Below are 57,671 nucleotides of genomic sequence, written 5' to 3' on the forward strand. Positions count from 1 at the left end.
GGTGTCGGCGATGGTCGCCACGACGACGGCGAGGAGCAGCGGCAGCAGCGCCGCGAACAGCCAGGGTGCGTCGCGCGAGTGCGCCAGCCCCGACGCCGGGGCCGCCAGCAGCGGCCAGCCGAACGCCATGACGCCCGCGACGGTCAGGAGCAGCAGGGCCACGGCGGAGCGGCGGCCGAGGCGGACGGCGCGGGCCTGAGCCGTCACGCGAGGCCGGGCTGGCGCGGTCACGAGGGCACCCCGGACGGGCCCGGTCCCGTGGGGCCGGGCCCTGACGGGTCCGGCGCGTCCGGTCCCTCGGGTCCCGGCCCTGACGGGCCCCTCCGTGACGCGTCCCGTTCCGTACGGTCGGCCGGTGACGGGTCCGTCCCCGACCGGGCCGTCCCCGACGCGCCCGCCTCTGCCCCTGCTCCCGCCCCCGTCGCTCCCGTCGCCCCCAGCGCGTCCCGCACCTGCGCGACGGTCAGCCACGGCAGGGGCGCCAGCACCTTCGCCACCTGCGGCGCGAAGGCCGGGGAGGCGACGACGACGTCGGCCGTCGGACCGTCGGCGACGATCTCGCCCTCCGCCAGGACGACGACGCGGTGGGCGAGCTCGGCGGCCAGTTCCACGTCGTGGGTGGCCAGGACGATCGCGTGGCCCTCGGCGGCCAGGCCGCGCAGGATCTCGACCAGGCGGGCCTTCGCCGCGTAGTCCAGGCCGCGCGTCGGCTCGTCGAGGAGCAGCAGCGGCGGCCGGGCGGCGAGGACGACGGCGAGGGCGAGGGCGAGCCGCTGGCCCTCGGAGAGGTCGCGCGGGTGGGCGTCGTCGGGGACGCCGGGGAGCAGGCCGGAGACGAGGTCGCGGCAGGTGCCGGGGGTGGCGGAGGCGTCGCGGTCGGCGGCGGCGCACTCGGCGCCGACCGTGTCGGCGCAGAGCAGGTCGCGGGGTTCCTGCGGGACGAGGCCGACGTGCCGCAGCAGTTCGCGCGGGCCGGTGCGGTGCGGCGTGGCGCCGCCGACGGCGACCGTGCCGCGGGCCGGCTCGTGCATGCCGACGAGGGTGCGCAGCAGCGTGGACTTGCCGGCGCCGTTGCGGCCCATGAGGGCGATCGTCTCGCCCGGCCGGACGGTGAGGTCCACCCCGCGCAGGGCGTCCACCCGGCCGTGCCGGACGGCCAGGCCGGTCACCTCGGCGGCCGGGGTGTCGGCGGGGGGCGCGGCCGGGACGGTGCGGCGGAAGCGGCGGAAGTAACGGGAGGGACCCCGGGGCGCGTCCGCCGCGGCCGGGGCCGGCGGGGCGGACGCGGCGGGCGGCGGGACGTCCGCGAGGCGCGCGCGGAGCGGCGCCGCCGCGCGCCGGGCGTCGCGCACGGTCAGCGGCGGCGGGGACCAGCCGGCGAGCCGGCCGAGGGCGACGACGGGCGGGTGCACGGGCGAGACGGCCATCACCTCGCCCGGCGCGCCGACGACGGGCGGCTCGCCCGGCCCGGGCAGCAGCACCACCCGGTCCGCGTACTGCACCACCCGCTCCAGCCGGTGCTCGGCCAGCAGCACGGTGGTGCCCAGGTCGTGGACGAGCCGTTGCAGCACCGCGAGGACCTCCTCGGCGGCGGCCGGGTCGAGCGCGGACGTCGGCTCGTCCAGCACCAGGACGCGCGGGTGCGTCGTGAGCACCGAACCGATGGCGACGCGCTGCTGCTGGCCGCCGGAGAGGGTCCGCAGGGCGCGGGCCCGGAGGTCGGCGAGGCCGAGCAGGTCGAGGGTCTCCTCGACGCGGCGGCGCATGGTGTCGGCGGGCAGTCCCAACGACTCCATGCCGTACGCCAGTTCCTCCTCGACGGTGTCGGTGACGAAGTGCGCGAGCGGGTCCTGCCCCACCGTGCCGACGGCGTCGGCGAGTTCACGCGGCCGGTGGGTCCGGGTATCGCGTCCGTCGACGGTGACCCGGCCGCGCAGCGTCCCGCCGGTGAAGTGCGGCACCAGCCCGCTCACGGCACCCAGCAGCGTCGACTTCCCGACCCCGGACGGCCCGACCAGCAGGCACAACTCCCCTTCGGGGACGGTCAGATCGAGATCCCGGAGGGTCGGCGCGGCGGCGTCGTGGTACGTCACCGTCACCTGCTCGAAGCGGATCACCGGGTGCGGCTCCTTCGGGGTGCTGCGGTGGGTGCGGCCGTGGGTGTGGCGGGGGCGGAGGCGGCGGCCGGGCGCACCCGGGACGGCTCCGCGCCGGCGGCCGGGCGGCCCGGGGCGGGGGGCGGATTCCCGTCGGTGCGGGGCCGGTCGCCGTACGCGTAAGGAACCTGGCGGTCTTCCCGGCGCGGGGACGCGCCGTCGTGCCCGGCGGGCGGCACGGCCGTGCCCCGGGCGGCGGGGTGGCGGGTGTCGTCCGGGCCCGGCGTGGGCCGGCCCGGGCCGGGCGCCGTGTGCCCCGGGGCGGGCGAGGGGCGGCCCCGGTCGTGGGGCGCGCGCTCCGGGCCCTTCCCGCCCCGCCGCCCGGGCAGGGGCAGGGCCGGCAGCAGGCCGACGAGGACCGAGAGCGCGGGCCACAGGGGCAGGGCCGGGGACGTCAGGGGGACGGCCGGGGGGTGGAGGGATTCCAGGGCGCGGGTGCCGGCCCACACCATCAGGGCCGTCACCGCCGCGCCCGAGCCCGCCACCAGCCACGCCGCCGCGTCCCAGCGGTCCGGGCGGTAGCGGGTGCGGACCGAGCGGCGGCCGCCCAGCCGCAGTCCGGCCAGGGCGGCGGCGACGCCGGCGAGCAGCAGGGGCGTCCCGTACCCGGCTCCTTCGTCGGCCAGCAGCCCGTACGTGCCGGCGCACACGCCCAGCAGGCCGCCCAGGGTGAGGACGGCCGTGGTGCGCCGGACGGAGGGCGGGACCTGCGCGGTGCGGCCGTAGCCCCGCGCGTCCATGGCCGCCGCCAGGGCCACCGAACGTTCCAGAGCGCCCTCCAGCACCGGCAGCCCCACCTGGAGCAGGCCGGCGATCCCCCGGTCCGGCCGGCCGCGCAACCGCCGCGCGGCGCGCACCCGTTGGACGTCCGCGACGAGGTTCGGCGCGAACGTCATGGCGACGACGACCGCGACCCCCGCCTCGTACAGCGCCCCCGGCAGGGACTTCAGCAGCCGCGCCGGGTTGGCGAGCGCGTTGGCGGCGCCCACGCAGACCAGCAGGGCGGCCAGCCGCAGCGCGTCGTACAGGGCGAAGAGCAGGCCCTCGGCCGTCACCCGGCCGCCGAGCCGCACGCCCCGCGCCCAGTCGGGGAGCGGGACTTCGGGGAGGACGACGACGGTGTGGGTGCCGGGGATCGGGGAGCCGAGGAAGAACGCGAACAGCAGCCGGACGCCGATCACCACCAGCCCGAGCTTGAGGAACGCCCCGTAACTCCGCGCCCAGGGCGCGTCCGTGCGCCGGACCGCCACCACGTACCCGGCGACGGCCACCAGCAGCGCCAGCAGCAGCGGGTTGGTCGTCCGGGACGCGGCGGCGGCCAGCCCCAGCGCCCAGATCCACCACGCGCCGGGGTGCAGCGCCGGCGTCACCGCGCGCGCCGGCGGCGCGCCTGCCACACGCCGGCGGCGCCGAGCGCGACGACGGCCGCGACGCCGCCGATCAGGCCGGCGGAGGGGCCGCCTCCGTCATCCGCCTTTTCGGCCCTCGGCTTCTCGGACTCCGGCCTTTCGGACTTCGGCGCGGTGGCGTCCGCCTTCTCGCCGCAGCCCGTCCGCGGGTAGCCCTCGATGCCGCACAGCAGGGCGGCCGAGTTGTAGCGCAGCGGCTTGGCGACGGCCGCGAGCGCGTCGGCGGCCGTGGCGTCGTCAGCGACCCGCGCGCAGGCGGTCCGGGCCGCGGGCGGGCGCTCGCCGCCGGGGGCGTCGGCGGGCGTGCCGAAGTCGAGGACGACGGCGATCCGCTTGCCGCCGTCCCGGGCGGGAGTCCGGTCGCAGACGGCGGCGAAGTCCGGTGCGATACGCGGCTTCGTCGCGTCGGAGGAGTCCGCGCTGACGGCGAAGCGGAAGCCGACGGTGTCGCCGTCGCCGGGCCGGGCCTGGGACGGTCCCTGGGTGGCGTACGTCCAGCTGTGGCTCCCGTCCTTGCCGTCGGCCTGCTTCTCTCCGTCGGCCTGCCAGAACGACCAGTAGCGGTACCCGGCCGCGTGCGCGGGCCCGGCGGCCGTCACCCCGGCGAGGACCGCCAGCAGGCCGGCGAGCAGCAGGGCCGCGGTCGTGCGGAGAGAGGGGGCAGCGGTCACCGTTGCTTCTTCCGGCGGTTGCTGAAGAGGAAGCCCACGCCGACGGCGGCGACGAAGGCGACGGCCACGAACCACCAGGTGCCGGACGACGAGTCCTTCTCGTCGTCCTTCTTCTCCTCGTCGGACGTGGAGACGGACTCCGGTGCCGGGCCGGTCGCGTTCAGCTTCTGTACGAGGTCGGTGCCGCCGAAGTCGCGCGGGTCGGCGCCCGCCGCGCGGGCCGCGAGCACCAGCTTGGCCAGCCGGCCGGGGTCGCCCTTGTGGTTGTCGCCCTCGGCCCACGCCAGGGTCTTGCTGTCGTCCGACTTCAGCCAGTCCAGCGCCTTGCCGGCCGCCTCGCGGTGGCCGCCCGCGGCGAGCGCGGTGACCGCGTCGGCGGTGGTGCCGTAGTCGGGGCCCTTGGGGGCGCCGGGCATGGACGCCTCCAGGTGGCCGCGGCCGGCGTCGAGCTTCTTCGCCAGGTACGCGGCGGAGGCCGCGGCGGCGGCGGGCGCGTCCTTGGGCTTGGCCTTCTCGTCGCCGGAGCAGGCGAGCGGCTGGACGGGCTTGTTCTCCTTGCCGTCCGTGCCGCCCGCCGGTTCGACGAGGTAGCCCTTGCCGAGGGCGGCCGTGGTGGCCGCGGCGGACGCGAAGTTGTCGGCGTTGAGCTTGCCCTTCTGCGGCGCCCACGCGAACGCGCCGCGCTCGCCCTCCGGCGCGTCGCAGCCGAGCTGGAAGGTGAGGAGCGCGTCGTAGGGGCTCTTGCCGTCCTTGGAACGGACCTTCGCCGGGTCCTGGCCGGCCGCGGCGAACGCGCCGACGGCGGCGGCCGTGGAGTTGGCGTTGCTCTCGGCGCCGGGGTTCATGCCCCAGCCGCCGTCCCCGTTCTGGTGGCCCTTGAGCCAGGCCAGACCCTTCTCGACCTGCTCGCCGCGCCCGCCGACCGCCGCGAGCGCCTGCACGGCGGCGGCGGTCTGGTCGGGGAACTCGTCCTTGGCCGCGTCGCACGGCTTCCCGGTGTCGGCCCGGAAGCCCGGGAACCCGCCGTCCGCGCACTGCTGCCCGGCGAGCCAGTCGATCGCCGGCTTGGCCGGGGTGACGCCCGCGGAGTGCTGGGCGAGGAACGCCAGCGACTGCCGGAAGACGCCGTCGAACTTCGGGTCGGCGCTGCCGTAGAGGCCGGGGGCGGTGCTTGAGGAGGAGGGGGCCGACGGGGACGCGTCGGCGAGGGCGGCCGGGATCGCGGCGGCGCTCAGGACGGCCGCACCGGCCAGGGCCACGGCCCCCCTGCGGGCCAGGGCGCCGCTACGGGCCAGGGCGCCCCTACCGGTCATGGCGCCCCTACGGGTACGGGTGGCCCTGCGGGTACGGGCGGCGGGGGAGGGAGCCATGGGGGTGGGGTGCCTCTCGGGGGTCGCGGCGGCGTGGGCGCTCTTGTCGATTTGTGCCCACTTTAACCGGGCGGGGGGAGGGGGCCGGGGCTGCGGGCCGATCGGGGGCGGGACCGGTGCGGGGCGGCCCAGGCGGGCGGCAGGGCGGCCGGCGTTCGGCTCGGCGTGCGCCGTACTTGGCGACCGCCTTGCGACCACCTTGCGGCCGGCGTCGCGCGGCGTCGTCCGCCGACACTGCCCGGCGTCGTCGATCAGCACTGCGCGGCGCCGTCGACCGGCGACGCGAGCCCTGCGGCACCGTCCGTCGACATCGCTTGGCGCCGCCGCGCGGTCCGGCCACAAGGCGCCCTCCGGCGCCGCTCAGCGCCGTCCGATCAAGCCGCACACCGTCTCGATGTCGATCTTCACCTGGGCGATGGACGCCCGCCCCGACAGCCAGGTGATCAGCGCCGAGTGCCAGGTGTGCTCGATCACCCGGACCACCGACAGCTGTTCCGGGCCGGGCGGCACCGGCAGGCCCATCGCGTCCACGATGATCGCCGTGGTCAGCCGGGAGACCGCGTCCACCTCGGCGCTGACCGAGCGGTCGGCGAAGGTCAGGGCGCGGACCATGGCGTCGGCGAGGTGTGGTTCGCGCTGCATGGCGCGGAAGGCGCGCATCAGGGTGCCGGCGACGCGGGCGGCCGGGTCGGTCTCGGTGAACGGACGTTTGCGCAGCGTCTCGTGGAGCTGCTCCAACTGGTCCTGCATGGTGGCGACCAGCAGATGGATCTTGGAGGGGAAGTAGCGGTAGAGCGTGCCCAGGGCGACGTTCGACGACTCGGCCACCTCGCGCATCTGCACCGCGTCGAAGCCGCCGCGGCTCGCCAGCCGGGTGGTGGCGGCGAGGATGCTGCGCCGCCGCGCCTCCTGACGCTGGGTCAGCGGGGCGGCCGGGGCGGCGGCGGCTCTCGGGTCTGCGGTCTTCTGTCCCACGTCGGTGCGTTCCTCTGCAGGGGGTGGTCGCCAGCATGATGGCAGGGCGCGGTTCAGTGACGCGAATCACTGGAACGTGTTCCACATTAGCGGCCCGGACGGCCCGCGCCCCAGGTCCGCGGCCGGACGGGGTGCGGCGTGGTGGGAGCGGGCCCGGCCCTGCCGGGGCGCGCGAGAGTGCGTCGGGGGCGCGCTGTGGCCCGGGTGGGAGCGGTCCGCATCGCCGCCCGCCGGTGGCTCGGGTACGTTCTGGACTTGTCGGGCTTTCCGCTGGTTTCCCAGCCGGTTGGCATAGTGAAACTTGTTCTAGAGAATCGGGAGCGGTTACGCTCCCGCTGAACCGCAGGAAGAATGGGGGCCGCGAGTGACCGCTGAGACCGCCCAGGCAGTCGGGTCACGTCCGCTCCCCGCGGTGTCCCCGGCCGGGGAGGACGCGCCGCTGCGCATCGCGCTGCTGTCGTACAAGGGCAACCCGTTCTGCGGCGGCCAGGGCGTCTACGTCCGCCACCTCTCCCGCGAACTGGCCCGGCTCGGCCACTCCGTCGAGGTGATCGGCGCCCAGCCGTACCCCGTCCTGGACGAGGGCGTCACCCTCACCGAGCTCCCCAGCCTGGACCTCTACCGGCAGCCCGACCCCTTCCGCACCCCGAAGCGCGCCGAGTACCGCGACTGGGTCGACGCGCTGGAGGTCGGCACCATGTGGACCGGCGGCTTCCCCGAGCCGCTCACCTTCTCGCTGCGCGCCCGGCGCCATCTGGCCGCCCGCCGCGGCGACTTCGACGTCGTCCACGACAACCAGACGCTCGGCTACGGCCTCCTCGCCGACCTCGGCGCCCCGCTGGTCACCACCGTCCACCACCCGGTCACCGTCGACCGGCGGCTGGAGCTGGACGCCGCGGGGGAGGATTGGAAGCGCCGGCTCTCCGTCCGCCGCTGGTACGGCTTCACCCGCATGCAGGAGCGGGTGGCCCGCTGCCTGCCGTCGATCGTCACCGTCTCCGGCTCGTCCCGGCAGGAGATCGTCGACCACCTCGGGGTGCGCCCGGAGCGCGTCCACGTGGTGCCGATAGGCGCCGACACCGACCTCTTCTCGCCCGACCCGTCGGTCCCCGTGGTCCCGGGCCGGATCGTCACCACCTCCAGCGCCGACGTCCCGCTCAAGGGCCTGGTGTACCTGGTCGAGGCGCTGGCGAAGGTGCGGACGGAGAACCCGGACGCGCACCTCGTCGTCGTCGGCCGGCGCGCGGACGACGGGCCGGTGGCGCGGGCCATCGAGACGTATGGGCTGGAAGGCGCCGTGGAGTTCGTCAAGGGCATCAGCGACGCCGAGCTGGTGAACCTGGTGCGCGGCGCCCAGGTCGCCTGCGTGCCGTCGCTGTACGAGGGCTTCTCGCTGCCCGCCGCCGAGGCCATGGCCGCCGGGACGCCGCTGGTGGCCACCACCGGCGGGGCGATCCCCGAGGTCGCGGGCCCCGACGGCGAGACCTGCCTCGCCGTCCCGCCGGGTGACGCGGACGCCCTCGCCGGCGCCCTGAAGCGGCTCCTCGGCGACGGCGAACTGCGCCGCCGCCTCGGTGCCACCGGACGCGAGCGGGTGCTCGCCCGCTTCACCTGGCGGCAGGCGGCCATCGGGACCGCCGAACGCTACCGGGCCTCGATCGAGCGGGCCGCGGCGGCGAGAGCCCGGGCGCGGAGCGGCGCCGGTCCACTGCCCGTACGGACTTCCCGCGCCCGCCCGTAGGGGGACGGCCGCACCTGTGGGGAGAAACGATCCCGTAGGGGAGAGGTGACCCCCGAGGGTCCGGATCCCCTGCAAGGCCCCGGGCCCTCGGGGGCGCATCGGCCCTCAGGGGTCGGACCGCTCTTGGGGATGCCGATCCCCTGGGACCGCCAGTCCCTTGAGAGCGCCCGACCCCCTAGGGTTCGAACGGCTCCCAGGGCCCGGACGGCCCGGGTCCGATCGGCTCCTGGGATCCGAACCGCCCGGGTTCGAACCGCCCGGGTTCGAACGCCCCCCAGGGGCCGAACGCCCCTGGAACACCGAACGGTTCCCCCGGGAACCGACCGACCGCCGCCCCCTGGGGCGGCACCGCTTCCGCGCGGCAGCCCGCCCGGGCGGGCGCCGACCGTCACTGACCTGCCCCGTCGGACGAAAGCAGACCTCCGTGCTGACCGTCGATTTCTCCCGCTTCCCGCTCGCCGCCGGCGACCGCGTCCTCGACCTGGGCTGCGGTGCGGGCCGGCACGCCTTCGAGTGCTACCGGCGCGGCGCCCGGGTGGTAGCCCTCGACCGCAACGCGGACGAGATCCGCGAGGTCGCCAAGTGGTTCGCCGCCATGAAGGAGGCCGGCGAGGCCCCGGCCGGCGCCACCGCCACCGCCATGGAGGGCGACGCCCTGGCCCTGCCCTTCCCCGACGAGAGCTTCGACGTCGTCATCATCTCCGAGGTCATGGAGCACATCCCGGACGACAAGGGCGTGCTCGCCGAGATGGTCCGCGTCCTGAAACCGGGCGGCCGGATCGCCGTGACCGTGCCCCGCTACGGCCCCGAGAAGGTCTGCTGGGCGCTCAGCGACGCCTACCACGAGGTCGAGGGCGGCCACATCCGCATCTACAAGGCCGACGAACTGCTGCGCAAGATGGAGGAGGCCGGGCTCAAGCCGTACGGCACCCACCACGCGCACGGTCTGCACAGCCCCTACTGGTGGCTCAAGTGCGCCTTCGGCGTCGACAACGACAAGGCGCTGCCCGTCCGCGCGTACCACAAGCTGCTGGTCTGGGACATCATGAAGAAGCCGGCGGCCACGCGCCTCGCCGAGCAGGTCCTCAACCCGGTCATCGGCAAGAGCTTCGTCGCCTACGCCACCAAGCCGCACCTGCCGGCCGACGCGGCGACGGGTGCCGGGGCCGTCACCGAGGCAGTCGTGGAAGCCACCCCCGCCGCCTCCGCGGAGGACCGCGCGTGACCACCCACAGCCGCCGCCCCGGCCGTCTCGAACGCCTCGTCCTCCCCGGCGTCCTGACCGCCGAACAGCTCGACGCGACCGTCGCCGGCATCGCCGCCGGTCAGCGCGAGGACGGCGCCATACCCTGGTTCCGCGGCCACCACCTCGATCCCTGGGACCACGTCGAGGCCGCCATGGCCCTGGACGCCGCGGGCGAGCACAGCCGCGCCGAGGCCGCCTACCGCTGGCTCGCCGAGCACCAGAACCCCGACGGATCCTGGTACGCCGCGTACGCCGACGGCGACCACCGGGAGCCCACCGACCGCGCCCGCGAGACCAACTTCGTCGCGTACGTCGCCGTCGGTGTCTGGCACCACTACCTCTCCACCGGCGACGACGCCTTTCTCGACCGCATGTGGCCGACGGTCTTCGCCGCCGTCGAGTTCGTCCTCACGCTCCAGCAGCCCGGCGGCCAGATCGGCTGGAAGCGGGAGGCGGCGGCCCAGGAGGGGGAGCAGGGGGCCGGCGGCGCCGACGTCACCGACGCCCTGCTCACCGGCTCGTCCTCCATCCACCAGGCGTTGCGCTGCGCCCTCGCCATCGCCGAGCACCGCGAGGAGCCGCAGCCGGACTGGGAGCTCGCCACGGGACTGCTGGCGCACGCGATACGCCGGCACCCGGAGCGGTTTCTGGACAAAAGCCGTTACTCCATGGACTGGTACTACCCGGTGCTCGGCGGCGCCGTCACCGGCCCGGAGGCCGCGGCGCGCATCGCCGAGGGCTGGGACCGCTTCGTCGTCCCCGGCCTCGGCGTGCGCTGCGTCCTGCCCAACCCCTGGGTGACCGGCGGCGAGAGCTGCGAACTCGCCCTCGCCCTCTGGGTGATGGGCGAGTCGGACCGGGCCCTCGAAATCCTCCGCTGGATCCAGCACCTGCGCGCCGACAACGGCATGTACTGGACCGGGTACGTCTTCGAGGACGACGCCGTGTGGCCCGAGGAGCTCACGACCTGGACGGCCGGCTCGCTGCTGCTGGCGGTGGCCGCGCTGGGCGGCGACGAGGCGACGACGGCGGTGTTCGGCGGGGAGCGGCTGCCTCGCGGCCTGGAACCGGACTGCTGCGGCTGACCGGACCCGGACCGTACGGGCGGCGGGGGCCGGAGACGGCCGGGGGAGGGCCGGGAACGGCCGGGATCGGGGAGCGCCGGGGACGGCCGACGCCCTCCTCCGCCCCCGCCCCCGCCTGGATCTGGCCCGTTTCCGACGTGTACGTCCGCACCCGGTAGCCCGAACGATGCGGTCCGGATGCGCCGGGCCGCCGCGCGGGCCACGCTGGTCCCGTACCGTGCCCGCCGGCCCCGGAGGCAAGCGTGACCGACCGTGCCCGTGCCCGCCGCACCATTGTCGTCCTGCCGCTGGTCTGCGGCCTGTTGCTGGCCGGTTCGGCCTGCGGTGGCGACAAGAAGGAGAAGAAGTCCGCGGGCGAGGCGAGCCCGACGAGCTCGATCGAGAAGCAGAAATTCGCCAAGACCCGGTTCGTCGCCAACGCCGGGCTCGCGTCCGGCGCCGCCTACCAGTGGATCATCAAGCCGTACCGCAACGGCGCGTTCAAGAAGGGGGCGGACGGCCGGACGGGCGCCCTCGTCAAGGCAGGCCTGGCCGGGGTGTTCACCTACAACCGCCTCAAGGCCGCCACCCGCAACGCCCAGGGCGACCCGACGCTCTCCAAGGCCCTGGCCCCCGTCAGCGCCGGCATCGACTCCCTCAAGGGGCTCGGCACCAAGCTCCGCAAGGGCGACGCCACCGACGGCGACGTGAACTCCGTCGACAGCGTCATCAACAAGGTCAAGGACGCGGGCAAGAGCGCCGGAGCCCCCGTCACGGACAAGGTGCCGTCGGCGAGCGAGCTCCAGAAAGGCTGACCGATAGCCGCCCGTCGGGGCTTCCGGCCCCGGCGGCCGGCCGGGAGCCGATGACAGCATGGGGCCCATGAACCGGACGACGGAAGCCGCCCCCCGCTCGGTGCCGTGCCGGACGCTGTCCGCCGCTCTCGCCCTCCCGCTCGCCCTGGTCCTCGTGCTCGTCGCGGGCTGCGACGGCGGGGGCGGGGGCGGTGGGCGCCCGGAGGAGGGCGGGACGGGCGTCGGCGACCCGGTCTTCCCCACCCTCGGCAACAATGGTTACGACGTGCGGCACTACGGACTGACCCTCGACTACCGGCCCGAGGGCAACACCCTCGACGGCAACGCCGTCATCACCGCCCGCGCGACGAAGGAGCTGAGCGCGTTCACCCTCGACCTGACGGGGCTCAAGGTGACGTCCGCCAAGGTCGACGGGAAGCCCGCGAAGACCTCCCGCTCCGGCACCAAGCTCAGGATCGAGCCGGCACACCCGCTCGCCAGGGACCGGGAGTTCCGTGCGGAGATCGCCTACCAGGGCCGGCCGAAGGCCATCCGCGACCCCGACGGTTCCCTGGAAGGCTGGATCGAGACGGACCACGGCGCGGTCGGACTCGGCGAGCCGAAGGGCTCGATGGCCTGGTTCCCGGGCAACCACCACCCGTCCGACAAGGCGACGTACGACTTCACCGTCACCGTTCCGAAAGGCTTCACCGCCGTCGCCAACGGTGAGTCGAAGGGCTCGGAGACGGTGAAGGGCGAGGGCGGGAACGACCGGACCACCTTCCGCTGGCACAGCGGTGAGCCGATGGCGAGCTATGTGGCGAGCGTCGCGGTCGGCGAGTTCCAGGTGGTGGAGACGACGGCCCCGGCGGGCGGGGGCAAGGGCGACGTGCCGGTGTACATCGCCTACGCGGGCGGGGAGGACGAGGTCGCGCGGCACATGAAGGAGATGGTGCCCAAGGTGCTGGCGTGGGAGGAGAAGCTGTTCGGCCCGTACCCCTTCGCGTCGTCGGGCGCGGTCATCGACCGGAACCCGTACATCCAGTATCCGCTGGAGATCCAGGCCAAGCCGTACTACGAGAAGCCGCCGAAGGACAAGATCATCGTCCATGAGCTGGCCCACCAGTGGTTCGGCAACTCCGTCACCCCGCGCACCTGGCGTGACATGTGGCTCAACGAGGGCTTCGCCCAGTACACCGAGTGGATGTGGGAGGCACAGCAGCAGAAGGGGCGCACGGAACGGCAGATCTTCGACGACTACTACGACGGCGCGGACCCGGAGAGCCGGGGCAAGGACGACGAGACCATCTGGTCCTTCCCGCCCGCCTCTCCCACCGCCGCGACGATATCCGGCCGGCCGGTGTACGGCCGGGGCGCGATGGTGCTGCAAAAGCTGCGCGAGACCGTCGGGGACGCCACCTTCTTCGACATCCTCCGCACCTGGCTGAGCGACCACCGGTACGGCAACGTCGGCACCGACGACTTCATCCGGCTGTGCGAGAAGAAGGCGGGCCGGGACCTGGGCGACCTCTTCGACACCTGGCTCTTCAAGGCGGCCAAGCCGGACCACCGCTAGCGCGGTGGCGGGGGAACGGCGAAGGCCCGCCGGGGAGTCCGGCGGGCCTTCTCGTGCGACGGAGCGCGGGCGCGTCAGCCGCGCTGGATGCCCGAGGTGTCCTGGAGGACGCCGCGACGGCCGTCCTGCGTCTGCGCGACGAGCGCCGCACCACGCTGGTCCACCGCCAGGTACCAGGTGCCCGGCGCCAGCTCGGCGATCGGCGTCTGGCCGCCGTCCTCCGGGAACAGCGGACGGTTCACCGGCACCGCGAACCAGAACGGCGCGAAGTCCGAACCGCCCGCGGCCGGAGCCTGCGCACCCGCCGCCGGAACCCCGCCCGTACCGCCGGCGGCCTGCTGCCCGGCCGCCTGCTGCGGACCGGACTGGTCGGCCGGCTGCGGCGCGCCGTACGGCTGCCCCCCGAAGGAGCCGCCGGCCGGACCGCCAGGACCGCCCGGGCCCGGGTAGCCGTAGCCGGGGTGCGCGCCGGTGCCGTAGGGGGACTGGACCTGGGGGGTGGGGGCGCCCATGAGGGGGGCCTTGAGCGCGGGGACCTTCTGGGTGAGAAGAGCGGCCGCGGCCATCGCGAGGTTGGCGATGAGACCCAGGATCAGGCCGACACCGGCGGAGCGGCCTTCACCGCCGCCACCGAGCGCCCACAGGGAGGACCAGGCGGCGAAGACGGCGAACGCGGTACCCCAGTGGTCGAGGGCGATCCCCGCGACCTTGCGGTCGGCCGGCTGGAAACGCGCGGCGACGATCAGCGCGGCGGCGATGACTCCGGAAAGGAAGATGGAGGGCAGCACCGGGAAGAGGTCGCTCTTCCAGCCGTTGTACTCGTACTTGTCCCTGAGGGCGCTGCACTCCAGGCCGCCACTGCAGTCAATGGAGTAAAAGGTGAGGAACGACGCGACGAACAGCAACACCGCTGCTCCGATCACCACGCCGTCGCCTCTAGTGAGGGAGCGGAAGTTCACCTGAAATCCTTTGTCAGTGCCTTCAGAATCGGTCGGTCTCGTCGCTGTCGCCGGACGCGAGACGGGAGGGCGCGGACGAACGCGGCCCCCCATCGTACGGGGGAACCTATCGCCCCGGTGTCCAGGGCGCCTCTTCGTTTCGACCTCGTGACACGCCCGTGGCCTGCCGTTATACGGCTCGGTTGACGAGCCGGCGGCTCGCTACCGGCTGAGGACGAAGTCCCGGATGCCGTCGGCGATCCCCTGGGCCGCCTTCTGGCGCCATCCGTCGTCGGTGAGTTGGGCGGCGTCCTGCGGATCGCGCATGTTGCCGCACTCGATGAACACCTTCGGCACGGTGGAGAGGTTGAGGCCGCCGAGGTCGCTCCGGACGTCCAGACCGGTGTTGTGGCCGACGTAGTTGGACGGGATGCTTCCGGTCGCCTGGACGAACTTGCCGAGGACGCGTTCGCCCAGTTCCTTCGAGGGGTCGACGATCGGGGTGGTGTCCGCCCGGCCGCCCTTGACCTTGGCGGGCAGGATGACGTGGACGCCGCGCTGGCCGGGGGCGGCGCCGTCCGCGTGCACGGACAGCGCGGCGTCGGCGTGCGCCTTGTTGCCGATGGCGGCCCGTTCGTCGACGCAGGGGCCGAACGGCCGGTCGCCGTCGTGGGTGAGAGTGACCGTCGCGCCCTGCGCCTGGAGGATCGACCGGATGCGGTGGGTGACGTCGAGGCTGAACGTCGCTTCCGCGTAACCGGAGTTGGTGGAGGTGCCGGTGGTGTCGCACTCCTTGCGTCCGGTGCCGATGTCGACGGACCGGTCGATCTCCGCCGTGTGCTGCTGGTTGTGGATGTTGTGCCCCGGGTCGATGACCACGACCTTCCCGTGGAGCGGCCCGTCCCCACCGCCGCCGTCGCCCGCGGGCGGGGCGGAAGGTTTCGGCGGTTCCGGGGAGCCGGACGGGGACGGCGGTGCGTTCTTCGCCTCCGGTGGCGGCGACGACGGCGGGACGGCCGCGGGGGAGCGGCCGGCCGACGCGGACGGGGAACCACCGGACGACGCGGACGCCTTGGCGCCGTCGGCCGGGCCGTCACGGTCGTCGCACCCCGCGACCGCCGCCAGCAGCAGGGCGGTCAGGGCCGCGACGGCGGGACGGGCGCGGCGGGCGGACCGGGCAGACCGGGCGGGCCGGCGGCGGCCGGGGTGACGAGAAGAGCTGCCGTAGGACACTCGGGCGATGCTAGCGCCGCCCGTCAGATCGCGGGGCCCGTCCGGCGCAGAACCCGCATCGACCCCGTCACGGACACCTCCGTGAACCCACCCGACTCCAGGGCCCTCAGGTACACCCGGTACGGAGCCTGGCCGCCGTCCGCCGGGTCGGGGAACACGTCGTGGACGACGAGCAGCCCGCCCTGCGCGAGGTGCGGCGCCCAGCCCTCGTAGTCCGCCGTCGCGTGCTCGTCCGTGTGCCCGCCGTCGATGAACACCAGCCCCAGCGGCGTCCCCCACAACGCGGCCACCTGCGGCGAGCGGCCCACGACCGCGACCACGTGGTCCTCCAGGCCCGCCCGGTACAGCGTCCTGCGGAACGTCGGGAGCGTGTCCATCCGGCCGACGCCCGGGGCGTCGTCCACCAGGGACGTGTCGTGGTACTCCCAGCCGGGCTGCTGCTCCTCGCTGCCGCGGTGGTGGTCGACGGTCACGACCGTCGTCCCGGCCTCGCGGGCGGCGTCGGCGAGGAGGAGGGTGGAGCGGCCGCAGTAGGTGCCCACTTCGAGGAGGGGGTGGCCGAGTTCGGCGGCCGCGGTCTGCGCCGCTTGGTGGAGGGCGAGGCCCTCGTCCAGCGGCATGAAGCCCTTCGCTTCTTCGAAGGCGGTCAGGGTTTCGGGTTTGGGGGGCACGGTCGTCCTTTGCCGGTCGGTCGGTGGGTGGGTGGTGGGGCGCCTGCGGCGGGTTGTGCCCCAGGCCCGCCCCTTCGCCGATTCCTGGGGCTGCGCCCCAGACCCCGCTTTCGCGGCTTCGCCGCTCGTCCTCAAACTCCCCCAGAGGGGGTGCGGGGGCTCGCCCCCGCAAGAAACGGTGAAAGGGCGGGACCGGGGCACCCTACAACCACCCGTTCTGCCGAGCAGCCCGCACCGCTTCCATCCGGTTCCGCGTCTGCGTCTTGCCGATGGCGGCGGAGAGATAGTTCCGCACCGTCGCGGGCGACAAGTGCACCTTCGCCGCGATGTCCGCGACCGTCGCGCCGTCCACCGCCGCGGCCAGGACGTCCCGTTCCCGCTGTGTCAGCGGATTCGGCCCGGCGCTGAGCGCCGCCGCGGCCAGCGCGGGGTCGATGACGCGTTCACCGGCGAGCGCGCGCCGGATCGCGGCGGCGAGGTCCTCGACGGGGCCGTCCTTGACGAGGAAGCCGGAGGCGCCGGCCTCCATGGCGCGGCGGAGGTAGCCGGGCCGCCCGAAGGTGGTGAGTATCAGCACCCGGCACTCGGGCAGCCGCTGCCGGAGGTCGGCCGCCGCGTCGAGGCCGCTGCGGCCGGGCAGTTCGATGTCGAGGAGGGCGATGTCGGGGCGCGCCTCGAGGGCGGTGGGCACGATCTCGTCGCCGTTGCCGACCTGGGCGACGACCTCGATGTCGTCCTCCAGCCCGAGCAACAGCGCGAGCGCACCCCGCATCATCCCCTGGTCCTCGGCCAGCAGTGTCCTGATCACGCCGCTCGCTCCTTCTCGCCGCGCCTGTCGCCGCTCTGGTCGCTGTTCGGGTTCGGGTCGCCGGGGCTGGCGTACGGCTCGTCGTCCACCGGCAGTTCGGCCACGAGCCGGAAGCCGCGCCGGCCGTCGGGTCCGGCGCTCAGGGAGCCGCCGGCGGCGGCCAGCCGCTCGGTGAGGCCCTTGAGGCCGTTGCCGCCCGTAGGCGTGGCCGGGGACTCCGCCGAGCCTACGCCCGTGCCGTTGTCGGTGATTTCCAGGTGCACCCGGTCGGGTTTGCCTCGTACCTCTATCTCGCAGCGCGAGGCGCCGCTGTGCCGCACGACGTTGGTGACGCCCTCGCGCACCACCCAGCCCAGCAGCACCCCGGTCTGCGGCGGGAGCGGCGGGCCGGACTGCCGGATCTCGGCGGTGATGCCGGACGCGTCGAGCAGCGAACGGGCGTTGTCCAGCTCGGTGGCGAGGCTGCCCTCGCGGTAGCCGGTGACCGCCTCGCGGATCTCGGTGAGCGCCTGGCGGCCGACCGCCTCGATGTCGGCGGCCTGGCCGAGCGCGGCCTCCAGGTTCCGGGGGCCGAGCCGGCGTACCGCCTCCGCCTTGACGACGATCACGGACATGGTGTGCCCGAGGAGGTCGTGCAGGTCGCGCGAGAAGCGCAGGCGTTCGCGTTCGACGGCGGCGTGGGCCAGTTCCTCGCGGGTGGCGCGCAGGACGGCGATGGCCTCGAAGAGGTTGAGGACGGCCGCCGCGACCAGGCCGCCCAGGGCCGTCCCCCAGCTGACGGCGAGGACGCTGCCCGCGCTGTCGTCGTCGGGCCGGACGAACCAGGACAGTCCGCAGGAGACTCCGAGCAGGCCCAGACAGACGCTCATCACCCGCTGCCGGTGGCGCAGCACCATGCCGGTGGCGACGGACAGCAGCGGGAAGCACATCTGCCAGTAGTCGCGGTAGCCGATGTTGAGGGCGAACGCGAGCACGGCCAGCCCGACCAGCGCCAGTACGGGGACGCGGGTGTAGCGCCGGCGCTCGTCGAGGGAGGTGAAGACGGCGGTCACGTACAGGCCGGCGAAGGCCAGTTCGCCGAGGCCGCCGAGCCAGGGCAGCGGCATGTCGCCGAGGAACATGTGGATCGTGTCGCCGCTGAGGGCGAAGAGCCACGGGAGGAAGGCCCGCCTTTTGGGCGTCTTCTTCGGTCCGATTCCCTCGCCCATGCGCTTCATACGTCGCATCCTAGGCAGTGCCGTTGTGACCTGCGCAGATGCCGGATGTACGGGGAAGGTGGTGACATTTGTCCCGGGGCGGGCCGTGCCGGGGCCGTGGCCATGGGCGCGGAGACCTTCCTCTGCCGCGGCGGAGCGGTTATAAGGGACCCGGTTGGTGGAACGTGTTCTCGTTACCTTCTCAGTTCCCTTTGCTCTGCTGTCCCGTTGTCCCGTGCCGGCGAAGGAGCCCCTCTCCATGCCCATCGACGCAGCCAAGGCCACGGCCGCCGAACCGCGGACCGTCTCCCTCTCCTGGGATCACAAGGACGTCCTCCTCTACCACCTCGGCATCGGCGCGGGCGTCCCCGCCACCGACCCCGCCGAGCTCCGCTACACCCTGGAGAGCGGGCTGCACGTCCTGCCCTCCTTCGCCACCGTGGCGGGCGGCGGAATGGCCCTCGCGGCCGGGCTCTCCACGCCCGGCATCGACGTCGACCTCGCCCGGGTGCTCCACGGCGGGCACCACATCACCCTGCACCGGCCGCTGCCCGTCCGCGCCGACGGCGTCACGCAGACCTCGCGCGTCGCCGCCGTGTACGACAAGGGCAAGGCGGCCGTCATCGTGCTGCGCACCGACGTCGACGACGTGGACGGGCCGCTGTGGCGCGGCGATGCGCGGATCTACGTCCGAGGGGAGGGCGGCTTCGGCGGTGAGCGCGGCGAGTCGGCGCGGCTCGGACTCCCCGACCGGGCACCGGACGTGACCGTGGAGCGGGCCGTCCGCGAGGACCAGGCGCTGCTCTACCGCCTGTCGGGGGACTGGAACCCCCTGCACGCAGACCCGGAGTTCGCGGCCCGCGCCGGTTTCCACCGGCCGATCCTGCACGGGCTCTGCACCTACGGGATGACCCTCAAGGCGGTCGTGGACACGGTGCTGGAAGGGCGGGTCGACCGGGTCCGCTCGTACGCCACCCGCTTCGCCGGGGTCGTCTACCCGGGGGAGACGCTGCGGGTGCGGATGTGGCGCGATACGCCTGGCCCCGGGCGGGTCCAGGCGTCCGTGACGGTGGTGGAGCGGGACGACGCGGAGGTGCTGGCCGACACGGTCGTCGACCACGTCTGAGGCCGGGCCGACGCCCCTGCCCCCTGCCTCCGCCCGCTGCCCGCTGCCCGTCGCCCTGAGACGGCGCGGCCCCGGCGGGGAGCCGGCCGGTCGGGCCCGCCCCGCCGCCGGGGCCGCGCTGCTCTCGGGAGCCGCTGGTCTCTCGGGACCCGCTCGTCAGGCGGCTTCGGCGGTGCGCCGGTGCTTGCCGTGGGCGGGACCGCCGGCGTCGTCGGACGACGCCGGGCCGCGGTGCCTGCCGGCGCCGCCGGCTGCGGCCTGGGCGGACGCCTCCAAGGGGCGCGCCTCGGTCGTGTCGGTTCGGGCTTCGGACATGTCGGGAGTCACTCCGTGGGATGTGGGTGCGTACTCTGCGCGTCGGGGGCTCGGCACCGGCCGGCGCCCATGGGACGCCGACCTCGGGTGGCACCCGTGGGTGCCGTCCTGGGTACGGTCAACGCCCGTACCGCGCGCGGTCGTTCGGCGCACCGCGGTGCTCCGCCGGTACCACGTGCGCAACCCCCGGCCCCGAAGTCTAACGGGACCATGATCGCGTGAGCCACCCCCCGGGCGGCCGCCGGGGCGTGCCCCGGTTCCGCCCTTTCTCCCCCGGCCGCCGCTGGGCGGCGCCCCGGTTTCCCGCCGGGGCTCTACCGGCCTGTCCGGCGTTTGCGACCGGGGTGCCCCCCCCGAGCGGCAGGCCCGAACGCCCGGCCGCCGCACCACCGCTCGTGGCCCACCGCACCCGACCGCCGCGCCGCCCCTACCGCACCCGGGCGTGCGGCTGCGGTGCCTGCCGGAGCGGCGCCTGCTGGAGCGGCACCGGCCGGGGAGCCGAGGATCCCCCGTTCTCCGTCATCTCCCCCAGGGGGCCGCCGATTCCCCCTTCTCCTTCCGGGTCCGGCAGACGGAGGCGGGCCAGCCCGCAGGGGACGTGCGGGGTCGCGTACGGCAGGCGCAGCTCCCCGCCGGCCGTCCACAGTCCGGCGCCGGCCACCCAGCCCAGCGGGCCGGGGAACTGGCGCAACTGCCGTTCCGCGGGCCGCCAGACGCCCACCGACGTGCCCGACTCGCGGTCGACGCGGAACGCCACCGAGCACACCTCGGGGGTCAGCGTCTGCCCCGGCTGGACGGCGAACGGCGTCACCGCCGCGCCGGGCTGCCGCAGGCACTCGGGGAAGCGGACGGGCCGAGCCGAGCCGAGCACCCCCCAGCCCAGCCGCTCCTCGCCGGGCGCGTCCGACCGGACGAGGAGCAGGCCGCTGTCGGGGTCGGCGAGCACCAGACGGTCGTTGCTCGTCTCGGCGATCTGCAGCAGTGGCGTGGTCTCCCCGCCGCGGCCGAGGTCGACGACGACGGCCTTGGTGAGCCCGTCCAGTTCGCGGTCGAGGGCGAGCAGCCGACCCGGCCGGTCGAGCCAGGCGCCGCCGGAGCAGCGGCCGGGCACCCGGGCCAGCAGCTCGGGCCCGGCGGGCGAGCCGTACACGCGCCACAGCGTCGTCGTCCGCTCGCCGTGCACGAGGGCGTACGCGGAGAGGCCGTCCGGCGCGGGCGGCAGCAGCGACAGGTAGGGGCACTCGATCGCGCCGAGCGGCAGCTCGCCGGTGCCGGGGCCGGTGGGGTAGAGCAGCGACAGGGCGTACCGCTCGGCCACCCGGCGCCGGATGAGCACCCTCCCGTCGGTGAGCGGCAGCACCTCGCTGTCCGGCTCCTCGGGCTGGGTGCCGGGCAGCGGGACCGCGTACGGCTCCGGGCCGTCGAGGGTCCAGCGCTCCGGGAACCAGCCGCCCGTGGCCCGGCTGAGCGCGAGCCACGCGGCGTACGAGCCGTCGGCCGCGATGGTGAACGCCGGGCGTCGGGAGTCCATCGGCGCACGCCGGGGAGTGGTCTCCGGAGTGCTCTGGGGGGCACAGACCGTCATGAGAAACGTCACCTCCGGCACAGAACGTAGTTTTCGCGCCCGGGGCCCCACCCTGCGAGTGAGACGGCTTCACGCGTAAGGGTGGAGGTTGTCCGATTCGCCGGAGGGAGGTGGGGTGGGTGTGCTTGCGGGGGTCTCGCCTCTCTTGCCAGGGTCCGTCCCCCTTGGTGACGCGGCGTCCGGACCCTCTAAGGTAAGGGTGACCTAACCGTCAGGCCGGTACCTCCGGCACCCCACAGCCCCAGGAGCGCCCTCATGTCCCTCCGCCGCCGCGGTACGGCCGCCGCAGCCCTCGCCCTCGCCGCCGCGCTCTCCCTGGCGGCCTGCGGATCGGACGCGGACGACAAGGGGAAGGACGGCGGCGCCGGGTCGAAGGACGTGGCCCAGGGCGGCAAGGACTTCGGCAAGGCCGCCGACCTCACCAAGAGCATGGGCACCGACGCGGCCGCCGGGCAGTTCCCCCGGACCGTCACCCACGCGCTCGGCAAGACCGAGATCAAGGCCAAGCCGAAGCGGGTCGTCGTCCTGGACGTCGGCGAGCTCGACAACGTCGTCTCGCTGGGCATCAAGCCCGTCGGCTACGCGCCCGCCGAGGGCGGCGACGGCATCCCGTCCTACCTGCGCAAGGACGCCGGCGAGCCCAAGAGCGTCGGCACCATCAACGGCCTCAACCTGGAGGCGATCAACAACCTCCACCCCGACCTGATCCTCGGCAGCAAGCTCCGCGCGGAGAAGCACTACAAGGACCTGTCGAAGATCGCGCCGACCGTCTTCTCCGTCCGCCCCGGCTTCACCTGGAAGGAGAACTACCTCCTCAACGCCGCCGCCCTCGACGAGACGGCGAAGGCCAAGGCCAACCTCGCCGCGTACGAGGCGAAGGCGAAGAAGCTCGGCGAGGACGTCGGCGAGAAGAAGCCGACCATCAGCATGGTCCGCTACATGCCGCAGTTCACCCGGCTGTACGCGCAGAAGTCGTTCATCGGCACCGTCCTCAAGGACGCCGGCCTGCCCCGCCCCAAGAACCAGCAGGCCGACGAGCTCGCCGTGCAGATCGGCCCCGAGAAGATCGACCAGGCCGACGCCGACTGGATCTTCACCGGCGTCTACGGCGCCCCCGACCGCACCAAGCGCGACGTCGCCCGCGACAACCCGCTGTGGAAGAACCTGAAGGCGGTCAAGGAGGGGCGCGCCCGCGACGTCAGCGATGAGACGTGGTACCTGGGGCTGGGGGTCACGGCGGCGAACAGCGTGCTGGACGACCTGCGGGGCTTCCTGGTCAAGTAAGGGGCGCGCATCCAGCCCGTCCGGCGTTTGAGGACAACCGCGCGGAGCGCGGTTTCGGGGGCGCGGGGGCCTGCCCCGCAAGAAACGGTGAAGGGGCGGGGCCGGGGCACCCCCCGCCGCAGGCGCCCGCCGGGAGGCAGGCCTCCCGCCCCGCGCAGCCAGGTAGCCTTTCCCCGTGCCCGTACTGTCTGAAGTCATCGCCGCCCTCGACGCCCTCTGGCCCCCGGAGCGGGCCGAGCAGTGGGACGCCGTCGGTACGGTCTGCGGCGACCCCGACGCCCACGTCGGCCGGGTCCTCTTCGCCGTGGACCCCGTCCAGGACGTCGTCGACGAGGCCGTGAAGCTCGGTGCCGACCTGGTCGTCACCCACCATCCCCTCTACCTGCGCGGGACGACCACGGTCTCGGCCGGCACCTTCAAGGGCCGCGCCGTGCACACCCTGATCAAGAACGACATCGCGCTGCACGTCGCCCACACCAACGCCGACCGCGCCGACCCGGGTGTCTCCGACGCCCTCGCGGGCGCCCTCGACCTGCGGGTCATCGGCCCTCTGGTGCCGGACCCCACCGACCCCACCGGCCGCCGCGGCCTCGGCCGCATCTGCGAGCCCGTGACGCCGCTGACGCTCGCCGAGTTCGGCGAGCGCTGCGCGGCCCGGCTGCCCGCCACCGCGCAGGGCATCCGCGTCGCCGGCGACCCGCGGCAGGTGCTGCGGACCGTCGCCGTCTGCGGCGGCTCCGGCGACTCCCTCTTCGACGAGGTGCGGGCCGCGGGCGTCGACGCGTACGTCACCGCGGACCTGCGGCACCACCCCGTCTCCGAGGCGCGGCAGCACAGCCCGCTCGCCCTGGTCGACGCCGCGCACTGGGCCACCGAGTGGCCCTGGACCGAGCAGGCCGCCGCCCAGCTCGACGAAATCTCCGACCGGCACGGCTGGGGCCTGCGCACCCACGTCTCGCGCCTGGTCACCGACCCCTGGACCGCCCACGCGGCGTCCTCCGCCCCCACCGATCACTCCGATCACCAGTAAGAGGAGCCCCCAACTGAACGCCGCGCCCGCCGACCAGATCCGCCTCCTGGATCTCCAGGCCCTCGACACCCGCCTCGGTCAGCTCGCCCACAAGCGCCGGTCGCTGCCCGAGCACGCCGAGATCCAGGCCCTCGAAGGGGACCTCACCCAGCACCGTGACCTCCTCGTCGCCGCGCAGACCGAGGAGAGCGACACCGCCCGCGAGCAGTCCAAGGCCGAGCAGGACGTCGACCAGGTCCGCAAGCGCGCCGCCCGCGACCAGCAGCGGCTCGACTCCGGCGCCGGGATGACCCCCAAGGACCTGGAGAACCTCCAGCACGAGGTCGCCTCCCTCGCCAAGCGCCAGGGCGACCTGGAGGACGTCGTCCTGGAGATCATGGAGCGCCGCGAGTCCGCCCAGGAGCGCGTCACCGAGCTGACCGCCCGCGTCGAGGCCGTCCAGGCCAAGGTCGACGCGGCCGTCGCGCGCCGCGACGAGGTCCTGGCGGAGATCGACGCCGAGATCGCCAAGGTGACGAAGGAGCGCGGCCTCGTCGCCGACTCCGTCCCCGCCGACCTGCTGAAGCTCTACGACAAGCTGCGCGAGAAGGAGGGCGGCGTCGGCGCGGCCCGCCTCTACCAGCGCCGCTGCGAGGGCTGCCGCCTGGAGCTCAACATCACCGAGGTCAACGAGGTGCGCGCCGCCGCCGCGGACGCCGTCGTCCGCTGTGAGAACTGCCGCCGGATCCTGGTCCGCACCCCCGAGTCGGGGCTGTAGGCAGCAGATGGCCCATCGCTTCGTCGTCGAGGCCGACGGCGGCTCCCGGGGCAACCCGGGTCCCGCCGGGTACGGCGCGGTCGTGCTCGACGCGGCGACCGGCGAGGTCGTCGCCGAGGCCGCCGAGTTCATCGGCACCGCCACCAACAACGTGGCCGAGTACAAGGGGCTCATCGCCGGTCTGGAGGCCGCGCGGGCGCTCGACCCGGACGCGGAGATCACCGTGCGAATGGACTCCAAGCTCGTCGTGGAGCAGATGTCCGGCCGCTGGAAGATCAAGCACCCGGACATGCGGCCGCTGGCCGCCCGGGCCCGGTTGGCCTTCCCCGTGGACCGGGTCGTCTACGAGTGGATCCCGCGCGAGCGCAACAAGCACGCCGACCGGCTCGCCAACGAGGCCATGGACGCGGGGAAGCGGGGGCTGCCCTGGGAGCCGTCGGGGCGGCCGCGGCCCGGTGTCAGCGCCTCGGACGCCGCGGCGCCGGTGGAGCCGGCGCCGGTCGGTCCGGCCCCTGTGGAACCGCTCGGGGAACCGAAGGCCGCACCCCTCGGCTGGGCCGCGCCCGCCGACCTCGGGGCGCCGACGACGTTCGTCCTGCTCCGGCACGGCGAGACCGCGCTCACCCCGCAGAAGCGATTCTCCGGAAGCGGCGGTTCCGACCCCGAGCTGTCGCCCGCCGGCCGCCGCCAGGCCGAGGCCGTCGCCGCCGCGCTGGCCGCGCGCGGCACGATCCAGGCCGTCGTCAGCTCGCCCCTGCGCCGCTGCCGCGAGACGGCGGGCGCGGTGGCGGCCCGCCTCGGACTCGACGTCCACGTCGAAGAGGGCCTGCGCGAGGCCCACTTCGGCGCCTGGGAGGGGCTGACGTTCGCCGAGGTCCGCGACCGCCACCCGGCCGACCTCGACGCCTGGCTCGCCTCCACCAAGGCGGCCCCCACCGGCGACGGCGAGAGCTTCGCGGCCGTCGCCCGCCGCGTCGCCCTCGCCCGCGACCGCCTCCTCACCCGCTACGCGGGCCGGACGGTGCTGCTGGTGTCGCATGTGACCCCGATCAAGTCCCTGGTGCGGCTGGCGCTCGGGGCCCCGCCGGAGTCGCTGTTCAAGATGGAGCTGTCGGCGGCGTCGCTGTCGGCGGTGGCGTACTACGCGGACGGGAACACGTCGCTGCGGCTGCTGAACGACACCTCGCACCTGCGCTGAGACGGGGGGCCGCCTTCGGGACCCCCGCTTCGTATCACACCGGTCCCGACGACGGTCCGCCCCAACAGCCCGCCGTTACGGCGCCGTTGACGCTCCCGCTCCCGCTCCTCGATCTCCCGCGGCCCCTCGCCGGTGGCCGCCGTGCGGGGGCACTCGGGACAGCACCACAGATCCGGCGCCCCGGGCAGCGGCGGCTCCATGTCCACCGCGCAGTGCGGGCACTCCACCGTCACCCCCTCCACATGCCCGCAGGACCCGCACACCCACACGGGCCCGTCCCTGTCCTGCCGCCGCCACGCCGTCCCCCGGCACCGGGCGCAGCCCGTGGTGACGATCCCCGCCCGGTCCATGACCGGCGGCTCGGGCGTGGCGTCCGCGTACGCGATGAGCCGCGCTCTCACCTCGTCGTCCGTCGTATTGGCCATCCTGAGCAGGTGTGCGACGCGCGAGCGTGCCTCGTCAACGAATTCGTTCATGGCATGAGGCAGGCTATCGCCGTTCCGGCCCGATGATCACCGTTGCCATGGCGGCGAGTTGACGCCGGGGAAGCGTGAGGGGCCCGGCGCGCCCCATATAGGCCACCGGCCGTCCGCCATCCCCCTACGCTCGGCCGGACATGGCAGGCGGCAAGGAAAGAGGAGGCGGCGATGGCGGAGATCGTCCTCATCCCCGGGTTCCGGCTGGGCGCATGGGTCTGGGAGGACGTGGCACGGGCACTGCGGGCGGCGGGACACCGCGTCCACCCGGTCACCCTGACCGGACTGGCCGAACGGGCGGCCGAGGCGACGCCGGAAGTGGACGTCCGCACGCACACCGACGACGTCATCCGCGTCATCGAGGACGGCGGCCTCCGGGACGTGGTGCTGGTGGGGCACAGCGGGGCGTGCGTGCCGGCGCCGGCGCGGCGGCCCGGATCCCGGACCGGATCGCGCGGACCGTGTACGTGGACACGGGCGTACTGCCGGCGGACATGGCGGTGATCGACTTCAACGACCCGCAGACGCAGGTCGAATGGCGCGACCGGGTCACGAAGGAGGGCGACGGCCGGCGGCTCCCACCCCCACCGTTCGACCCGGCGACGGCCCCGGCCGACCTGGCCGGCCTCTCCGACGACCACCTCACCCGCCTCCGCACCCTGGCCACCCCCCAGCCCTTCGCGACGGTGACGGGCACCCTGGACCGCCCCGCGCCTCCCATGGAGGCCCCCTCCACGATCATCGCCTGCACTTTCACCCCCGCCCAGGCCCGCACCCTGGCCGCCACCGGCGACCCGGTCTTCGCCCCCATGGCCCGCATGGACCTCCGCCACCTCCCGACGGGCCACTGGCCGATGCTCTCGCGCCCGGCGGACCTGGCGGCGCTGCTGGACGAGGTGGCCTCCGGTCGCCGGCTGCTCGGCGGAGGAGGCGGCGAGGGCGGCTGACCGTGTCGCATCCCGGTCGCGCTCGGCCACCGGGGTGGCCGTGGGCCAGGCCGTATGGCGACGATGCTTCCGGCCGCGCCGGACCAAGGCCGAGGGGACCGGTGCACAGCCCGGCCGCGCCGGTGCGTAACCGCCTGACGCGCGGAAGATGCCGGCCGTACCGACGTTCGCTGAGCAGCGCGAGGCCGACCGCCGTGCGGCTGCCGAGGCTGCGGGCCCGCGTGTGGCAGCGATGCGGGAGTGCGCCGGGGAGCACGTGCGGCCCCGGTTGTTCCGCCCGGCGGCGGCGAGACGCTGTGCCCGTCATGCCGCTGCGCTGATGCCGAAGCCGGTGCCGCCAGTGCCGTCGATGCCGCTGTGCGTGGTGGCGCCGCTGTCCGTGAGCTGCTGCGTGGGCGCTGGGCGGAGGTGGCGGGGTGAGCCACTACGGCCCTTTTGAATGCCGGGACCGCGGCGACACCGCCGGGCCGTTCGTCCGCGTCGGCGCGTCACTCATCTGTGAGGACTGCGACGACGCGAGCAGGGCGGTTCTCGCCGAGCTGCGGGCGCAGGCGACGGAGGCGGGGCAGCGACCGACGAGCGAATGCCCTGGTACATGTGGTTGGTCCTTGGTGGCGCGCTGGGCATGTCTGCGCCGGGCGAGTATGACCTCGCTGTGGTTGGCAGGTTGGGATCCCGCCGTGGCGTGGGTCATGCCCCTTGTGGTGTCGGTGTACGGGGCCGTGGCGGCCGGAGCCGACAGGGCGGCGGATCGCGCGTCATGCCCCAGTTCTGCGGACAGGTCATCGACCGTCGGCGCGCTGCCGGCGTCTGGATGGCCGACGATCACGAGGAGAAGCCGTTGTTCCTCCGCTGTGATGTCGAAGTCCACGTTTCCCCTGTGCGCGCGGGGAGCCGTCCCCAGGCTCCAGTCGGATGCGCAGGCATCGCAGCGGCCGCCCCTGGGTGACGTATCGCCTCACGTCGTCCGTGTGCGGGTAGGGGCGTTCCGGGTAGGGGCGAACGAGTCGGTAGATCTCTTCGATGTCCCGGTCTCCGAGGAGGAAGTAGCGGATGCCGGGGCCCAGGTTCAGGCAGAGCCGACGGCGGCCGTCGCCACGGGCGCCGTAGGGGAGTGATCCCAGTTGTCGACGTGGAGGCCGAGACGTCGTCCGGTGGTGGGGTCTTCAGCCGTGGCGCACGCGTCTCCGGGATCCGTGACGCAGCCCAGGAAATCGGCAGGCCGGCGGTCAGCGAACGGATAGAGGCCGGCGGCGGTGGTGTGGATGTGCGGTGCCTCTTCCATTCGCATGACCGGCAGGGGCTGGCGTACCAAGTCGATCAGGGTGCCGTCGGGGGTGCCGGGCTCGGCCTCGAACCACTGGGCTTCCCGCGGGTTCAGTGGCCGCCAGTCGCCGGCGGGCACGACCGCCCTCTCTTCGTAGTCCGTCTCACCGCGGCTCAGCCGGGCGGACCCGATCTCGCACCGCTCCCGAAGGCTTCCGCACTGGCCGAACAGCAAGCTCACTGCTGCCATAGTGTCCCTCTCGTCTTTGGGGGTGTCCGGTGGGTTCGCGCTGCCGCTCACCAGACAACGCATTGGAATCACTATTCACCTGAATGCCCGTATTAGAGTTGGGCGAATATCGGGCATATGGATGCAGAGGTGCATTCGGCATGCTAGCGAGAGACAGCACTAGAGGGAGTGTCTGATGAGCGACGCTTTTGGTGGCGCCATGGTTCCTGACGCGGCCGAGGCCGCCATGGAACTTGCGACGCTGGTCGTCGGCAAGGGCGTTGGCGGAACGATCACTCAGGACATGATGGATAAAGCTCAGCAGGTACAACAAGCGAGCGGAAAGTAGCCTCCTTCCAGAGGAAGGGGCGATCTGGACCGACAGAACCAGATCGCCTTCGGCGGGGGTCACCCGTCGTCGAGGTCTTCGCCGTAGGTGACCTCCAGCTCGACCGCCAGGGCATCGGCCAGTTGGGCAACCTGGGCACGGTCGATCAGGACTCTCTTGAGCGCGGCCGCTCTCCGCAGCGTGCTCAGGTCGTTGCCTCGGAGGTCGCAGTCGCGGTGTTTGCCACCCTCGAACTCGGTAGCCGCAGGTCACACGCTTCGAGGACCGCTGAGCCGAGGTCACTGGCCTGGACGGTCGTGTCCCGCGGGGTGCACTTCGAGAAGATCAACGGGCCGGTGGCGCGGACTCGGTCGAGGGTGGCGTAGTCGAACTTGCAGTTCTCGAAGAGCACGTTGCCTCGCGGTCGTCAACGGCGGGGGCGAAGGACGGGTGGGCCCGAAGCCAGGAGGCATGAGGGCCTGCACGCCGGGGATGGCCGTGATCCGGGTGAGGCCGGCGGCGAGGGCTGGGGCGCCGGCGGCCCGTGGGAGGGCGGAGGGGATGCCGGAGGCGTCGATGATGACGGGCAGGAGTGCGGCGAGGGTAATGGCGGTCTGCACGGTGGTACGGGCGGTGCGCCGGTGGCGTCGGTCTAGAGGTGGTGGCCTTTCGTGAAGGCCGTGCCCGGGGACTCCGGAGAGCCCCCGGGCACGGGCGGTTGGTCAGGTGTCGGGTGTGGGAGTGGCGAGGGGATCGTGGTCACGGGCGGCAGCGCGTTCCCGGAGGTGTTCCGAGGCGACGACTGCTTGGACGGGCACGACGCCGTTACCAAGGGCTTTGAGCCGGGCGGCGCGGGACAGACCGGGATGGGGCCCGTGGTCCGGCGCAGGCCCGCCTTCCATTCGAACAGCAGGGGACTTGGGCCGCGTCCGGCAGAGCCCGGAGCAGTCGAGGAGGGGAAGGGCAACTCTCTTTGATTGCGTATAGTTACCGCAATTGATCAAGGTGTTGTCATGAGCACCTTCGCCACCCGTGTGTCCGAGGAGGACCGGCATGTCGTTAGAGAAGGACGATGCGATCGTCTCCCTGGTGGGGGACGCCGACCTCGCAGCAGGCAGGAAGATGCGGGCGAGCAGTTCCTCCACGGGGCAGGAGCCCGAGCGGCTCACCGACAGGTGGTGGGAGTCCGGGTACAAGGCCCCGTTCCCCCAGTGGCTCGCGGTAGACCTTGGGTCACAGCGCATGGTGCGCCGGATCGTGCTGAAGACGCCCGAGCACTGGCCCGCGCAGAACCAGACGCTGACCGTTGAAGGCAGTCAGGACGGGACGACATTCACCACGCTCGTACCCTCCGCCGCCTACGACTTCACGCCGCAAGCGACCATCGACCTTCCCGGCGACGGCGCCTCGACCCGCTACGTGCGACTGCTCTTCACGGCCAACAACGGCCCCGACCCTTGGGGTGAACGAGGGGCGTTCCTCTCCGGGTTCGAGGTGTATGGCCAGGACAGCCCGCCGCTCGTTCCAGCCCCCGGCAAGTCGGGTCGGAAACAACTGGTCTACAGTGCCCAGCGCTCCTTCGTGGGCAGCGTCTGGCTCGACTTCTACGGTGAGCTCAGCTGGGACGGCAAGGGCGGCTACACCATCGACGGCACACTGAAGGCCGAGAGCTCAAACGACGCACGGCGCTCCACCGTCTGGTTGGAGTACGGCGGCGAGAACGAGTCGTGGAAGAAGTCCCCGGAGACGGATACCTCTCATGGCCGCTCCTCGCGCCTGGCCGTTCACGTGACCGGGAAGCTCGCTCCCGGGGAGAAGCTGGAGGTGCGCCTCGGCTCGTGGCAGCAAGGCGCCTTCGGTATCGGCACCGTCGAGAACTCCAAGTCGGATCAGTTCGTCATCTCCTGACGCGCTACCCACCTGGTCGGGCGTAGTGGCTCGCAGGCACAGCCTTTGTATCGGAGCAAGGCGTCACGCCTCATCCGCGCGCTCTAGGTGTATTGCTCACGAGCGTTGTTGACACTCGTGGGTCCTTGATCATGGCGAAGGCCTCCGGTGTGGTGGAGGTGTCGAATCTTCACCGCACGCCGGAGTCCTTCGTGTCCCACCGTAATGCCCGGCTGACCGTCCATGGCAGACGTCTGCTGGTTGAACGTGTTCTTTCCGGCCGTCCTGTGGCCCATGTGGCCGCGGAGATGGGCGTCTCGCGGACGACCGCGCACAAGTGGGTGCGCCGGTTCGCGGCCGAGGGCGAGAGGGGACTGCTCGACCGCTCCAGCCGGCCCCGGATCACGCCCCACCGGGCGGCACCTGCCGTCGAGGGCCGGGTGTGTGCCCTGCGCATGGGCCGGAAGCCGGGCCCGGCCCGTATCGGGCCGGTCCTGGGCCTGGCCCCCTCGACCGTGCACCGGATCCTGGTTCGGCACGGACTGAACGGCCTGGCCTGCCTGGACCGGCCCACTGGGCAGGTGATCCGCCGCTACGAACGCGAGCGGCCCGGCGAGCTCGTCCACGTGGACGTCAAGAAGCTCGGCCGGATCCCCGGCGGAGGCGGCCGGCGCGTCCACGGCCGGGCAGCCTGCCCCGACCGCCGGCGCACCACCGGATTCGACTGCATCCACTCCGCCGTCGACGACCACTCCCGCCTGGCCTACAGCGAGGTTCACGGTGACGAGAAGGCCGCGACCTGCGCGGGCTTCCTCACCCGCGCGGCCGCCTTCTTCCGCTCCCACGGCATCACCCGCATCGAACGGGTCCTCACGGACAACGCCTGGGCCTACCGCAAGGGCCTGGCCTGGAGACAAGCCCTGATCACCCTGGGAGCGACCGGCAAGCTCACCCGCGCCTACCGGCCGCAGACCAATGGCAAGGTCGAACGCTTCAACCGCACCCTGCTCGACGAATGAGCCTACATCCGGCCCCACGCCAGCAACGACGAGCGGACCGCGGCCCTGGCAGACTTCCTCCACACCTACAACCACCACCGATGCCACACGCACTCGGAGGCCACCCACCGATCACCCGCGTCAACAACGCTGCGGAGCAATACAGAGGACGAATTCCATGTCCTTCGTCACACCTTCGCGTCCGTGGTGCCGCATGCCGGCGAGACGATCGTTTAGCTCGCGGCCTGGCTCGGCCACAGCGACCCGGCGCGCACTCTCCGGACCTACGTGCACTTCATGCCGAAATCCGGGGCACGGGGAATGGCTGAACTTGGCGCGCTCCTCGCATTCGCCGTCCGCGTGGCCGTGGAGGTGCGGCAGGAAGGGAATGCGAGCGTCCCGATCGAAACTCCCCAGATACTCCCCACAGGGCGAAAAGAAACCCCTCAGCTCTGCGTTTCCGCAGGTCAGAGAGGTTAGGGGCGGACGAGTCGGCCTGTACGCCGGGTTCTGTCTCCCGGGGTCCTTGCGGGCCCTGGGGAGGCGGCCATCCATCTAGGCCTGCCGTTGCCGGCAGGCTCGTGCGGTCTACCCGCGGACTCGGGCGGGCAGCCCTCGATCGTCCGCGCAGGGCCACCGGTGAAGGCGGCCCCTCTTGACCTTGCTCCGGGTGGGGTTTACCTAGCCGCCTGAGTCACCTCAGGCGCTGGTGGTCTCTTACACCACCGTTTCACCCTTACCGGGAATCCGAAGATCCCCGGCGGTCTGTTTTCTGTGGCACTGTCCCGCGGGTCACCCCGGGTGGGCGTTACCCACCACCCTGCCGTGTGGAGCCCGGACGTTCCTCGGGGGATCCGAAGATCCCACGCGGCCGCCCGGCCGGCTCGTCCGCCGTGTGGACCATGGTACCGGGCGGTCGGGGGAGGCGGTCACGCCGGGGCATCGGGTCGGGACGTCACGCCGGGGCGAACCAGACCTTGTCGCGGCCCGGGTTCGCCTCGATCAGGCGGACGCGCGTCCGGTGGCCGAGGTGGAGCGGCGGGCCGTCGGGGTCGCCCTCGACGTGGCCCACGACGGCGGGTTCGTAGAGGTGGACCGTGCCCGCGGTCGGGCGGCGGTCGATCACGTCGACCACGTACGCGTCGAAGACCTCGCCGATGCGGTCGCGGAGCAGCGCCGCCTCCACCAGGTCGACGCACTCGCGCTCCGCCTCCGCGGCCCGGCGGGAGCCGGCGGCCATCTCGGCGGGGAGGGCGTCGAGGGCGGTGCGGACCCACTCGGGGGCGGAGGCGCCGGTCACCGCCGCCACGCAGCACTCCAGCGTGTAGCGGTCGGCCAGGCGGCGCAGCGGGGCCGTGCAGTGGGCGTAGGGGGCGGCGACGGCCGCGTGGACGGGGTCGGCGGGCGGGGGGCGCTCGGCGGGGCGTTCGCGGTCGAAGACCGCGTAGCCCGCGCCGCGCAGCAGGGCCGTGCACTCCTGGAGGAACGCCGCGTGCTGCGGGTGCGCCGGGTCCAGGGCCCGCAGGACGACGGCGTACGGCATGTCGTCCGGCCAGTTCACGCCCAGCGCGCGGGCCGCCCGGCGCAGGGCGGCGACCGCGGGCTCGGGAGCGGCGGGCAGGGTGCGGAGGACGCCGGTGCCCGCCGCGAGCATCAGGTCGGCGGCGGCCATGCCCGTCAGCAGGGAGAGCTGCGCGTTCCAGCCCTCCACGGGCGGTGGCGTCCGGTACTCCAGGACGTAGCGGCCGTCCTGCCGGACGATCTCCTGCTCGGGGGCGTTCAGCGAGACGCCGCCGCGTTCCCGTTCCCGCTCCTGCCGGAGCAGGCCCGTCTCGCGGAGCAGGGCCAGCGGCTCGTCGGCGGTGCCGGTGTCGAGGGCCCGCTGGACGCCCGGGTAGTCCAGGCGGGCGCGGCTGCGGACGAGGGCCCGGCGCAGGTCCGTACGGACGACGGCCCCGTCCGCGTCCAGGTCGAACTCCCACAGCAGCGCCGGCCGGTCGTGGTCGGGCAGCAGGCTCGCCGCGTCCTCGGAGAGGACGGCGGGGTGGAGGGGGACGCGGGTGTCCGGGTAGTAGACGGTCACCGCGCGGCGGTGCGTCTCCGCGTCCAGCGGGCCGCCGGGGGTGACGAAGGACGCGACGTCGGCGATGGCGTAGTGGAGGCGGTAGCCGCCCTTCGCGCGGCGGGCCAGGTGCAGGGCCTGGTCGAGGTCCTTCGACCCGGGCGGGTCGATCGTGAACAGGGGCAGCGCCGTCGCGTCGTACGCCGGGACGCGGGGCCGCCGCCGCGCGGCACGGTCCGCCTCCGCCCGGACGTCCGCGGGGAACCCGGCGGGGGCGTGCGTCCGCTCGCGCAGCTCGCGCAGCGCTCTCTGCAGCGGGGCGCGGTCCTCGTCCGTCACCCGCATCGTGCGGCGGGGCATGATCCGAGCGTAGGGGCGGGCCGGGCGGGTGGCGCGGTGAGTGTGGCGTACGGCGTTAGGCTCGCCGGGGCCGCCGTAAGAACCTCGCCGGGGCCGCCATCGGAACAGGGACACAAGGAGAACCGATCGTGCTCGTGCTGCTGCCGCCGTCCGAGGGGAAGGCCACCGGCGGGACCGGGGCCCCGGTGGACACCGGCGCCCTCTCCCTCCCGGGGCTCGCCGCCGCGCGGGACGCCGTGCTCGCCGAGCTGGTGGAGCTGTGCTCGGGTGACGAGGAGAAGGCGGCCGACGTGCTGGGGCTGAGCCCCGGGCTGCGGGGGGAGGTCGCCAAGAACGCCGGGCTGCGGACGGCCGGCACCCGGCCCGCCGCCGAGATCTACACCGGCGTCCTCTACGACGCGCTCGGCCTGACCACGCTCCCGGCGGCCGCCCGGCGCGCCGCCGAGCGGTCGCTGCTGGTCTTCTCCGGGCTGTGGGGCGCGGTGGGCGTCGGGGACGCCATTCCGTCCTACCGGTGTTCGATGGGGGTGAAGCTGCCGGGGCTGGGCGCGCTCGGCGCGTTCTGGCGCGGGCCGATGGCGGAGGCGCTGCCCGCCGCCGCGGGGGAGGGCCTTGTCCTGGACCTGCGCTCGGCCGCCTACGCGACGGCCTGGAAGCCGAAGGGGGACGTGGCGGAGCGCACGGTGACGGTGCGGGTGCTGCAGTCGCGGGTCGTGGGCGGGGTCGAGAAGCGGTCCGTGGTCAGCCACTTCAACAAGGCGACCAAGGGGCGGATGGTCCGCGACCTGCTCGTGGCCGGGGCCGTGCCCGCGGGGCCGGGGGAGCTGGTCGTGGCGTTGCGGGACCTGGGGTACGTGGTGGAGGGCGGCGCTCCGGAGAAGGCGGGGCGGCCGTGGGCGGTGGACGTGGTGGTGACCGAGCTCTGAGGATCCCCGGGGGGCAGGCGCCCAACGGGCCTTGCTGTCCGGTGGGTTGGGCGACGGATGCGTGTGGGGGTGGCCGGGGCCGTCGTCCGGGCGGCGGCCCCGGCCCGCCCGGCTACAGGAACTTCACGCTGTGGAAGTCGTCGAGCGTGACCGTCTTCGTACCGCTCTTCGGGATGTCCGCGAAACCGCCTTCGCCGCAGACGGTGCTGAGGTACACCCGGGCCGTCCTGTTCGTGCTGTTGGCCATCTTGTTGGCGCCGAACTCGAAGAAGAGACAGACGTTGTTCGTCGGGTCCACGAAGGTGCGGGTGAACCCCGTGGCGCGGCTCTGGTCGATGAACTCGCCGGAGGCGGCCGGTGCGGTGGTGGCGAGACCGGTGGTCAGGGCCAGGGCCGCCGGCGAGGACCAGGGCCGGCCTCGCCGCCCGGCGCCGTGAGGAGGTGGACACTGCGTACCCCCCTCGTGGGCGGAGGGCCGCCGGTCTCCGGGACCGGCGGCACGGGCACCGCGTGGACGCCGCCCCGTCCGCCCTTCGAAGGGAGAATTCGCCCCCTCCGTCCGGAAGAGAAGAGCCCTGTCCGGGTATCACCTGTTCGGAGTATCGCGTTCCGCCATCACCCGTTCGGGCCATACACCTGCCGCTCCCACGGGAGTATCCAGGGGGTTGGGCAGCGCGATAGGGGGCGGCATGAGCACTCCGGCACCGATCCGGGTACTGCGCGGAACCGACCTGCTGGACCTGGGCTTCGGGTTCGTCGGGCTGAAGTTCGACGACCGGCCGGGGAGCCGGCGGCTGATCCGCGCCGATCCACAGCAGGACGGGCTGCTCGTCGTCACGCTCGGGCCGCAGCACGTCACGGAGCACGCGCTGTTGGAGGAGGGGACCGATCCGGATCCGCGGGACGCGCCCGTCGGCTCGCTGGTCAGCGGGCGGAGCGTCCTCGTCTTCGAGGTCGGGGCGCAGGACGCGGTCGAGTACTCCGAGGCGGGGCTGCTGGCGGCCATGCGCGTGCTGCCGCTGCGCGTCGTCGACGCCGCCCGGGAGGCCGACCCGGCGGTGGTCGCACTGCCGCCGCCCGGCGCGGAGGCGGGTGGGGCAGGCGGGGCGGGCGGGATGGGCCCGGAGGGGGCGGATGGCGCGCGGGTGGAGGGGAGAGCAGGGGCGGATGGCGCGCGGGTGGAGGGGAGAGCAGGGACGGATGGCGCGCGGGCGGAGGGGGGAGCAGAGGCGGACGGTGACGCCACGGACCGGGCCCTCGCCCTCGTACGGCTGCTGCGCACCACCGCCCAGCTCACCGCCCGGTACGGCGTGGAGGCCACCCTCGCCGCGGCCGCCGACCCCGACGCACCGCCCGTCCCCCGTAACCCCGAGAACCCGCTCGCCGACCCCGCCCACCCCCGCACCGGCATCGAACTGCCGTACCGGCTCCTGCTGTCGCCCCCGCGGCAGGCCCGCTGGATCCACCGGGACGAGGTGGACGCCCCCGGGCCGGGTGAGCGGGTGGAGCTGTGGCACACCCGGCTGTCCGGGGGGACGGTCCGCGCGGTGTGGAACCGCGACCGCGACCCGGGGACGCCCGCCCCTGAGGTGACACGGCTTCCGCTGACCCCCGGAGACCGCACCGACCTCGTCGAACTCACCGCACACGACGGGCTGTCCACGGTGGAGGGCAAGCCGATCACGCCGCTGCCGGTGAGAGCCCGCACGCTGATGCTGTCGGCGCTCGGCGGCTGGCTGGAGAGCGCCGGGCAGTGGCCCGAGCGGCCTGCCGGCATCGACCTGTCGGACTGGCGGCAGCACACCACCCTCGGCCGGGACCACTACGTGCGGGTGATGCACGAGGGGTACCTGTGCCCCTTCGGGCACCGCGCGGCCGTTGTGACGGTCACCGAACGGAAGTTCAAGGACCCGCGGACCGCCTTCCTCTTTCAACGCTTCTACGTCCTCGTCCGACAGCCCCTGCGCACCTACGACCCGGGGCGACCGCTGCCCGCCAAGGACGGTGACCCGGCCGCCGACCTCACCAACCTCCTCTTCCCGTTCACCAGCGTCCGGCTGGACACCCTCGTCACCCCGAACCTCGTCCACCTGCCCGATCCGCCCACCTCCACCTGGTTCTTCCCGGCGACGGCCACCGAGGAGCCGTTCCTGTTCAAGGCCACGGCGGTGGACCACCAGGGGCGGATCATCGAGTTCCGCACCCCGCTGCTCTTCGTCCCCGAACATCTGAGCCGGGGGGCCCAACTCGCCGCCGTTCTCGACGAGTACAACCGCCCGTCCCTGCCCCCGGTGCCGGCACCCGACGGCTCCCGGACCGCCGTCACCGTCGACCCGCCCACGTTCAACAGCGCCGCGCTGCTCGGCCAGTCCGTGGCCCTGGCGCCGCCCGTCAAACCGGACGACACCAGCGTCGACGTGGCCCACCTCGTCTGGGCCGCCGCCGCGCCACCCGCCCTCGCCGTCCCGGACCCGGCCCATCCGGCGCCCGGTGAGGCGCACTTCATCCCGCAGCTGAGCTGGGCCACCGCCGCCGTCCCCGCCGTCGGCGCGCTGACGGGAGGCGGTACCGCCGCCGTGCCCGTGATGTACGCGCGGCGGTACGCCCTGTCCGGCTTCGCGGCGGCGACCCAGGGAGCCAGGAAGGGCAACCCGGGCGAGGTCTTCCTCAGCCTGCTGCGCACCGGGGCCCCCGCGCTCGCCATGGACTTCGACAGCAGGCGCGACCGCTCCGGCGCGCTCGTCGCGCCCAGCTTCGACGTGGCGGGGCTGTCCCGCGCCACCGGCCCGGTCTCCGGGACCGGACCGGTCGCCACGGCCGTGGACCGCATCGCCGGCGGGGAGTTCGACCCCGCCGACTTCTTCGGCACCCTCGACATCAACTTCCTCGGCGTCCTCTCGCTCGCCGACGTCATCCGGCACATCCTGCCCGGCGACCCGCTGCCGGCCCTGCACGTCCCCAACTTCATCACCCAGACCGTCAGTTCGGTCACCGGGTTCCTCACCGACCTGCGCCGCGTCCGCGACCTGGCCGACAACGCCGCGCCCGGCCTGCCGCCCGCCGCACGGCAGGTGGCCGACACCGCCCGGCGGCTCGCCGAACTCGTCGCCGCCTACCTCGCCGAACACCTCTCCCATCCCTCCCTTCCCACCGCAGCGTCGCCGATGGGCGCGCCGCAGATGGCCGCGCCGCCGACGGCCGGTTCCTCGGCGGGGACCGGTCCGCCCACGGCAGGCGCGCCGCCAGGCGGCCCGCCGCCACCGAGTGCCGCGCCCGCCGCCGACCCGCCCGTCACCCTCCAGCAGATCGACGACGCCTTCGCCGCCTTCTCCACCGCCCTCACCAGCCTCCTCACCTCCCTCCCGGCCACCGCCGACCCCGGCCTCCGCACCCTGCTCACCCGGGTCCGGGAACAGGTCGACACCTGGACCACCGCCGCCGGGCAACTGCCCTCCCTCCGCGACGCGCTCCAGCAGGCCGCCCGGGGTCTGAAGCTCCCCGAGACGGTCAGCACCCGCATCGAGTGGAGCCCGCAGATCAAGCCCTGGCCCGACACCGGCGACCCGGTCTTCGTCCCGCACACCGAGGGCACCCGGACCGTCGGGCGGCTCTCCCTCGTCGTCGACCTGCGCGGCTCGCTGCGCCCGGACGTGTCCTCCGGGGCCGACGTCACGTGCTCGCTGGAGGAGTTCGACCTCGTCCTCATCCCCTCCTTCCAGGCCATGCGGCTGACCTTCGACCGAGTCCGCTTCCGGATGCGCGCGGGCGAGAAGCCGGACATCGACGTCGGCTTCCGGAAGGTCGAGTTCATCGGCCCGCTGTCCTTCGTCGAGACGCTGCGGCAGCTCATCCCCGTCAACGGCTTCAGCGACCCGCCCGGCATCCAGGTCACCACGGCCGGCATCACCGCCCGCTACGGCATCCCCCTCCCCAATCTCGCCGTCGGCGTCTTCAGCCTGGAGAACATCCGCCTGGACGCCTACCTGGACCTGCCGTTCATCGGCCGGCCGCTGGAGATCGGCTTCTCCTTCTGCAGCCGCCAAGCCCCCTTCCGGCTCACCGTGTCCCTGCTCGGCGGCGGCGGCTTCTTCGGCATCGTCATCACGCCGAAGCACGTCGCCGTCCTGGAGGCAGCCCTGGAGTTCGGGGCCGCCGTCTCCATGAACCTCGGTGTGGCGAGCGGGAGCCTGTCCGTGATGGCAGGTATCTACTTCCGGCTCGAACTCGCCACCTCCGAATGCCGGATCACCGGCTACTTCCGCGCCCGCGGCGAGGTCGACGTCCTCGGTATCATCTCCGCCTCCATCGAACTCCTCCTGGAACTCACCTACGACAGCGGCAGCGGAACCGTCTACGGCCGGGCCCGGATCTCGATCAGCGTCCACATCGGGTTCTGGTCCCAGTCGGTCACCATCGAGTGCGAGAAGCGGTTCCTGGGCGCCGGGCACTCCCCGAGCCCGCTCACCGCGGCCGACGACGCCGTGCGGCCCCCCACGTTCGCCCAGATGATGGCGCCCTACCCCGACCCGGTGACCGGGCTGCCGCGCGACCCGGTCGACGAGTACTGCACCGCCTTCGCGGAAGTGAGCTGACGCCATGCCCGAGACGATCCGGTGGACCGTACTGCCCGACGGAACCGCCGCCGACGGCCGGCTCCGCCTCACCGTCCTGGTCAGCCCCCGCCTCACCGGGGGGACCACGCTCGACGCCTTCCCCGCCTTCCACGACTGGCCCGGCACCCTCGGCCGTTACGCGGCCGCCCTGCGGATCGAGTTCCGCGCGCCCGGCACCACCGGGCCCGGGACCGCCGTGCCCGTCGCCCCGCGGCAGGACCGCTATCCGCCCGCCGACAGCGACCTGTGGAAGGCCCTCTTCCCGACCACCTCCCCCGTGCGCCCGCCCGCCGGCGCCTTCGCCGCCGCCGCGGCCGTGCCGCCCACCCTGCGCTCCTATCCGGCCCGGGACGTCCACGACCGGATCGGCACCCTCTACGAGGCCGTCGCCACGGCCACCGCCCGCCGCCGGGCCTTTCCGTCCAGCGGCGAGGGCGCGGCCCCGTCCGGCGGCGAGGATGCGGTCCCGTCCGGGGGCGCGGTCCCGCCCGGCGACGGCGCCGCCACGCCGCCCGCCACCTGGGACCACCCCACCACCGGCGACCTCCGCTCCCCGCTCCCGCCACCGCTGCTGGAGCTGGCCCGTGGCGTCGCCGCCTCCTACCCCGGCCTCGACCAGCTGATCGAACACGGCACGGGCGGGCCCGCGGCCGTCGCCGCCAACCCGTTCCGCCCCCGGTACATGGACCGCACCAGCGACGCGTACCGGGGCAACGCCGCCGCCCACAACCTCGCGGAGGCGTACCGCTTCTACGACCGCCCCCAGGTACCCGCGCCGCCCCCGCCCACGGCACCCGACGTCGACTTCCACACCGCCTGCGCGCTGCTCGCCGACTACCCCGAACTCCTGCGCCGCTTCGGCCTCGCCGTCGACCTGCTGGTCACCCCGCCACCGGGGCTCGCCGACCGCTGGCAGGCGCGGGTCCGGTTCACCGCGGACCAGCAGCCGCTCAACGACGACGAGGGCCTGCGGCCGTGGACGGACCTGCGCTACGTCGCCGGGAGCCGCTTCGAGCCGTACGCCCCGGACGACGGCCCGTACGGGCGGCGGATGCTCCGGCTCGGCGGGGACGGGATCCTGGTCACCGACCTGGACATGGACGGCGCCGCGATGAAGTTCGTGGAGTTCTCCCGGATCGTGGACCAGACGCTCGCCGCGATGGCCGACCCCAAGGTGTCCGTCGCCCCGGACAGCACGGCCCCGCCCGCCCTGCACGGCGCCGGCCTCACCGTCTTCCGGGAGGGCCGGGACGTGGAGCTCGCCGACCGGATGGAGGCCGACGCCCGGCACACGGCCGGCGTCGGCCCGGTGGGCCAGACGCCCGCCGTCGCCGTCCTCGACGCCTCCGACCTCGTCCGCGGGTACCGCGTCGACGTGGGCGTGGTCGAGGAGCCGGGGGAGGCGGGGGTGGCAGGGGCTGATGGAGAGACGGGTGGTGGCGATGGTGATGCCGCCGCGCCCGTCACCGTCTGGCGTCCGCTGTGCGCCCGGACCGGCCGCTACGCGATCCGCCGCCCGGGGCAGCCCGTCCTGCCGCTGACCGTCGCCCCCGACGAGGGGCACGTCAAGGCCACCGCCGTCACCCACGACAAGAGGGACGACAACCAGCTCTACGTCCACCAGGCCCTCTGCGGCTGGCACGGCTGGAGCCTGGCCGCGCCGCCGCCCGGCCGGACCCTCGGACCGGACGACCGGCCCCGGGTGCCCGCGCCCGAGGTGTCGCCGGTCTTCCCGCTGGACACCGCGTTCCGCCCGGTCAAGGGGTCGCTGCCCGCCCTGCGCTTCGGCCGGACGTACCGGCTGCGCGCCCGGCTCTGCGACCTCGCCGGCAACGGCCCCGGCCTCGACGCCGACACCCCCGACGGCACCGCCTCCGCTCCCGTCACCTACCGGCGCTGGGAGCCCGTGCCGCCGCCCGCGCTCGTACCCCGGTGGCCCTTCCTGGAGGGCGAGTCGGAGCCACGGATGGTCATCCGCAGCACCGTGCGCGACGACGGCACGCCCGTGCCGCCCGACGCCTGGGCGGTGATGCGCAACGGGCAGGTCCCCGACCACCGCGCCGAATCCCCCGTCGACGGACTCGACCGCCGCTACCGCGCCTGGGACGAACGGCACGTCAGCCCGCCCAAGACACCGCTCCAGACGGCCGAGCAACACGGCACGTACGACACCGTGTTCGGGCCCGACAAGGCGGACCTGGTCCGCCGCCGCTACTTCACCGCCGCGTCCCGAGAGGCCGGCAGCTACCTGGACACCGTCGTCAGCCTCCCCGAGAACCCCGACATCACCACCGACCTCAAACTCCTCGGTGAGATCAAGGTCGCGAAGCACGACGTCCACGACACCGAACCGCCGACCGACCTCCCCGTCCCCCGGGGGCAGGGCCTCCGGCCCGGCGAGTACGTCGTCCACCGGGGCGCGCAGCTCCTGCTGCCGTACCTGCCGGACGTCCCGGCCCGGGGCGTCTCCCTGCGCGGCCTGCCGGGGGCGCCGCCCAACGCCACCTACGACTTCCCCGGGCCCTGGCCGCAGGCCCGGCCGCTGCGGCTGAAGATCGTCGAGGGGGACGGGCCGCCCGTCTGGAGCGGCCTGCTGGAGCGCGAACTGACCGTCCGGCTGCCCAAGGCCACCGTCGCCACCGTCCGGATGAGCTGCCGCCTCGACCCCGCCGACCTCACCCTCTTCCGCGCCTGGGAACTGCTGACCGCCTCCAAGCTGTGGAACGACCCGGACCCCACCACCGGGCTGCCGCAGGCGAAGAAGGACGAGCTGACCGCCGCGGCCGCGAACGGCGAGAACTGGATGATCACCCCCTGGGTCGAACTCACCCTCGTCCACGCCGTGGAGAAGCCGCTCGCCGCACCGGAGCTCGGCCCGCTCGGCTTCCCCCGCGAGGAGGAACAGACCTTCACCCGGTTCTCCGGACGCCTCCACAGCCACGCCCGCAGCACCGGCCGCGTCGACATCGACGCGAGCTGGCAGGAGTGGACGGACGACGTGGCCCAGGACGCGCCCCAGCGCACCGAACGCCACGCGCGGATCGGACACTTCACCCTCGAACGCTTCGAGGACGACCACTCCCTCTTCGGCCTCCGCCACGAGTTCCGCGACACCCTGCACCGGGCCGTCACCTACACCCCGACCGCGACCACCCGGTTCCGCGAGTACTTCCACCCGGCCATCACCGACCAGCCCGCGCTGATCACCCGGAAGGGCCCGGCGAGCGCGGGGCCCGACGGCCGCGGCTGGCACGTCCCCAGCTCCCGCCGGCCCGAACCGCCCGACGTCAGCCACCTCGTCCCGACCGTCCGCTGGGAGCAGACCGTCGACCACGAACGGCACCGGGTGACCCGCACCCGCCGGCACGCCGGCTTCCGGGTGCACCTGCGCCGCCCCTGGTTCTCGTCGGGCGACGACGAGCTCCTCGCCGTCGTCCTCGATCCCGGTGCCGGTACCGGTACCGGTTCCGGTGGCCCGGGAACCGGCACCCCGCTGCCCGACGAGCTCGTCACCCGCTGCGCCACCGACCCGGTCTGGGCCGACCCCACGGCCCCGCCCCGGCTCACCCCGGCGAACTTCCCGGGCGCCGTGCTCACCGCCGACGGACGGGTGCTCGCCGAACCGGTGGGCGGCGCGCCCGCGACCGCCTCGGTCGCCGCGTTCGCCGCCGACTACGACCACGACCTGCGGCTGTGGACCTGCGACGTCGACGTCGACCTCGGGCCGGCCGCCGGCGCCACGGCCTACTTCCCCTACCTGCGCCTGGCCCTGGCCCGCTACCAGCCGTACTCCGTCGACCCGCTGCACCTGTCCAAGGTCGTGACCGCGGACTTCCTCCAACTGCTGCCCGACCGGACGGTCACCGCCACCATGACGTCCGCCGGTGCCGTCCGGCTGGAGCTGAGCGGTCCGGTCGCGCTGAACGCCCTGGGCAAGCGGGTCGGCACCGGCCAGGCCGCGATGGCCGCGAGCCGCCGCGTCCTCGCCTCCGTGGAACGGCGGGCCGTCGGCAGCGGCGACCTGGACTGGGCGGGCACCGGCACCGTCCTCGAACTCACCTGCGTCCCCCAGGGATCGTCCTTCGTCTGGTCCGGCGACCTGGTGCCACCGGCGCCGCAACTGCTGCCGCTCTCGGAGTACCGGCTGGTCGTGGAGGAGCACGAGGTCTACGCGACGGACAGCACGACGGCGACGGGCACGGTGGCCCCGGCCGGCGGCGGCACGGCGGTGCCGGTGGGCCGCCGGCTGATCCACGCGGACCGGTTCGGGCTGCTCGTGACGCCGCTGGGCCGGATCGTCCTCCGCGAATGACCGTCGGGGCTCGCGCGGGGGAGGGTCCGGCGGGTGCCCTGTGACCGACGCGTGCCTGGTCGGCCCCCGCCGCGGGGGCCCGTGGCCGACGGCCGTCATCATCGCCGCACACGCCGTCGGCCGTCGGCCCCGGACACCCCGGACCGCGTGGCCGAGCCGAACGGCCGCCGCACGGCACCGGCGGGACACCGGACTTCGGGGCTCGCGCGGTCGGAGGGGACGGCGCGAGCCCTGGACACGGGCGGCGACCCGGCCGAGCAAGCCGACCCGGCCGAGCAAGCCGAGTCGGCTGAGCCGGCCAAGGGGCTGGAGTCGGCCGAGCCGGCCGGAGGTGTGGAGCCGCCGGAGGGAGCCGGGCGCGCGCGGGCGCCGGGAAGTCGGTCCGTTCATGGTCACCGTCACCTGCGCCATCTATGTGAAGTCGGAGTACGCCAGGTGCGCTTCGCACACCCGGCAGCGGAAGAGGTAGGCGGTCGGCTGGCCCTCCCGGTCGAACGAGCCGAGGTAGCGCTCGATCTCGTCGGTGGACCACTGCCAGGCGACGGCCTCGCGGCGCAGGGCGTCCACCGCGTCCGGATACGCGGCCAACTCGGCGCTGCCGACCGGTCCGAGGAACGCGGCGGCGTCCCCGCAGTGGGTGAGCCAGACCGACTCCTGCCAGGCCGTGAAGCCGGGGGTGCGCCGCTCGACGACCTGACGGACGGCGTCGGGCACCTCGCCCGCCACGACCTCGCTGAAGCAGGCCCCGTACCGCTCGGCGGCGCTGCCGTCCGCTATGCACCAGGGGCAGAGCCGGCCGCGCAGATCCTCGTCCGCCTCGGCGTACACCGGGCCCGCGTAGACGTAGCCGCGGACGCGGCCGCAGCACGCGCAGGCGGTGTGCGGGTCGGGGGCGACGGAGCCTGTGGCCAGGGGGTCGGGGTGGTAGGGGAAGACGGGGAGGGCGGTGCTCACGGTGTCGTTCACGAGATCGTCCACGGGTCGTTCTCCGTACGCTGCTTGGCCGGGCGCGCGCTCGGACGCGGGGGCCGGACGGCGTGCTGCCGCGCCGTCCGTTCCCTCGTTCCTCCGCACGTCGTTGTCCATGAGAAGAGCATGGCACCCACCACTGACAACGGGCCTTCCGGTGATCGACTCCGGTCGCTCCGGCGGTCGTTGGACCTTCTCGCGGAGGGGGTTCCGTGCCACCGGCAAGAGCCGGTCGGGGAATGTGATTTAGGTGACGGGCGTCAGGGGAACTGGCACTCCGCATCGGCGTGCCCCTCGGTAACCGCCCTGGTGGGAAGCGCGATTCGAGCGACCGTTCCGTCGAACACGCGGATGTCGCGGCACTCGGTGCCTGTTGGGGCGAACTGATGGGCGCTTGCGGTGGGACGGTGGTGGGGTCCCACCGTCAACTCCGAGCGCTAGGGTGATGCGTTACCAACCACCCCTCCGGGGAAGCGACGGCTTCGTGGAGCACTCCATGGGGTCCACGAACGCTGGACCCCGGAAGGGGGTGGCCCGATGGCCACGCGTCCGGAGGGTCACCGCGGCGGCGGCAGGTGGGACCGGCTTTACCGCCGTGTCCGCTGGATCGGTCCGCTCTACGCCGTCTTCAGGATGGTGTGGGACTGGATGTGATCCGCCTGCGCAAGAAACAGGGCCCCGGTCCGTGAAGACCGAGGCCCCGCTGCGGTGGGTGGTAGAGGGCCTCATCCCCACGGCTTCGCGGGCTCAGGGATGGGGCTCTCGCCCTTCCGCAGTACAAGTGTCACCAAGAGCGCAAGCCGATCCGCAGGATTGTGATCTACGTCACCCCTGCGCTGCTGCAACGGGTCCATCTTGCCCGTTATTCAAGATCGATTTCGACAAGCGGTCAGATGTCGATCGGCGTGAGGTGGGGGTGACTCGCCGTCATGGGTGCAGGTGGCGCGCTTTGCGAGCATGTGAAAGTGATGCACCTCACAGCTTTTGTGCACTGCTGTCGTGATGCAAGCGACAATAAATGCACTCTTTCGATGGGGAGTTCGGCCCTTTCGGTCGCTCGTGAGGGTGGACCGGTCGTCCGCCGGGACGGTACGGGCATCGCCGCCTAAGGTGGTCGCGTGAGTCCCACATGGCCCGAGAACACCCCTGGTCTCCTCCGCCTCCCCTCCGGACGGCTGGTACGGGGACGGGCGCTGCGGCATCCCATGCCGGACGGACCGGTTCCGGAGTACGCCGTGTATCTGCTGGGGAAGCGTCCTCCCGAAGTGACCTGGGAGGCTGAGTGGTTGCACTGGCCCGACTTCCGGCTGCCGGCCGATCCGGAACGGGCCCGAACGGTGTTCCGGGCGGCATGGGAACGGGCCGGGGCCGAACGGGTGGAGCTGGCCTGCGGTGGCGGACGCGGGCGAACGGGCACCGCGCTGGCCTGCCTCGCGGTGCTCGACGGGGTGCCGGCCGGGGAGGCGGTGGCGTACGTGCGGCGGCACTACGATCCGCGCGCCGTCGAGACACCCTGGCAGAAGCGTTTCGTCCGCCGCTTCGACGGGAGTTGAGCGGGAGTTGAGAGGCGTGAGGGGCGTGAGGGGGCGGCGGGGCCGGTGACTTAAGACGCCCCGCCCGCCCGGGCCGCCGCCTCCCGCTGCTCCGGGAAGAGGTCCGTCAGCAGCCGGTGCGGCTTGCGTCGCAGTGCCTCGCTCACCCGGTCGTCCCGCAGCGTCGGGTCGGCGCCCGGCCCCTGCCGGATGACGAGGTCGGCCGGGGCGGGGACGGTGTCGCAGGTGGGGCAGAGGCCGACCGGAGTGATGTCCGTGCCGCAGGCCGCGTGGCTGAAGAGGCGGCGTGCGCCGTCCGGAGTGAGCCAGCGCTCACCCCACTGTGCCAGCGTGTAGACCGTCGGCCAGAGGTCGACGCCGCGGTCGGTGAGGACGTAGTCGACCTCCACGCCGGTGGCGCGCGGGCGGCGTTCGAGGAGGCCCATCGAGGTCAGCGTCTTGAGCCGGTCGGTGAGGACGGCGCGCGGGACGCCGAGGTGGGCGTGGAAGTCGGCGAACCGCCGCACCCCGTAGAAGCAGTCCCGGAGGACGAGGAGCGTCCAGCGCTCGCCGACCACCTCCAGGGCGCGCGCCAGTGAGCAGTCCTGATCCGTGTACCCGCGTCCCAATCCCACCGCCTCAGGCTAGCAGTTCATTGATTGAACTCTGTGGTTCAATCAATGAACCATAGTCCGGCCGGTCGCGGCCGGCCTGACCCCCGGGGGGTAGTCATGACGGTGGCCGTCGAACCCGAAGGACCGGCCGAACCCGCCCAGCCGGCCGGGCCGGCCGCGCACCCGCGGCCCTCGGCCCGTACGACTCTCGCCGTCTCCTGCGCGGCGACCCTGCTCGTCCTCATGAACTTCACCGCGACCCTGCCCACCGCCGGGCTCGTCGCCGCCGACCTCGGCTCGGGGCCCTCCGGGCGGACCTGGATCCTCGGCGCCATCGGCGTCGGCCTCGCCGCCAGCCTGATGGCGGCGGGCGGCCTGGCCGACGACCGGGGCCGCAAGCGGACGTTCACGGCCGGCGGCCTGCTGCTCGTCCTGGCGAGCGCGGTGTGCGCGGCGGCGCCCGGCACGCTCGTCTTCGTGTGCGGCCGGCTCGTCCAGGGCGCGGGCAGCGCCGCCCTGCTGGCCGCCGGGCTGGGCCTCGTCGGCCGGGCCTTCCCGCCCGGCCCGGAGCGGGCGCGGGCCACCGGCCTGTGGGGCGCCATGGTGGGCGGCGGCATCGCCGTCGGACCGGTGTTCGCCGCCCTGCTGGTCAAGTGCCTCGACTGGCGCTCCGGGTACGTCGCCCTCGCCGTCCTCTCGGCCGCGGTCACGTTCTGGGGCGCGGTCTCCCTGGAGGAGTCGCGGAACGAACACCGCCGCGGCTTCGACACCGCCGGCGTCCTGACCCTCGGCCTCGGGGTCGCGCTCCTCGTCGGGGCGCTCGTCGAGGGCCGCGGCGGCTGGGGCCGGCCGCGGGTCGTCGTCCTCCTGGCGGCCGCGGCGGTGCTGCTGGCGGCGTTCGCGGTCGTCGAACGGCGCGTCGCCGCACCGCTGCTGGACCTCGGCCTGCTGCGGCGGCCCGCCTTCGCCGCCTCGGCGGTCGGCGCGCTGGTGATCGGCGCCGGTGTGGCCGGCCTCATGACGTACGTCCCGATGGTCGCCCAGAGCCTGTTCGGCATGGGGCCGCTGCGCAGCGCCACCCTGCTGGGCGTCTGGTCCGGGCTGTCGTTCGTCGTCGCCCCGCAGGCCCGCCGGCTGGCGGGGCGGGTGGCGGACCGGCACCAGGTCGCTGCCGGGCTGGCCGTCTGCGGCGCGGGGGAACTCGCCCTCGCGGGGATCGGCGAGCACGCGTCGTGGTGGCGGTTCCTGCCCGGCCTGGCCGTCGCCGGGGTCGGCAGCGGGGTCGTGAACGCCGCGCTCGCCGGGCTGGCCGTACGGAGCGTGCCGGCCGACCGGGTGGCCGTCGGGTCCGCCGCCAACAACGCGGCGCGGTACCTCGGTTCGTCGGTGGGCGTCGCCCTGATCGCCGCCGTCATGGCGGCCGTCCCGCACGGCGGCGGGGCCGCCCACGAGGCCGGGCTCGGCCTGAGCCGCGCCGCGCTCGCGGCGGGCGGGCTGACGCTGGCGGGGGCCGTCGCCGTCGCGCTGTGCCGGGAGCGGGGGGAGGGGGGAGGCGGGTGGGACGGGGACGGAGGACCGGGTCACCGCGACACGAGCTCTCCGGAGCCGTGCGGCGAACCGGTCGCCGATTCGCCTCGCTCGTGGTGTGCGGTGGGCCGGGGCCTGTGCGGCGCGTTCCGGCCTGCCGAGAGGCCGGAGGGGAACCAGAGCCAGGGCAGGTGCAGAAAACTGCACCTCCGAGGCGTAGTCGGCCGGATTACGGGGGCGCGCGCCGCTTCGTAGCGTCGGCGGCATGACGATTTCGACGGGGGGAACGCCCCTTCTCAGGCGTGTGCGGCAGGTGCCGCCGGTGAGCCGGCGGCGGGGTCTGTGGCTCTATCTCGGGGTGGCGTACGCCGGCATGTGGCTGGCGATGCTGCCGCTGCTGGTGAGCGGGTACCGGCGGGGTGACGCCCGCGAGGGGACGGGCGCGCTGGCGGAAGTGTGCATCGCCTTCGCGATGTTCGCGCCCGCGCTCGGCGCGGTCGTCGCCGTGCGGTACGCGCGCGGAGGCGGACGTGTACGGGAGGCGTTGGCGCTGCGGTGGCCGAGGCCGTGGGGGCGGGCGGTGCGGGAGTGCCTGACGGCCGTCGCCGTGCCCGCGGGGCTCACCGTGGCGGCCCTGGCCCTCGGGGCCCTCGTCGGACGGTATCCCGTCGGGGAGTTGGACGCCGGGAGCGTGGCCGGCCGGCTGGCCGGCGGACTGGTGGGGATGGTGGTGTCGCTGCCGTTGTTCCTCGGCGAGGAACTGGGCTGGCAGGGCTACCTGTTCCCGCGCCTGCTGCGGGACGGCCACCGGACCCGCCCGCTCCGGGCGTACCTGCTGACCGGAGCCGCCTTCGCCCTGTGGCACCTGCCCACGCTGATCATGGGCGGCCAGTACCCCGGCCGGTCCTGGTACGTGTCCGTGCCCGCGATGGTGGTGAGCTGCACGCTGGTCCTGCCGGTCTTCACCTGGCTGCGGCTGCGCTCCGGCTCGGTGGTGCCCGCCGTCGTCGCCCACGCCTTCGTCAGCTCCCTGAGCGTGGGCATGGTCAAGGAGTTCGCCGACCCGGACGCCGCCCTCGATCCGCTGCACATGGGGCTCACCGGGTGGCCCGGCTGGATCGTCATGGCCGCGTTCGTCGCCTTCCTGGCCCGGACGGGGCGGCTCCGGCCGACGGGCGTTCCCGGTCGGCTCTGACGGCTCTGACGGCTCTGGTCGAGGCCGGCCGGCCGGCGGCGCGTTCCGCGTCGAACCGCGGCCGGGCGGCCGCTTGCCGAAGAAACCACCGGCCGGGAAACGGAGTCCGGAACCCGGCCACTCAGGCGGAGGAGAGCCATGCCCGCGTACGTGATCGTCGAGGCCGACGTGCCGGACGCCGAGGCCGCCGGCAGGTACCACCAGGCGGCGGAGCCGTCCGTCCTTGCTCACGGCGGCCGTTATCTCGTGAAAGGCGAGACGCCCGAGGCCGTCGAGGGGGACTGGCCGTCGTCCCGTCCGATCGTCATCGAGTTTCCGGACATGGAGCGGATCAGGCGGTGGCATGCCTCGCCCGAGTACACGCGGGCGCGGGAGATCCGGCGTACGGCGGTGCGGCTGCGGATGGTCTTCGCCGAGGGCGCGGACGCCGCCGAGTAGGGGCGGGCGCGGCGCAGGCCGGCCGGCGCGGGGCCGTAGGTCCGCCGGACGGCTCGTGGCGGACGGCTCGTGGGGAACGGCTCGTGGCGAACGGTCCGCGCTGACCGGCCGACACCGGACGGCCGCGCCGACAGGCCCGCGTCAGGCGATGCGCGCCGCTGTGCCCGAGACCCGGACGCGGGAGTCGCCCGGCCGGAGGGTGACCTCCAAGAGGCCGGGGCGGCCGAGGTCGGCGCCCTGGTGGAGGGTGAGCGTCGCGTCGTCGCCGACGAGGCCGCGTTCCCGCAGGTACGCGCCGAGGGCGGCGGCCGCCGCGCCCGTCGCGGGGTCCTCGACCACGCCGCCGACGGGGAACGGGTCGCGGACGTGGAACACGGACTCGCTTTCCCGCCAGACCAGTTGCACCGTCGTGAGGCCCAGCTTCCGCATCAGGGCGGTCAGCCGGTCGAAGTCGTAGTCCAGGGCGGCGAGCCGCTCCCGGGTGGCCGCGCCGAGGACGAGGTGGCGGGCGCCCGCGTAGGCGATGCGCGGCGGGAAGGCCGGGTCGAGGTCGGCGGCGGGCCAGTCCAGAGAGGCCAGCGCTTCGGCGACGTCTTCCGGAGCGGCGTCCTCCGTGTGCGGCTCGACGGAGGTCAACGTGGCACGCAGGACGCCGTCGTGCTCCGCGACGGAGACCGGGACCGTCCCCGCCTGGGTGACGAAGACGAACTCCCCGGGGCCGCGCCGCTCGGCCAGGGCCACGGCGGTGGCGACGGTGGCGTGGCCGCAGAAGGAGACCTCGGCCAGCGGGCTGAAGAAGCGGAGGGTGAACGATCGGTCCGGCTCGGCGGCGCCCTCGGGCGGCGCGGTGAGGAACGCGGTCTCGCTGTAACCGACTTCGGCGGCGATCCGCAGCAGGTCCGCGTCGTCGAGCCCGGCCGCGTCCAGGACGACGCCGGCGGGGTTGCCGCCCGCCGGGTCGGCGGAGAAGGCGGTGTAGCGCAGGACCTCGGGGGTGCCGGGGGCTGTGAGGGTGGCGGGGGCGGCGGTGCCGTCGGTGATCGTCATGGCCACCCCAACGGAGCGGAGGCGGCCGGTTATTCCGGTCCTGTCGGGGCCGGTTCGTACGCCGTTGGCGTATGCGGAACCGCAGCCGTAGCCGAGCCGTACCTGAACCCGCACCCGCACCCGAGGCCCCGTCCGGCCGGCCGCCGGAACAGGGCCTCGGAAGGAACTGCGTGCGCGGCGCCTCAGCGCACAGTGACGTAGATCGGCTCGGAGACCGCGCCGCCGCCCGTCACCCGCAGGGCGTTCTTGCCCTTGATGCCGAGCTTGACGCGCATGGAGTAGGCCGAGTTCTTGTCGACGGTGACCTTCGCGGGCAGGGAGACCCACTTGGCGCCCTGCTTCTGCTGGAGGACGACCGTGGTGCCCGCCTTGATGCCGGTGGCCTTGCCACTGACGCGGAACTCCTGCCACGCGCCGATCGTGGCGACGCTCGCCTGGGCGGTGAGCACGGGCTTGGCCGCCGGGGCGGGCGTGGCGACGGACGCGACGGGTGCGGGCGCGGGGGCGGCGAAGGCGGTGGCAGCGCCTCCGGCGGCGAGGCCGGCGGCGAGGGCACCGGCTATGGCGAAGCGGTAGGCACGGTTCATGACGTATTCCTCCCTGATGGTCCCGTTGGGTCTCGATGACCCGATGGCGGGGCTTCACTGGGGAATACGAGAAAAGGGCGATGTCGGTTGCAGGGAGTATCGAACTCTTTTCCGAAGTGTGCGACGGAAGTGCCCTCAGGGGTCAAAACGCGCCAAACTCAGCTCCCGCCCCCGTCGCGTACCACCAATACCCATTCGTACCTCTCGTATCACCCGAATCCTCTGTACCGCCCGTGCCGTCATGAAGAGAACGTGAAGTTCGAGTGGTTCGTCGCGAGTTGGGTGCCGTCCGGCCCGTAGGCCGTCACCTGGAGCTGCCAGTGCACGGCGGGGTTGATGACGACGAACGTCGGATGCCAGTTGGTGATGTCCCAGCTGAGGACCGGCGACCGGATGGTGCTGTCCAGGCTCAGGGACTGCTTGGTCAGGTCGTTGTACGTGTGCCACCTGATGGAGACGATCCTGCCCTTCAGGCCGTTGAACGTGACGTTCGCCTGCGCCTGGGTGAGGCCGACGCCGGCCGGCCCCTGGGAGAGGACGCTGGTGACACTGGCCGAGACCCGCAGGGTCGCCGGCGCCGTCGTGTACGGCGGCGGGGCGGGCTGGGGCAGGGTGGCCGTCGGACCGGAGGCCGGGGGCGTCCAGGGGGTACTGCCCGTCGGACCGCCGGTCGGGCCGGTCGTCGGCGGGGGCGTCGGCGGGTCCGCCTTGTCGTTCGAGGAGTGCCCCTGGATCAGGATGGGCAGGAGCGACCCGAGCACGATGGCCAGGCCGCCGGTGACCCAGTAGGCCCAGACCCGGCGCCACAGCGGGGTCCCCGGTGGATCGGGCAGGTGTGGTGGATCTCCGGCGCTCATGTCCGTCCCCCTCGGTATGACCCCGGCGAGTGCCGCGTGCCCCATGCCCCCGCACGCGCCTGCACGTCTGTACGCCTGCGTGCCTGCGCGCCCGCACGGAGCCTGCCTTTGGGCCGAGCGCGACGGGACGCTACTCCCGGAATCAGCCATTCAGGGAGGCGTATGAGGCGCATGGGCAGGCGCGCTCCCTGCTGCCGTGCGCCCTTGTAAGGGACGGGTTCGGGATGCGTCCATGACACGATGGACGGATACCTGTACGAGCCATGGAGTAATGCATGAAGGAGCCCGCACCCGCCGCGGTCGCCACACCCGGGGACACCGCGTCCGACCAGCACATATCCTCGTCGGCCGGGACGCCGCCCGGCCGCCGGAACCGGCTGTTCGTCACCCTCGCCCTGGGCGGGCTCACGGCCGTGGCCCCGCTGTCCATGGACATGTACCTCCCGGCACTTCCCGAGGTGACGGATTCCCTGAGAAGTCCCGCGGCCACCGTGCAGCTCACCCTCACCGGCTGCCTCATGGGCATGGCGCTGGGGCAGCTCGTCGTCGGCCCGATGAGCGACAAGTGGGGCCGCCGACGGCCGCTGCTCGTCGGCATGGCGCTCTACGTCGTCGCCACCGTCCTCTGCGCGGTCGCCCCCAACGCCGCCCTGCTCATCGCGTTCCGCCTGGTCCAGGGGTTGGCCGGGGCGGCGGGCATCGTGATCGCGCGCGCCGTGGTGCGCGATCTGTACGACGGCGTGGCCATGGCCCGTTTCTTCTCCACCCTGATGCTGATCTCGGGCGTGGCCCCGGTCGTCGCGCCGCTCATCGGCGGCCAGCTGCTGCGGTTCACGGACTGGCGCGGCGTCTTCGTGGTGCTCACCGGCGTCGGTCTCGCCCTGACGTTCCTCGTGTACCGCTACCTCGACGAGACCCTGCCGCCCGGCCGCCGCCAGTCCGGCGGCCTCGGCGAGACGCTGCGCGCGATGCGCGGCCTGCTCGCCGACCGCGCCTTCACCGGCTACATGCTCTCCGGCGGCTTCGCCTTCGCCGCTCTCTTCTCCTACATCTCGGCGTCGCCGTTCGTCGTCCAGGACATCTACGGCGCCTCGCCGCAGACGTTCAGCCTGCTGTTCGGCCTCAACTCCGTCGGCCTCGTCCTCGTCGGCCAGATCAACGGCAAGGTGCTGGTCGGCCGCGTCAGCCTGGACAAGGCCCTCGGCTGGGGCCTCGCCGTGATCACCCTGGCCGCGGCGGCCCTGCTGGTGCTGACGACGGGCGTCCTCGGCGAGCCGGGCCTGGCCCCGGTCGCCGCCGGCCTGTTCGTCCTGATGGCCGCCATGGGCCTGGCCATGCCCAACACCAACGCCCAGGCCCTGATGCGCTCCGGCAACGCGGCCGGCTCCGCCTCCGCCCTGCTGGGCACCTCCACCTACCTGCTCGGCGCCATCGCCTCCCCGCTCGTCGGCATCGCGGGCGAGCACACGGCCGTCCCGATGGCCACCGTCCAGCTCGGCTGCGCCGTCGCGGCGGTGCTCAGCTTCGTCCTGCTGTGCGGGCGGCGCGGCGGCGCGGGGTCGGCGGATTCGTCGGCCTCGGCGACCTCGGCGACCTCGGCGGGCTCGGCGGGCGAGAGCCCCGAGGGCCGCACGCGCGCGACGGGTGCGGAGGCCGCGGAGTAGCCCGGCCCGCGCGGGTCGGCCGTGCGGTACGCCGGGGGCGAGGGTTCCTCGGCGGCGGCGCCCGGGGGACGTCCGCGGCGCCGGCGCGTCCGCGGGCGGCGCACTGCGCGGGCGCAGGGGGTACAGGAGCCGTGCCGGTATGCACGATCGCCGCAGGCCCGCAGGCCCGCAGGCCCGCAGGCCCGCAGGCCCGCAGGCCCGCAGGACGGTGGACAGCTGCCCCCCTCCGCCACGTCCGCAGCGGTCGGCCCGGCACGGCGGGCACGGCGGCGATGCCGGCAGCGGGACATGCAGGCCCCGCCTCGGGCGCCGTCACTCGGGCCGGCGCCCGACCTACCTGGAGAGCGGCCAAAGGGCGGCCTGGAGAGCGGCCAGGAGGGTGGCCTGGAGAGCGGCCACGACCGCTCCGAGCGGACAACGGACACCAGGCGCGCGCCCGAGACCCGGCCACGATCACGCCGGGCGCCGTGCCGCTCGCGTGATGCCCGCCCGCGCCACGCCCGCCGCGTGGCCCGACAGGCCGTGCCGTCGCGCGGCGGCCTGCGCTCGTCACGCCGCCCGCGGGACGGGCAAGCGGCGCCCACCCCGCTCCCACCCCGTAAAATCCACCCAATGCACGCCCCCGAGAACACGCCGCCGACCGGCGAGAACCTCCGCGCCGCGCTCGCCGGACTGCTCGACGGTCTGCCGCCCCGGCAGGCCGCCCGGGCCGTCGAGCGGCTGATCGCCAACTACCGGGGGCGGACCCCGACCGACGCGCCGGTCCTGCGCGACCGTTCCGACGTCGCCGCCTACGCCGCCTACCGCATGCCCGCGACCTTCGAGGCCGTCCGGCACGCGCTGGAGGCGTTCCGGGACCGGCTGCCCGAGTGGTCGCCCGGCTCGCACGTGGATCTCGGCGGCGGTACGGGCGCGGCGACCTGGGCCGTCGCGGCTGCCTGGCCGGAGGGCGAGCGGACGACCACCGTCCTGGACTGGGCGGAACCCGCCCTCGCCCTCGGCGCCGAACTCGCCGGCGCCGCCGCCTCGCCCGCGCTGCGCGCCGCGCGCTGGCAGCGGCAGGTCATCGGCGGCGGCCCGGCGGTCCCCGAGGGCACCGACCTCGTCACCGTCTCCTACGTCCTCGGCGAACTCACCGACGACGCCCGGCGGTCCGTCGTCGACCAGGCCGCCCGCGCCCGCGCCGCCGTGATCGTCGAACCGGGCACCCCCGAGGGCTACCGCCGGGTGATCGAGGCCCGCGACCGGCTGATCGCGGCGGGTTTCGAGGTCGTCGCCCCCTGCCCGCACAGCGCCGCCTGCCCGATAGAGCCGGGCACGGACTGGTGCCACTTCTCCGCCCGCGTCAGCCGCTCCTCCCTGCACCGGCAGGTCAAGGGCGGTTCGCTGGCGTACGAGGACGAGAAGTTCTCCTACGTCGCGGCCGTGCGGACCGCCGACGGCACAGACGGCACGGACGGCCTCCCCGCCGCGCGCGCCCGCGTCGTACGCCGCCCGCAGATCCGCAAGGGCCAGGTCCTCCTGGAACTGTGCACCCGCGACGAGGGGCTGCGCCGCGAGACGGTCACCAAGCGCCACGGTGGCCTCTACCGCGCCGCGCGCGACGCGGACTGGGGCGACGCGTGGCCGCCGGAGGACGGCGAGGACTGACGCCCCACGCCCCACGCCCCACGCCGCGCACCCCATGCCCCACGCCGCGCACCCCACGCCCCACGCCGCGCACTCCACGCCTCACGCCGCACGCCGCGAATATTCGCTGGTGCGCGGCCCGGCGGCCCTTGTACGTTGGCTCCGCGACCGCGCCCCCGATGCGCTCGGCGGCGGCTACTTCCTTCCGAAAACCAAGTGACGCCGCCGCCTCCTTTGATCTCGGCGGGCGCGGGCGCGTACGCCTCTCCGCCCCCTGGGCCGTACGGCCGGGGGCCGCTCCATCCTTGGAATCCTTTGAATCCGGGGGGATTCACTGCCTCGTCACACCCCGCGCGTCTCCAAAACGTGGTCCGAGATGCTCGTGGCCCCGCACATCGCGGCGGCGGCCGCCCGCTCTCAGCCCCCGTCCCCGTTCTCGTCGCGGACGTACCACGTCCCCGCCGTACCCGGCCCGCGCACCTACGAGGGCGGGCCGGCCTTCGTCCGGGAGCCCCGCGAGGAGCTCTTCCTCCTCGCGGTCGCCAACTTCGTCTCCCAGCGCACCTTTTACGAGAGCGGCGAGGAGCGGGACGACCGCTACGCCCGCCTCGTCGGCGAGCTCGCCGTCCGGGACCCCGAGTGGACGGCCGGCCTGCTGCGCTGGCTCCGCGCCGAGGGCAACCTGCGGACCGCGTCCCTGGTCGGCGCCGCCGCGTACGTACGGGCCCGCCTCGCAGCCGGATCGTCGGGCGGGACGTCCGGGGGCCCGTCCAACCGGTCCGTGATCGACTCGGTGCTGCGCCGCGCCGACGAGCCCGGCGCACTGCTCGCCCACTGGATCGCGGCGTACGGCCGGAACGTGCCGCAGCCCGTGAAGCGGGGCGTCGCGGACGCCGTCCGCCGGCTGTACACGTCCCGGTCCCTGCTCAAGTACGACACCGCGTCCAAGGGTTTCCGCTTCGGCGACGTCCTCAACCTGGTGCACGCGTCGCCCGATCCGGACAAACCCTGGCAGGGCGCCCTCTTCCGGTACGCCCTGGACCGCCGCCACCACCCGGAGCAGGCGGTTCCGCCGGCCTCCGACCGGCTGCTGACCTCCCGTCGCGCGCTGATGGAGACGGCGGCGGACGAGCGCCGGGCGCTGGTGACCGGGCCGGGCGGCGCCGAGCGGCTCGCCGCGGCGGGCATGACGTGGGAGGCGCTGGCGGGCTGGCTCGGCGGACCGCTGGACGCCGCCGTCTGGGAAGCGGTGATCCCCTCCATGGGGCCGATGGCCCTCCTGCGGAACCTGCGGAACTTCGACGAGGCGGGGGTCTCGGACGACGTCGCCGCCCGGGTCGCGGAACGGCTCTCGGACGCCGACGAGGTCGCCCGGTCCCGGCAGTTCCCCTTCCGCTACCTGGCCGCCCACCGCCACGCGCGGTCGCCGCGCTGGGCGGCCGCGCTGGAACGGGCGCTGGGCCACTCCCTGGCCAACGTCCCGTCCCTGCCCGGCCGGACGCTGGTCCTGGTGGACCGGTCGGACTCCATGTTCTGGGACACCCTCTCCGAGCGGTCCGGGCTGACGCGGGCGGACGCGGCGGCCGTGTTCGGCACCGCCCTGGCCCTGCGCTCCGAACACGCGGACCTGGTGGAGTTCGGCTGGGGCAGCGGAGAGGTGCCGTTCACGCCGGGCGAGCCGGTGCTCCGGGTGCTGGAACGGTTCCACCGGCTCGGCGGCACCCACACCGCGAAGGCCGTGCGGGCCCACTACCGGGGCCACGACCGCGTCCTGATCGTCACCGACGAGCAGACCGTCGGCCCGTACACCCCCTACGGCCCCGACGGGCCGGCCGAAGCGGTGCCGGCCGACGTCCCGGTCTACACCTGGAACCTGGCGGGCTACCAGCCCGCCCACGGGCCCACCGGCCCCCACCGCCACACCTTCGGCGGCCTCACGGACGCGGCGTTCCGCATGGTCGGCCTCATCGAGGCCGGGAGGGAGGCGGCCTGGCCGTGGGCTGCCACCGATCCGGTCCCGCCGGGCGGTGGACCGGCTCCCGCCGGGCGGTGAACCGGCTGCCGT

The 57,671-nt window shown here is 74.0% G+C and carries 46 protein-coding genes, 1 other RNA gene and 1 pseudogene (1 of these 48 only partly in view); 25 read left to right on the forward strand and 23 right to left on the reverse strand.

What is annotated here, in order from left to right:
- The 6 genes from ACH4PU_RS25645 to ACH4PU_RS25670 form a co-directional block, all read right to left on the reverse strand.
- Positions 1–231 carry the start of an ECF transporter S component gene (locus ACH4PU_RS25645; protein ID WP_398276491.1) on the reverse strand. Its footprint begins 753 nt before the window's first position, so only the first 231 of its 984 coding nucleotides appear in the window; it begins with the start codon at positions 229–231; its stop codon lies off the left edge, out of view.
- On the reverse strand, positions 228–2,117 hold the full coding sequence (locus tag ACH4PU_RS25650; RefSeq protein ID WP_398276494.1) for an ABC transporter ATP-binding protein: 1,890 nt from the start codon (positions 2,115–2,117) through the stop codon (positions 228–230). The genes ACH4PU_RS25645 and ACH4PU_RS25650 overlap by 4 nt, the downstream gene beginning before the upstream one ends.
- Positions 2,114–3,553 carry an energy-coupling factor transporter transmembrane component T gene (locus ACH4PU_RS25655; RefSeq protein WP_398276496.1) on the reverse strand — a complete coding sequence of 480 codons (1,440 nt, stop codon included), beginning with the start codon at positions 3,551–3,553 and terminating at the stop codon, positions 2,114–2,116. Before ACH4PU_RS25655 ends, ACH4PU_RS25650 begins: the two co-directional genes overlap by 4 nt.
- The gene (locus tag ACH4PU_RS25660) at positions 3,523–4,236 is read right to left on the reverse strand and encodes an SCO2322 family protein (RefSeq protein WP_398276498.1); all 714 of its coding nucleotides are present in this window, start codon (positions 4,234–4,236) and stop codon (positions 3,523–3,525) included. The genes ACH4PU_RS25655 and ACH4PU_RS25660 overlap by 31 nt, the downstream gene beginning before the upstream one ends.
- Positions 4,233–5,549, reverse strand: coding sequence for a prenyltransferase/squalene oxidase repeat-containing protein (locus ACH4PU_RS25665; protein ID WP_398276501.1), 1,317 nt, complete (start codon positions 5,547–5,549; stop codon positions 4,233–4,235). The genes ACH4PU_RS25660 and ACH4PU_RS25665 overlap by 4 nt, the downstream gene beginning before the upstream one ends.
- 417 nt (positions 5,550–5,966) lie before the next feature.
- Complete coding sequence (locus tag ACH4PU_RS25670; RefSeq protein ID WP_398276504.1) at positions 5,967–6,581, reverse strand: TetR family transcriptional regulator; 615 nt, start codon at positions 6,579–6,581, stop codon at positions 5,967–5,969.
- Between the two features lie 364 nt (positions 6,582–6,945).
- Between ACH4PU_RS25670 and ACH4PU_RS25675 the strand changes: the two genes are divergently transcribed.
- From ACH4PU_RS25675 to ACH4PU_RS25695, 5 genes are all read left to right on the forward strand, one after another.
- Entirely contained in the window at positions 6,946–8,322 is a 1,377-nt protein-coding gene (locus ACH4PU_RS25675) for a glycosyltransferase family 4 protein (protein ID WP_398276507.1), read from the forward strand.
- 424 nt (positions 8,323–8,746) lie between these two features.
- On the forward strand, positions 8,747–9,547 hold the full coding sequence (locus ACH4PU_RS25680; protein ID WP_398276510.1) for a methyltransferase domain-containing protein: 801 nt from the start codon (positions 8,747–8,749) through the stop codon (positions 9,545–9,547).
- Positions 9,544–10,653: a prenyltransferase gene (locus tag ACH4PU_RS25685; RefSeq protein WP_398276513.1), complete on the forward strand. Its 1,110-nt coding sequence runs from the start codon at positions 9,544–9,546 to the stop codon at positions 10,651–10,653. Before ACH4PU_RS25680 ends, ACH4PU_RS25685 begins: the two co-directional genes overlap by 4 nt.
- Positions 10,654–10,895: 242 nt before the next feature.
- Positions 10,896–11,447: a hypothetical protein gene (locus ACH4PU_RS25690; RefSeq protein ID WP_398276515.1), complete on the forward strand. Its 552-nt coding sequence runs from the start codon at positions 10,896–10,898 to the stop codon at positions 11,445–11,447.
- A 67-nt stretch (positions 11,448–11,514) separates the two neighbouring features.
- The gene (locus ACH4PU_RS25695; protein WP_398276518.1) at positions 11,515–13,002 is read left to right on the forward strand and encodes a M1 family metallopeptidase; all 1,488 of its coding nucleotides are present in this window, start codon (positions 11,515–11,517) and stop codon (positions 13,000–13,002) included.
- A gap of 74 nt (positions 13,003–13,076) precedes the next feature.
- Here ACH4PU_RS25695 and ACH4PU_RS25700 read toward each other — a convergent pair whose 3' ends face one another.
- The 5 genes from ACH4PU_RS25700 to ACH4PU_RS25720 form a co-directional block, all read right to left on the reverse strand.
- Positions 13,077–13,961, reverse strand: a complete 885-nt coding sequence (locus ACH4PU_RS25700) for a hypothetical protein (RefSeq protein ID WP_398276521.1) — start codon at positions 13,959–13,961, stop codon at positions 13,077–13,079.
- Between the two features lie 201 nt (positions 13,962–14,162).
- The gene (locus ACH4PU_RS25705; RefSeq protein ID WP_398276524.1) at positions 14,163–15,173 is read right to left on the reverse strand and encodes an N-acetylmuramoyl-L-alanine amidase; all 1,011 of its coding nucleotides are present in this window, start codon (positions 15,171–15,173) and stop codon (positions 14,163–14,165) included.
- Between the two features lie 23 nt (positions 15,174–15,196).
- Complete coding sequence (locus ACH4PU_RS25710) at positions 15,197–15,793, reverse strand: class I SAM-dependent methyltransferase (RefSeq protein WP_398276816.1); 597 nt, start codon at positions 15,791–15,793, stop codon at positions 15,197–15,199.
- 253 nt (positions 15,794–16,046) lie between these two features.
- Positions 16,047–16,652: a DNA-binding response regulator gene (locus tag ACH4PU_RS25715; RefSeq protein ID WP_398276527.1), complete on the reverse strand. Its 606-nt coding sequence runs from the start codon at positions 16,650–16,652 to the stop codon at positions 16,047–16,049.
- Positions 16,649–17,869, reverse strand: a complete 1,221-nt coding sequence (locus tag ACH4PU_RS25720; protein WP_398276530.1) for a sensor histidine kinase — start codon at positions 17,867–17,869, stop codon at positions 16,649–16,651. Before ACH4PU_RS25720 ends, ACH4PU_RS25715 begins: the two co-directional genes overlap by 4 nt.
- 238 nt (positions 17,870–18,107) lie before the next feature.
- Here ACH4PU_RS25720 and ACH4PU_RS25725 point away from each other — a divergent pair, with 238 nt between their 5' ends.
- Positions 18,108–18,974, forward strand: a complete 867-nt coding sequence (locus tag ACH4PU_RS25725) for a MaoC/PaaZ C-terminal domain-containing protein (RefSeq protein ID WP_398276533.1) — start codon at positions 18,108–18,110, stop codon at positions 18,972–18,974.
- A 156-nt stretch (positions 18,975–19,130) separates the two neighbouring features.
- Here the strand turns inward: ACH4PU_RS25725 and ACH4PU_RS25730 are convergent, their stop codons facing one another.
- Positions 19,131–19,289, reverse strand: coding sequence for a hypothetical protein (locus ACH4PU_RS25730; protein WP_398276536.1), 159 nt, complete (start codon positions 19,287–19,289; stop codon positions 19,131–19,133).
- 427 nt (positions 19,290–19,716) lie between these two features.
- Positions 19,717–20,874 (reverse strand): hypothetical protein, encoded by a 1,158-nt coding sequence (locus tag ACH4PU_RS25735; protein ID WP_398276539.1) that lies wholly within the window; start codon positions 20,872–20,874, stop codon positions 19,717–19,719.
- Between the two features lie 255 nt (positions 20,875–21,129).
- Between ACH4PU_RS25735 and ACH4PU_RS25740 the strand changes: the two genes are divergently transcribed.
- From ACH4PU_RS25740 to ACH4PU_RS25755, 4 genes are all read left to right on the forward strand, one after another.
- Positions 21,130–22,158, forward strand: a complete 1,029-nt coding sequence (locus tag ACH4PU_RS25740; protein WP_398276542.1) for an ABC transporter substrate-binding protein — start codon at positions 21,130–21,132, stop codon at positions 22,156–22,158.
- 175 nt (positions 22,159–22,333) lie between these two features.
- Positions 22,334–23,188, forward strand: a complete 855-nt coding sequence (locus tag ACH4PU_RS25745; protein ID WP_398276545.1) for a Nif3-like dinuclear metal center hexameric protein — start codon at positions 22,334–22,336, stop codon at positions 23,186–23,188.
- Positions 23,189–23,201: 13 nt separating this feature from the next.
- Positions 23,202–23,945, forward strand: coding sequence for a zinc ribbon domain-containing protein (locus tag ACH4PU_RS25750; RefSeq protein WP_398276819.1), 744 nt, complete (start codon positions 23,202–23,204; stop codon positions 23,943–23,945).
- Positions 23,946–23,952: 7 nt separating this feature from the next.
- The gene (locus ACH4PU_RS25755; RefSeq protein WP_398276548.1) at positions 23,953–25,143 is read left to right on the forward strand and encodes a bifunctional RNase H/acid phosphatase; all 1,191 of its coding nucleotides are present in this window, start codon (positions 23,953–23,955) and stop codon (positions 25,141–25,143) included.
- Here ACH4PU_RS25755 and ACH4PU_RS25760 read toward each other — a convergent pair.
- Positions 25,086–25,619, reverse strand: a complete 534-nt coding sequence (locus ACH4PU_RS25760; protein WP_398276551.1) for a hypothetical protein — start codon at positions 25,617–25,619, stop codon at positions 25,086–25,088. The two genes, ACH4PU_RS25755 and ACH4PU_RS25760, sit on opposite strands and share 58 nt — an antisense overlap.
- A gap of 171 nt (positions 25,620–25,790) precedes the next feature.
- Here ACH4PU_RS25760 and ACH4PU_RS25765 point away from each other — a divergent pair, with 171 nt between their 5' ends.
- Positions 25,791–26,123: an alpha/beta fold hydrolase gene (locus ACH4PU_RS25765; protein WP_398276553.1), complete on the forward strand. Its 333-nt coding sequence runs from the start codon at positions 25,791–25,793 to the stop codon at positions 26,121–26,123.
- Positions 26,087–26,566: a hypothetical protein gene (locus tag ACH4PU_RS25770; protein ID WP_398276556.1), complete on the forward strand. Its 480-nt coding sequence runs from the start codon at positions 26,087–26,089 to the stop codon at positions 26,564–26,566. Before ACH4PU_RS25765 ends, ACH4PU_RS25770 begins: the two co-directional genes overlap by 37 nt.
- Positions 26,567–27,635: 1,069 nt before the next feature.
- Here the strand turns inward: ACH4PU_RS25770 and ACH4PU_RS25775 are convergent.
- Positions 27,636–28,073: a hypothetical protein gene (locus ACH4PU_RS25775; RefSeq protein ID WP_398276559.1), complete on the reverse strand. Its 438-nt coding sequence runs from the start codon at positions 28,071–28,073 to the stop codon at positions 27,636–27,638.
- 184 nt (positions 28,074–28,257) lie between these two features.
- Between ACH4PU_RS25775 and ACH4PU_RS25780 the strand changes: the two genes are divergently transcribed.
- The 3 genes and pseudogenes from ACH4PU_RS25780 to ACH4PU_RS25790 all read left to right on the forward strand — a co-directional run.
- Complete coding sequence (locus ACH4PU_RS25780) at positions 28,258–28,410, forward strand: hypothetical protein (RefSeq protein WP_398276562.1); 153 nt, start codon at positions 28,258–28,260, stop codon at positions 28,408–28,410.
- Positions 28,411–29,442: 1,032 nt separating this feature from the next.
- Positions 29,443–30,297, forward strand: coding sequence for a discoidin domain-containing protein (locus ACH4PU_RS25785; protein ID WP_398276565.1), 855 nt, complete (start codon positions 29,443–29,445; stop codon positions 30,295–30,297).
- 191 nt (positions 30,298–30,488) lie between these two features.
- Positions 30,489–31,438: pseudogene (locus ACH4PU_RS25790) on the forward strand (IS481 family transposase); the annotation flags it as partial.
- A 319-nt stretch (positions 31,439–31,757) separates the two neighbouring features.
- Here the strand turns inward: ACH4PU_RS25790 and rnpB are convergent.
- Positions 31,758–32,161: RNase P RNA component class A (gene rnpB, locus ACH4PU_RS25795), an RNA gene on the reverse strand.
- Between the two features lie 68 nt (positions 32,162–32,229).
- Entirely contained in the window at positions 32,230–33,696 is a 1,467-nt protein-coding gene (locus ACH4PU_RS25800; RefSeq protein WP_398276570.1) for an RNB domain-containing ribonuclease, read from the reverse strand.
- A 128-nt stretch (positions 33,697–33,824) separates the two neighbouring features.
- Between ACH4PU_RS25800 and yaaA the strand changes: the two genes are divergently transcribed.
- Positions 33,825–34,622, forward strand: coding sequence for a peroxide stress protein YaaA (gene yaaA, locus ACH4PU_RS25805; RefSeq protein ID WP_398276573.1), 798 nt, complete (start codon positions 33,825–33,827; stop codon positions 34,620–34,622).
- A gap of 112 nt (positions 34,623–34,734) precedes the next feature.
- Here the strand turns inward: yaaA and ACH4PU_RS25810 are convergent, their stop codons facing one another.
- Positions 34,735–34,920, reverse strand: a complete 186-nt coding sequence (locus tag ACH4PU_RS25810) for a hypothetical protein (protein WP_398276575.1) — start codon at positions 34,918–34,920, stop codon at positions 34,735–34,737.
- Positions 34,921–35,311: 391 nt separating this feature from the next.
- On the opposite strand from ACH4PU_RS25810, the gene ACH4PU_RS25815 reads away from it, so the two are divergent.
- Both ACH4PU_RS25815 and ACH4PU_RS25820 read left to right on the forward strand, forming a co-directional pair.
- Positions 35,312–39,214 (forward strand): hypothetical protein, encoded by a 3,903-nt coding sequence (locus ACH4PU_RS25815; RefSeq protein WP_398276578.1) that lies wholly within the window; start codon positions 35,312–35,314, stop codon positions 39,212–39,214.
- 4 nt (positions 39,215–39,218) lie between these two features.
- Positions 39,219–43,547 carry a hypothetical protein gene (locus ACH4PU_RS25820; RefSeq protein ID WP_398276581.1) on the forward strand — a complete coding sequence of 1,443 codons (4,329 nt, stop codon included), beginning with the start codon at positions 39,219–39,221 and terminating at the stop codon, positions 43,545–43,547.
- Between the two features lie 411 nt (positions 43,548–43,958).
- On the opposite strand, the gene ACH4PU_RS25825 is transcribed toward ACH4PU_RS25820, so the two are convergent.
- Entirely contained in the window at positions 43,959–44,525 is a 567-nt protein-coding gene (locus ACH4PU_RS25825) for a CbrC family protein (RefSeq protein ID WP_398276584.1), read from the reverse strand.
- A gap of 1,109 nt (positions 44,526–45,634) precedes the next feature.
- Here ACH4PU_RS25825 and ACH4PU_RS25830 point away from each other — a divergent pair.
- Positions 45,635–46,069: a protein phosphatase gene (locus ACH4PU_RS25830; protein ID WP_398276587.1), complete on the forward strand. Its 435-nt coding sequence runs from the start codon at positions 45,635–45,637 to the stop codon at positions 46,067–46,069.
- A 50-nt stretch (positions 46,070–46,119) separates the two neighbouring features.
- Here ACH4PU_RS25830 and ACH4PU_RS25835 read toward each other — a convergent pair whose 3' ends face one another.
- On the reverse strand, positions 46,120–46,683 hold the full coding sequence (locus ACH4PU_RS25835) for a winged helix-turn-helix transcriptional regulator (protein WP_398276590.1): 564 nt from the start codon (positions 46,681–46,683) through the stop codon (positions 46,120–46,122).
- Between the two features lie 96 nt (positions 46,684–46,779).
- Here ACH4PU_RS25835 and ACH4PU_RS25840 point away from each other — a divergent pair, with 96 nt between their 5' ends.
- The 3 genes from ACH4PU_RS25840 (at position 46,780) to ACH4PU_RS25850 (ending at position 49,822) form a co-directional block, all read left to right on the forward strand.
- Positions 46,780–48,444 (forward strand): MFS transporter, encoded by a 1,665-nt coding sequence (locus tag ACH4PU_RS25840; protein WP_398276593.1) that lies wholly within the window; start codon positions 46,780–46,782, stop codon positions 48,442–48,444.
- A gap of 10 nt (positions 48,445–48,454) precedes the next feature.
- Positions 48,455–49,384 carry a CPBP family intramembrane glutamic endopeptidase gene (locus tag ACH4PU_RS25845; RefSeq protein ID WP_398276596.1) on the forward strand — a complete coding sequence of 310 codons (930 nt, stop codon included), beginning with the start codon at positions 48,455–48,457 and terminating at the stop codon, positions 49,382–49,384.
- A 138-nt stretch (positions 49,385–49,522) separates the two neighbouring features.
- Positions 49,523–49,822, forward strand: a complete 300-nt coding sequence (locus tag ACH4PU_RS25850) for a DUF1330 domain-containing protein (protein WP_398276599.1) — start codon at positions 49,523–49,525, stop codon at positions 49,820–49,822.
- 141 nt (positions 49,823–49,963) lie between these two features.
- On the opposite strand, the gene ACH4PU_RS25855 is transcribed toward ACH4PU_RS25850, so the two are convergent.
- The 3 genes from ACH4PU_RS25855 to ACH4PU_RS25865 all read right to left on the reverse strand — a co-directional run bounded on the left by ACH4PU_RS25855 (position 49,964) and on the right by ACH4PU_RS25865 (position 52,313).
- Complete coding sequence (locus ACH4PU_RS25855) at positions 49,964–50,869, reverse strand: PhzF family phenazine biosynthesis isomerase (protein WP_398276601.1); 906 nt, start codon at positions 50,867–50,869, stop codon at positions 49,964–49,966.
- 182 nt (positions 50,870–51,051) lie between these two features.
- The gene (locus tag ACH4PU_RS25860) at positions 51,052–51,456 is read right to left on the reverse strand and encodes a hypothetical protein (protein ID WP_398276604.1); all 405 of its coding nucleotides are present in this window, start codon (positions 51,454–51,456) and stop codon (positions 51,052–51,054) included.
- 239 nt (positions 51,457–51,695) lie between these two features.
- On the reverse strand, positions 51,696–52,313 hold the full coding sequence (locus tag ACH4PU_RS25865) for a hypothetical protein (protein WP_398276607.1): 618 nt from the start codon (positions 52,311–52,313) through the stop codon (positions 51,696–51,698).
- Between the two features lie 275 nt (positions 52,314–52,588).
- Between ACH4PU_RS25865 and ACH4PU_RS25870 the strand changes: the two genes are divergently transcribed.
- From ACH4PU_RS25870 to ACH4PU_RS25880, 3 genes are all read left to right on the forward strand, one after another.
- A complete protein-coding gene (locus ACH4PU_RS25870) occupies positions 52,589–53,977 on the forward strand; it encodes a multidrug effflux MFS transporter (protein ID WP_398276610.1) in 1,389 nt (462 codons plus the stop codon).
- A gap of 612 nt (positions 53,978–54,589) precedes the next feature.
- Positions 54,590–55,627: a small ribosomal subunit Rsm22 family protein gene (locus tag ACH4PU_RS25875; RefSeq protein WP_398276613.1), complete on the forward strand. Its 1,038-nt coding sequence runs from the start codon at positions 54,590–54,592 to the stop codon at positions 55,625–55,627.
- A gap of 355 nt (positions 55,628–55,982) precedes the next feature.
- Positions 55,983–57,659, forward strand: a complete 1,677-nt coding sequence (locus ACH4PU_RS25880) for a TROVE domain-containing protein (protein ID WP_398276616.1) — start codon at positions 55,983–55,985, stop codon at positions 57,657–57,659.
- The last annotated feature ends 12 nt before the right edge of the window (positions 57,660–57,671 follow it).

Source organism: Streptomyces sp. NPDC021100 (assembly GCF_044333095.1).
Lineage (GTDB): Bacteria > Actinomycetota > Actinomycetes > Streptomycetales > Streptomycetaceae > Streptomyces.

What these genes read in the sequence shown, in the direction of transcription:
- ACH4PU_RS25665 (WP_398276501.1), bottom strand. Translation starts at nt 5,549, where the DNA reads ATGACCGGTAGGGGCGCCCTGGCCCGTAGCGGCGCCCTGGCCCGCAGG.
- ACH4PU_RS25695 (WP_398276518.1), top strand. Translation starts at nt 11,515, where the DNA reads ATGAACCGGACGACGGAAGCCGCCCCCCGCTCGGTGCCGTGCCGGACG.
- ACH4PU_RS25710 (WP_398276816.1), bottom strand. Translation starts at nt 15,793, where the DNA reads ATGCCGCTGGACGAGGGCCTCGCCCTCCACCAAGCGGCGCAGACCGCG.
- ACH4PU_RS25720 (WP_398276530.1), bottom strand. Translation starts at nt 17,869, where the DNA reads ATGAAGCGCATGGGCGAGGGAATCGGACCGAAGAAGACGCCCAAAAGG.
- ACH4PU_RS25725 (WP_398276533.1), top strand. Translation starts at nt 18,108, where the DNA reads ATGCCCATCGACGCAGCCAAGGCCACGGCCGCCGAACCGCGGACCGTC.
- ACH4PU_RS25730 (WP_398276536.1), bottom strand. Translation starts at nt 19,289, where the DNA reads ATGTCCGAAGCCCGAACCGACACGACCGAGGCGCGCCCCTTGGAGGCG.
- ACH4PU_RS25735 (WP_398276539.1), bottom strand. Translation starts at nt 20,874, where the DNA reads ATGACGGTCTGTGCCCCCCAGAGCACTCCGGAGACCACTCCCCGGCGT.
- ACH4PU_RS25740 (WP_398276542.1), top strand. Translation starts at nt 21,130, where the DNA reads ATGTCCCTCCGCCGCCGCGGTACGGCCGCCGCAGCCCTCGCCCTCGCC.
- ACH4PU_RS25755 (WP_398276548.1), top strand. Translation starts at nt 23,953, where the DNA reads ATGGCCCATCGCTTCGTCGTCGAGGCCGACGGCGGCTCCCGGGGCAAC.
- ACH4PU_RS25760 (WP_398276551.1), bottom strand. Translation starts at nt 25,619, where the DNA reads ATGAACGAATTCGTTGACGAGGCACGCTCGCGCGTCGCACACCTGCTC.
- ACH4PU_RS25765 (WP_398276553.1), top strand. Translation starts at nt 25,791, where the DNA reads ATGGCGGAGATCGTCCTCATCCCCGGGTTCCGGCTGGGCGCATGGGTC.
- ACH4PU_RS25780 (WP_398276562.1), top strand. Translation starts at nt 28,258, where the DNA reads ATGAGCGACGCTTTTGGTGGCGCCATGGTTCCTGACGCGGCCGAGGCC.
- ACH4PU_RS25785 (WP_398276565.1), top strand. Translation starts at nt 29,443, where the DNA reads ATGTCGTTAGAGAAGGACGATGCGATCGTCTCCCTGGTGGGGGACGCC.
- ACH4PU_RS25800 (WP_398276570.1), bottom strand. Translation starts at nt 33,696, where the DNA reads ATGCCCCGCCGCACGATGCGGGTGACGGACGAGGACCGCGCCCCGCTG.
- ACH4PU_RS25815 (WP_398276578.1), top strand. Translation starts at nt 35,312, where the DNA reads ATGAGCACTCCGGCACCGATCCGGGTACTGCGCGGAACCGACCTGCTG.
- ACH4PU_RS25820 (WP_398276581.1), top strand. Translation starts at nt 39,219, where the DNA reads ATGCCCGAGACGATCCGGTGGACCGTACTGCCCGACGGAACCGCCGCC.
- ACH4PU_RS25840 (WP_398276593.1), top strand. Translation starts at nt 46,780, where the DNA reads ATGACGGTGGCCGTCGAACCCGAAGGACCGGCCGAACCCGCCCAGCCG.
- ACH4PU_RS25845 (WP_398276596.1), top strand. Translation starts at nt 48,455, where the DNA reads ATGACGATTTCGACGGGGGGAACGCCCCTTCTCAGGCGTGTGCGGCAG.
- ACH4PU_RS25850 (WP_398276599.1), top strand. Translation starts at nt 49,523, where the DNA reads ATGCCCGCGTACGTGATCGTCGAGGCCGACGTGCCGGACGCCGAGGCC.
- ACH4PU_RS25855 (WP_398276601.1), bottom strand. Translation starts at nt 50,869, where the DNA reads ATGACGATCACCGACGGCACCGCCGCCCCCGCCACCCTCACAGCCCCC.
- ACH4PU_RS25860 (WP_398276604.1), bottom strand. Translation starts at nt 51,456, where the DNA reads ATGAACCGTGCCTACCGCTTCGCCATAGCCGGTGCCCTCGCCGCCGGC.
- ACH4PU_RS25865 (WP_398276607.1), bottom strand. Translation starts at nt 52,313, where the DNA reads ATGAGCGCCGGAGATCCACCACACCTGCCCGATCCACCGGGGACCCCG.
- ACH4PU_RS25870 (WP_398276610.1), top strand. Translation starts at nt 52,589, where the DNA reads ATGAAGGAGCCCGCACCCGCCGCGGTCGCCACACCCGGGGACACCGCG.
- ACH4PU_RS25875 (WP_398276613.1), top strand. Translation starts at nt 54,590, where the DNA reads ATGCACGCCCCCGAGAACACGCCGCCGACCGGCGAGAACCTCCGCGCC.
- ACH4PU_RS25880 (WP_398276616.1), top strand. Translation starts at nt 55,983, where the DNA reads ATGCTCGTGGCCCCGCACATCGCGGCGGCGGCCGCCCGCTCTCAGCCC.